Genomic DNA, 47,831 nt, shown 5'->3' on the forward strand with positions numbered 1-47,831 from the left:
AGTTTCGCTCATTGTCCAGGCCAAAAAAACGGGTATTGGGGAAAACCTGCGGATGCGGCAGGGCAGCATTTGTCGCTAAAATCACATTTTGCTTTCTCCCCAACAAAATCGGAAGGCCATCCCCATGACCCGTTACGTCATCCCCTTCAACGAACTGCGCATGTCCGACGTAGAGCAGGTAGGCGGCAAGAACGCCTCGCTCGGCGAAATGATCAGCCAGTTGCCCGCCAGCGTGCGCGTACCGGGTGGTTTTGCCACCACGGCCGACGCGTTCCGCGAGTTCCTTGCGCATCAGGGACTGGCCGAGCGGATCAAGGCGGCGCTCGACGCGCTGAACGTGGATGACGTGGATACGCTGGCGAAGACCGGTGCACAGATTCGCCAATGGGTCGTGGATACCCCCTTTCCGGCAAAGCTCGAAGAAGAGATTCACGCAGCTTACAACGCGCTGACCGCCGAAGGCGAGGGCAGCTTCGCCGTGCGTTCGTCCGCGACTGCGGAAGATCTGCCGGACGCGTCCTTCGCCGGCCAGCAGGAAACCTTCCTGAACATCCACGGCTACGAGAACATCCTGCACGCGATGAAGGAAGTGTTCGCGTCGCTGTACAACGACCGCGCCATCGCCTACCGCGTGCACAAGGGTTTTGCGCACGCCGACGTCGCGTTGTCGGCGGGCGTGCAGCGCATGGTGCGTTCAGACACCGGCGCGTCGGGCGTGATGTTCACGATCGACACCGAGTCGGGCTTCGACCAGGTGGTGTTCATCACCGCCTCGTATGGCCTCGGCGAGACCGTCGTGCAGGGCGCCGTGAACCCGGACGAGTTCTACGTCCACAAGCCCACGCTCGCGCTGGGCAAGCCGGCCGTCGTGCGCCGCAACCTCGGCTCGAAGCTGATCAAGATGGTCTTCGCCGACAAGAAGGAAGCCGGCAAGTCCGTCCGTACCGTCGATGTCGCCGAAGCCGAGCGCAACAAGTTCTCGCTGACCGACGAGGACGTGCTGGAGCTTGCCCGCTACGCCGTCGTGATCGAGAAGCACTACGGTCGCCCGATGGACATCGAGTGGGGCAAGGACGGCCAGGACGGCAAGCTGTACATCCTGCAGGCGCGTCCCGAGACGGTGAAGAGCCAGTCCACCGGCCACGTGATGGAAAAGTACCGCCTCAAGCAGTACGGCAAGGCGCTGGCCCACGGCCGCGCGATCGGCCAGAAGATCGGTGCCGGCACGGTGCGCATCGTCGGCGACGCGTCCGAGATGAACCGCGTGCAGGCGGGTGACATCCTCGTCACGGACATGACCGACCCGAACTGGGAGCCGGTGATGAAGCGCGCCAGCGCGATCGTCACGAACCGCGGCGGCCGTACCTGCCACGCCGCGATCATCGCGCGCGAGCTGGGCATTCCGGCGATCGTCGGCTGCGGCAACGCAACCGAAGTCCTCTCCGAAGGCGACTCGGTGACCGTCTCCTGCGCCGAAGGCGACACCGGCTACGTGTATCGCGGCAAGCTGGACTTCGAAGTCATCACGACTGACATGGGGAACCTGCCGGAGATCCCGCTCAAGGTCATGATGAACGTCGGCAACCCGGAGCTCGCGTTCGAATTCGCGCAGATTCCGAACGGCGGCGTGGGCCTTGCCCGCCTCGAGTTCGTGATCAACAACATGATCGGCATCCACCCGAAGGCGATCCTCGAACTCGGCCAGGTTCCCGCCAGCCTGCGCGACGAGATCCTGCGCCGGTCGCGCGGCTACGCGACGCCGAAGCAGTTCTTCATCGAGAAGCTGGTCGAGGGCGTCGCGACGATTGCCGCGGCCTTCTATCCGAAGCCCGTGATCGTCCGCATGTCCGACTTCAAGTCGAACGAGTACCGCAAGCTGCTCGGCGGCGAGATCTACGAGCCGGAAGAAGAGAATCCGATGCTCGGCTTCCGCGGTGCGTCGCGCTACATCGCGCACAGCTTCCGCGACTGCTTCGAACTCGAATGCGTCGCGATGAAGAAGGTCCGCAACGAGCTGGGCCTGACGAACGTGCAGATCATGATTCCGTTCGTGCGCAACGTCGAAGAGGCGAAGGGCGTCGTCGACCTGTTGGCCGAAAACGGCCTGAAGCGCGGCGTGAATGACCTCAAGCTGATCATGATGTGCGAGATCCCGTCCAACGCGCTGCTCGCCGACGCCTTCCTCGAGCACTTCGACGGCTTCTCGATCGGCTCGAACGACCTCACGCAGCTCACGCTCGGTCTGGACCGCGACTCGGGCCTCGTCGCCCACGCCTTCGACGAGCGCGATCCGGCCGTCAAGCAGCTGCTGTCGATGGCGATCAAGTCGGCGAACCGCCTCGGCCGCTACGTCGGCATCTGCGGCCAGGGGCCGTCGGACCACGCGGATTTCGCCGAATGGCTGATGGACGAAGGCATCCAGACGATCTCGCTGAACCCGGATACGGTCGTCGATACCTGGCTGAAGCTTGCGGCCCACGCGAAAAAGTAATCCGGTCAAGGTTGGGACAACGGAACGGCGGCTTCGGTCGCCGTTTTTTGTTAACGGCATCGGCTGACTGTTTCGGCTAGGCTAAGGGCCGTTTCCCTTTGCTGCCGTGAAATCCCTGTGACTTCTTTCGTCTTTCGGCGACCCTGGCGGGTCCTCTCCCTTTTCTGGATGTTCGTATCGCCCGTCGTCATGGCTGCTGATGCGCAGTGGCGCGGCGCCGCGTTCGAAGGCGATCGGGTCGCGCTCGAGAAGCTCGCGCAGGCGGGCGCGAAGGTCGTGCGCGTCTATCGCGAGAGCGACGCCTGGGTGCTCGACGACGCCCAGCGCCTCGGGATGCGTGTCGTGATGGGGCTATGGGTCGCGCATCCGCGACACGGATTCCGGCTCGACGACGCGAACGCGGTGCGGCAGCAGGAGCAGGCGATCCGGGCTTTCGTCCTTCGTTATCGGAATCACCCGGCGCTGCTCGCATGGGGCATCGGCAACGAGGTCGAGACGGGCGAAGCGGACCCCTTGCCCGTTTGGCGCGAGGTCGACCGTCTCGCCGGCATCGTGAAAGCGCTTGATCCGAAGCATGAAACCCTGATGGTCGTGCCCGATGGCGGGCCGGAGCACCTGAAGCGCCTCGCCGACTGCTGCCCGAACGTCGATCGTCTGGGGATCAATCTCTACGCCGGTGCGGCCTTCAACCTGCCGCAACGCGTGCGCAACGCGGGCATTCGAAAATCGGTTGTCGTGACCGAACTCGGGCCGCTGGGGCAGTGGCAGGCCGGCCGCAAACCCTGGGGCGCGCCGGTGGAACCCACCAGCAGCGAAAAGGCGGCGTTCTTTCGCGATGCTCTGGCCTATCTGCAGTCCGATCCTGCCATCGGCGGCGTCTTCCCCTTTCTGTGGGGGGCGAAGCAGGAGCAGACGGAAACCTGGCACGGCCTGCTGCTTGCCGACGGGAGTCTCACCGCGATGACGGATGCGTTGTCCGCGGCTTGGGGGCGGCCGGTGGAAGCCGCGGCGCCCGTAATCCGCGGAATCGGTATCGCGGCGGATGCGTTTGCGCCAGCGGCCGAAATCTCGGCGGGCGTGGATGCGCTGTCCTTCGACAATTCGCCGCTACGGACGGAATGGAAGGTGGTCGCCGAGGCCCGCGATCTGCGACTCGGGGGGGACAATGAAGCGGTACCGCCCCAGGTGCCGGTCCATGTGCTGCAGGCCGACGTCCGCGCGGTGCGTTTCGTCGCACCATCCGAGCCGGGCGCCTATCGGCTCTTCCTGACGATCCGTGATCGCTTGGGTAAGGCGGCGACGGCGAATCTGCCCTTTCTGGTGCGCTGATGCTAATGGAAAGTCCGCTGGCGCCACACCAGCAGCGCGACCGGCACCACGAGTAGCGCAAATCCGATGAACGCGTCGTTGCTCGCCGCGAACAGGGTCTGGCTTGCGAGGTGGGCCGTTTCACCGTTGCCGGCGTTGCCGAGGACTTGATGCAGCAACTCGGCGGCGCTGGGCGCATTCGCTGAAGGGGCCGTATCGCCGAGGCGTTCCGCGAAGCGCCATTGCAGGGTCGCTGCACTGGCCGCGACGGCCGACGACAACCCGAGCTGGCGCACGATGTTCTTGACCTGATAGGCATGAGAGAACGCCTTCTGGTCGACCTCGACAAACGTCCCGAACGCGACCGGACCGAAGAAGAAGGCGGACGACGCGGCGCCCAGGGCCGCAGGAAGGAGCAGTGCGGTCCAGCCTGCACTCATGTCCAGGAGTGCCAGCAGGCTCCATCCCAGGAAGCAGAACGCGAGCCCCGCGAGCATGTAGGGGCGCAGGCGCGGCCAGCGGCGGAACATGAACGCGTGGGCGACGGCGGCCGCGAGACCGGTCAGGAAGGCGACGGTCAGAACCCCCCCGGTCGTCAAGGTCGTCAGTCCGAGCGCCTGTTCGGCGAAGATCGGCAGCAGGAAGCCGCTGGCGCCGGCCATGAAATAGCCGACGAAGTAGAGCGCGATTCCAAGTGCGTAGCGCCAATGCAAGAGCGCCCGATAGTCGATCAGGGGGCGGTCGCGATGCCATTGCCGCCATGCGAACGCAGTCAGGATCAGACAGGCGGGCAATCCGAAGGCGATGCTGCGCAAGGGGTGATCGATCAGACCGAATTGCACTTCCTGCAGTGCGTACTGCAGGCCGAGCAGGGCACTCGCGAGGATCAGCACCCAACCCCAATGTTCGCGACTGCGCTCATGAGGCGGGGTGGTGCTGCGGTCGAGATGCGGGCCCGCGATCAGGGCAACGGCTCCACACAGCGGCACCACCGCCCAGAAGAGCGTACGCCATCCGAAGGTGTCGGTGAGGAGCGCTGAGGCCAGTGGGGCGAGGGCCGTGGCGCTCAGCAGCGACCCGATGAAGGCGAGGACGCCGTAGAAGCGTCGTTCCGGCGGAATACGATTTACCTCAAGTCGTCCGGCAGTGAAGAAGGTCGCGCCCGCCGCTCCCTGGAGGGCGCGCCCGATCGTGAATTGCCCGATCCCCGTCGCGGTTGCGCAAAGGACTGCGCCGATGGCGAAGAGCAGCAGGGAGGCGAGCGTGAAGTTGCGGTAGCCGTAGCGCTCGACCATCCACTGGTGCTTGTAGAGCATGAAGATCGCGCCGACCGCGTACACGGTGAAGGACAGTGCGAAAGCATCCGGCGACGCGCCCAACCCGCTCATGATCGGCCCCGCCGCAAAGGTCATCATGCCCGTCTCGAGAAATTCGATGCTCGTGACGGCGGCGATGGAGCGCAGCATTGCCGAGGTAGAGGTTGGGGCAGCGTCTGAAGGCATGACGGTATCTGCGAGAAGCGATACCAGAGTCTAGGAGCGCGGCCTACAATCGACAAAATCGATTGTTATGATGCTGTAAATCGACATGACTGATATCGACCACCGTCTGTTCCGTCACCTCGACCTGAACCTGCTCGTCGCGTTTGACGCAATCATCGAAGAGCACAGCGTGAGCCGCGCGGCCGAGCGGCTGTGCATCGGCCAGCCGGCGGCAAGCCATGCGCTGGCGCGGCTGCGCAAGCTCTTCGGCGACGAGTTGTTGTTCCGGCAGGGGACGTCGATGCAGCCGACGCGACGTGCGCTCGAACTTGCCGCGCTCATCCGGCCCTGGCTTTCTCAGGCGCAGGCGCTGGCACGCAGCGGACAGGAGTTCGACCCGGGCCGCGTGTCCGGGCGAATTCGCATCGTGCTCGGTGATCCGCTGGAGGCGCTGCTGCTGCCGGGACTGATGGCTCGCGTGCGCGAGCTCGCGCCCGGCCTGGAGGTGTCGGTGCAGCCGATCCCGGTGTCGGGGCAGATCGAGGCGCTCGACCGCGGCGAAATCAGTCTGGCGGTCGGGCATTTTGCCGGCGACCGGGAGATCCATCAGGCGACGCTCCTGAGCAGCGCCGGATTCGACTATCTGTACGCGCCGGCACTCGTGGACTTGCCGCCCCAGCCGACGCTCGCCGACATCCTCGTGCCGCCGCACATCCACACTTCTTATGCGGGCGAGCAGGAGGGACTCGTCGATCGCGCGCTCAAGCAGCAAGGCCTCTCGCGACGCGTCGTCGTGCGGGCTGCGACGCCGCTGTCGATTCCTTTCGTCGTCAAGCAGAGCCCTTTGGTGGCGATCGTGCCGAAACTCATCACGCGCCTTTTTGCCGCGCACTCGGACCTGCGGATCGCGACCGTTCCCCTGCCGGAGCTGGTGCTGCCGGTGATTGTCGTCCGCCATCGGCGCGACAGGTCGGATCCGCTGCTGGATTTCGTCGAAAGTCAGCTCGTGGCGGCCGCGGAGGCGCTCTTCGGCGAGCGTCCGCAGCCGATTTGAGCTCTCAAAGCGCCGCGGCGACCCGCGTGCCCTGGTCGATCGCGCGTTTCGCGTCGAGCTCCGCTGCGACGTCCGCCCCGCCGATGCGACGCACGTCAACACCAGCCTGTTGCAAGGGCGCTTCGAGTTCGCGCAGCGGTTCCTGACCAGCGCAGATGACGATGTTGTCTACGTCGAGGCAGCGCGCCTCGCCATTCACCGTGATGTGCAGGCCCGCGTCGTCGATGCGTTCGTAGCTCACCCCCGCCAGCATCTTCACGCCGCGGCGCGCGAGCAGCGTGCGCCGGATCCAGCCTGTCGTTTTCGCGAGCCCGTCGCCGACCTTCGTGTTCTTGCGCTGAAGAAGCCAGAGCTGGCGCGGCGGTTCTTCTTCCGATTGCTTGCATAGGCCGCCGGGCTGCGCGTAATTGGCATCGATGCCCCATTCGCGGCGGTAATGATCGATCGGATCATCGGCGAGATCGGCATGGGTCAGGAACTCGCTGACGTCGAAGCCGATGCCGCCCGCACCGATGACGGCGATCTTTTTGCCAACCGACTCACGGCCGGTCAGCACGTCGATGTAGCTTACGACCTTCGGGTGATCGATGCCGGGAATCTCCGGCCTACGCGGCGCGATACCGGTCGCGAGCAGCACGGTGTCGAAGCGCCCGTCGAGATCACGGGCCGCGACGCGTTGGTTCAGACGGATATCGACGCCGGCGTGCGCGAGGCGATGCCGGAAGTAGCGCAAGGTCTCGGCGAATTCTTCCTTGCCCGGAATGCGGCGGGCGAGGTTGAACTGGCCGCCGATCTCAGCTGCGCTGTCGAAGAGGGTCACGCTGTGGCCGCGTTCGGCGGCCGTTGCAGCCGCCGCCATGCCGGCCGGTCCTGCACCGACGACCGCAACGCGTCGCGACTTGTCGGCGCGGCGGATGACGAATTCCGTCTCGCGGCACGCGATCGGGTTCACGAGGCAGGTGCAGGGCTTGGCCTCGAAGATGTGGTCCAGGCAGGCCTGGTTGCAGGCGATGCAGGTATTGATCTCCTCAGCGCGATCCGCGGCGGCCTTGGCGACGAACTCCGGGTCGGCGAGGAAGGGGCGCGCCATCGAGACCATGTCGGCATCGCCGCGCGTCAGCACGCTTTCGGCGACTTCGGGCGTGTTGATGCGGTTCGACGTGATCAGCGGAATCTTCACCGCACCCTTCATGCGGCGCGTGACCCAGGTGAAAGCCGCGCGCGGAACCATCGTCGCGATCGTCGGGATGCGTGCCTCGTGCCAGCCAACGCCCGTATTGATCAGAGTCGCGCCCTCGCGTTCGACCGCCTGTGCGAGCGCCACGATCTCTTCCCAGGGCGCGCCGCCTTCCATCAGGTCGAGCATCGACAGACGATAGATGATGATGAAGTCGGGCCCGACACGCTCGCGCACGCGACGCACGATCTCCGTCGGAAAGCGGTGCCGGTTTTCCACGCTGCCGCCCCAACGGTCGATGCGGTGGTTGGTGTGCGGGACGGTGAATTCGTTGATCAGATAACCTTCCGAGCCCATCACCTCGACGCCGTCGTAACCCGCCGCGCGCGCGAGGGCCGCGCAGCGTGCGTAGTCCTCGATCGTGCGCTCGATGTCGTCCTCGCTCATCTCGCGCGGCGTCGCGGGCGAGATCGGCGCCTTCAATGCCGTCGGCGCGACTGCGCTGCGATGGTAGGCATAGCGGCCGGCATGCAGGATCTGCATGCAGATCCGTCCGCCTTCGGCGTGCACGGCCTCGGTAATGGGACGGTGGTGGCCGACTTCGTCATCGTTCGTCAGCGCCGCCGCCCCGGGGAAGATTACGCCGTCCGAGTTTGGGGCGATCCCGCCCGTGACGATCAATCCGACGCCGCCGCGCGCGCGCGCGGCGTAAAACGCAGCGAGCTTCTCGAATCCGTTGCTCGATTCCTCGAGCCCGGTGTGCATCGAGCCCATGAGCACGCGATTAGGCAGCGCGCAGAAGCCGAGGTCCAGCGGTTCGAGCAGGCGAGGGTAGGGGACGCGTGTTGCGCCGGGTTGTGTCATGGGTGGTGTCTCCGGATATCGTTATGTGCTGACGTACGGCAGCGTATTGTCCGTGTCGTGCAGATGATAGGAGTTTGTCGCGCGCAGGAACAGGGGGAGGCGCTGTGGGCGTGAGGCCTCCCGGCGAAAAAGCTGAAGACGGTGTCGCTGAGGAAGCGGTCGTCGCTCTTAAAGCCCTATCGCTATGTGAGCAAGGATAGACACACCCGCGGGTTCGGGCGGCTCTTCATGGGAGGACCGCCCGATTCCGGCGTCATTCGGGCAGCTTGCGGACGAGCGCGACGCCGCCCTTGCGGTACAGGATGTCCACGCCGCTGGCGGGCAGACGATCGACGCGCGTGAGCGCGACCTCGCCGGGTGCCGGCGCCTTGTCGAGTGTGACCGCCTGGCGATACACGCTGAAGCTCGGCGCATAGTAGCGCCACGCGAAGACCGGTTCGCCGAGCGTGTGGGCGATCAGACCGGCTTCGCGCACCGGGCCCTGGAGCACACCGCCCGCCCACGGCACGACGACGCCCGCGAGCACGACGATCTGGATCGCCGCGGCAGCGCCGAGCTTCATCCACGCCGCGGCTTGCCAGCGCATCGCGATGGTCAGCCACAGCAGCAGCCCGCCGATGGTCACGATGTAATACTCCGCCGTCACCGAGCCCATGGCCTCGGACAGCATCGCACGATAGTAGGCGTTGCCGGCATTGCTCGCCGACAGGGCCGCGAAGATCGTCGGCAGCAGCGGCAGCAGGCCCAGGAGCAGCAGCGGAGCGATCAGGTGCAGCCAGGTGCGTCGCAACTCGTTGCGATGGATCGCGATCAGCAGGAACAGCGGCGTGGAGCCATAGAGCACGTAATGCGGCAGCTTGGTGCCCGAGACCGAGAAGAAGGCGACGACGAAGACAGCCCAGATCCACAGGAAGCGGCGCACGCCGGTGTCGATGTCGCTTCGCACGTGGCGCAGGCTCGCGATCAGCGGGCCGGTCCAGGGCAGCAACAGCAGGGGCACTGCGATGACGTAGTAGAAGAGGCTGCCCGCGTGGCCTTCCAGCGTCCCGGTGAAGCGCTCGACGTTGTGCTTCATGATGAAGCCGTCGATGAAAAGCTTGCCGTGGATCGCCAGCGCCGTCGCATACCAGGGCACGACGATGATCGCGAAGATCGCGAGGCCCACGGGATCGAAGACGGCGCGCGCCCAGCGTTTGAATTCGCCGCGGCTCGCGCAGTAGAGGAAGCTCACCGCGCCCGGGATCAGCAGCGCGATCGGACCTTTCGTCAGCGCGCCCAGGCCGATCCAGACGAAGGCGCGCAGCAGCGGCGCGCGCCGGCCCGATTCGAGATTGCGCCAGGCATCGAAGAGCGCGAGTGCGAGCAGCAGATTCAGCAGCGCATCGGCCGTCGCCGCGCGGCCGATCGCGAAGGGGCCAATGGCGGTCGACACGATCGCCAATGCGGCCAGCGCCGTGTTGGCACCGAAGCGCTGACGGGCGAAGTACCAGGTCGCGTAGCTCCATGAGGCCGCCGCGAGCGCGGACGGGAAGCGGAAGCCCCATTCCGTCGGCCCGAAGATCAGGTAGCCGATGGCCTGCAGCCAGTAAATCAGGATGGGCTTGTCGAAACGATGCTCGCCGTTGAGGTAGGTCGACAGGAAGTCGCCGCGCTCGAACATCTCGCGCGTCGCCTCCGAGAAGGCGCCTTCATCGACATCGAAGAGCGGTGCGCCGCCCAGTCGAAGGAAGAACGCGATCAGGGGCAACAGGACGATGCACAGCGCCAGGAGCGGGCGCGGGCGCGCGGACTCGGGGGCTGCAGGCATCATTTGGCGTGGGTCCTATGCCAGCCGTCGGCCTCATCGAGCTCTGCGGTGGGACGTGCGAGATAGGCGCGCGACGTGCCTGATTCGTAATACACCCGCGCGAGCAGCTCGGCGAGCACGCCCGACGTCACCATCTGAATCCCCGCAATCACGAGGAAGAAGCCGGCGAACAGCAACGGACGCGTGCCGATCGTCTCGCCCAGGAAGAATTTGATGCCGAACAGGTAGGCGAGGATCAGCGTGCCCAGCGCGCCGAGGCCGATCCCGATGCCGCCGAAGAAGTGGCCGGGTCGGGTGCGGTAGCGCATGAAGAAGTAGACGAACACGAGGTCGAGCACGACGCGGAAGGTGCGCGAGATCCCGTACTTCGACTGGCCGAATACGCGTGCGTGATGGGTCACGACTTCCTGCGCGATGCGGCGCGGCGTCGTCACGGTCGCGAGCCACGCGGGGATGAAACGGTGCATTTCGCCGTACAGGCGCACGCTCTTGATCGCGCTGGCGCGGTAGACCTTGAGGCTGCAGCCGTAGTCCCTCAGATGCACGCCGGTCATCTTGGCGATCAGGCGGTTGGCGATGCGCGAGGGGATCTTGCGCAGCAGCAGCCCGTCCTGGCGGTCCTTGCGCCATCCGGCGACGAGGTCGAGGTCCTCGGTCAACAGGCGGTTGGCCATGCGCGGGATGTCGATCGGGTCGTTCTGCAGGTCGCCGTCCATCGTCACGATGACGCTGCCGCGTGCCGCGTCGAGGCCGGCCTGCATCGCCGCCGTCTGCTTGAAGTTGCGCATCAGTTCGACGATCCGCACATGGGGGCCGAATTTTTTCGCGCAGCGGGCGAGTTCGGCCGGCGTCGCGTCCGAACTGCCGTCATCGACCAGCACGACTTCCCAAGGCCAGGGATAAGGGTTGAGCGCGAGGTGGATCCGTTCAAGCAGCGGCTCGACGTTCTCGGCCTCGTTGTACATCGGCACGACGACCGACAGGGAATGCTCCGGCAAACCGTCGGGGATCTGCGGCTCGGCCGCGGGAAGGGGGGATTTATTCATATTGTTCATCGTTTTCTCGTAACAGGAGACTGATCGCCATCGGGGGCGGCCGACGCGCCGGACACGAGCCAGGCGACGCCGCCGGCGCCGACGGCGCAGGCGATCACGAAAAGGTGAAGTGCGAGGGCGGCGCGCAGGCCCTCGTCGAAGGAAATTCCATGCGGCAGGAGGGCCGCGGCGGCGCCGGCTTCATAAGTGCCGAAGCCCGCCACGCCCTGGACGGGCAGGATTGCCGCGAGTTCGGCGCCGAGCGCGCCGGCCGCTCCGACTGCGCCGGCTGCGGGCAGCAGTGTTGCAAGCAAAAAGGCCTGCGCGGCAAGCTTCACGGACCAGTTTGCGATCGTCCACACCCACCCCAGGCGGGCGTGGCGCGTCGATTCGGCGAAGGCGTCGCGTAGTTTCGCGAGTTTCGCATGGAGGCCGTGGCGATCTGCCCAGTCGTGGGGCGCGCGCGCCCAGCGCGGCAGGTACCAGGCGAAGCCGACAAGACCTGCGACGCCGATGACGCGTAGCGCGAGGGGCAATCCGGGCCAGATGAGGACGGCGAGGATCGCGACGATCAGCGCATCTTGAAGGCGGAACCAGAAGAGCGAAGCGACAGCCCGGCCGAGCGGCGTGCCGAAGGACTGGCGCAGCAGGACGGGGAAGGCCGCTTCGCCGCCGCGAAAAGGTACAACGTTGACCATCGCGTTGTGCATCAGCACGATTCGCAGGCAGGTGCCGAAGCCGCCACCGGCGTCCCTGCGAAATTCGTCATGTACGCGCGCCGCGCGAAGCAGATAGCTCGCAAGCAAGCCGCCCCCGGCAATTGCCAGCGTCGCGGGCGTCAGTGCCGCGAGGGCGCCGCCGACCGTGCGCCAGCGGGCGTCCGCGGCAAGCCAGGCGAGCAGCGCGAGGCTTGCGGCAATCGCGATCAGGCGTTTCAACGCGTCCCCCGTCGCTTCTTGCATGCCGACACTTCCGCCAACCGGGCTGCAAGCATCGCCGCGGTAAGGGAAGGGCATTCGCAGGAGGAATGCAGGTGTGGCGTGACAGGGGTCATCGGCAAGCGCTGGACAAAAGGGCGCAATTCTAACTGATCGCCCCTTGTTGAGGCGGATTGCCGAGTATGCGTGAAAACACCGGTCGGGAGTAATAGCGGGCCTCGGGTATAATTCTGCGCTTCCTCCGTCGAACTCCGTTCGCGACCATCACCCATCGCATCGACTCCCATGGCCGAAATCATCAAACTGCGCGGCGCCGCGGCGTATTCCTCTTCCCGTCTGGAGCGCCTGTCGCGCTCGGTGGCCGACGTGCTGCCCAAGCTCAAGGGGCTTGCCGCGGAGCACTGGTATTTCATCGAGATCACAGGAGCGCTCGATGTGGCGGAACTCGGCCGCCTGGTCGATCTGCTGGGCGCCACGCCTGAATCCCCGAAGATGCCGGAAGGGACGATGCTGATGGTGGTGCCGCGTCTCGGCACAATCTCGCCCTGGTCCTCGAAGGCAAGCGACATCGCGCGCCAATGCGGCTTCGACAAGGTCGTCCGGATCGAGCGCGGTGTCGCTTACTCCCTCGACGTGCGCGGCGGGCTCGATGACCGCCAGTACGCGGCCGTGCTGCCCGCGCTGCACGACCGTATGACCGAATCGGTGCTGCAGAGCGTCAATGCGGCGGAAGCGCTCTTCCACCACTACGAACCGCAGCCGCTCACCAGCGTCGACATCCTCGCCGGCGGACGCGATGCGCTCGTCGCAGCCAACACCGAGCTGGGCCTCGCATTGTCGGAAGACGAGATCGATTACCTCGTCGACAACTTCACGAAGATCGCCCGCAATCCGACGGACGTCGAACTGATGATGTTCGCGCAGGCGAATTCCGAGCACTGCCGTCACAAGATCTTCAACGCCGACTGGGTGATTGAAGGCCGCGAGATGGACAAGACGCTGTTCGGCATGATCCGCGAGACGCACAAGGCGCATCCGGAAGGCACCGTCGTCGCTTACTCGGACAACGCCTCGGTGATCGAGGGCGCGACGATCGATCGCTTCTACCCGGACACCGACGGTCAGTGGCGCTTCCATGAGGAAGAGACCCACATCCTCGCGAAGGTCGAGACGCACAACCACCCGACCGCGATTTCGCCCTTCCCCGGTGCGGCGACCGGTGCCGGCGGCGAGATCCGCGACGAAGGCGCGACCGGCCGCGGCTCGAAGCCGAAGGCGGGCCTCACCGGCTTCTCGGTGTCGAACCTCAACATCCCCGAATTCGTCCAGCCTTGGGAAAAGCCCTACGGCAAGCCCGAGCGCATCGCGTCCGCGCTGGACATCATGATCGAAGGCCCGATCGGCGGCGCCGCGTTCAACAACGAATTCGGCCGCCCGAACCTCGCCGGCTACTTCCGCAGCTTCGAGCAGGAAGTGCAGGGCGAAGTGCGCGGCTACCACAAGCCGATCATGATCGCCGGCGGCCTCGGCAGCATCCAGGGCCAGCAGTCGCACAAGATCCAGTTCGCCCCCGGCACGCTGCTGATCCAGCTCGGCGGCCCGGGCATGCTGATCGGCCTCGGCGGCGGCGCCGCATCCAGTATGGCGACCGGCACCAACGCCGCCGACCTCGACTTCGCATCGGTCCAGCGCGGCAACCCCGAAATCCAGCGTCGCTGCCAGGAAGTCATCGACCACTGCTGGCAGTTGGGCGACGCCAATCCGATCCTCGCGATCCACGACGTCGGCGCGGGCGGCCTGTCGAACGCGATGCCGGAGCTTGCCGATTCGGCGAGCCTGGGCGCGCACTTCGAGCTGCGTGAAGTGCACATCGAAGAGCCGGGCATGAGCCCGCGCGAAATCTGGAGCAACGAGTCGCAGGAGCGCTACGTCCTCGCGATCGCCCCGGAAAGCCTCGAGACCTTCCGTGCGTTGTGCGAACGCGAGCGCTGCCCCTTCGCCGTGGTCGGCACCGCGACAGCCGACGGCCACCTCACCGTCAGCGATCACCATTTCGACAACAAGCCGGTCGACATGGAAATGCAGGTGCTGCTCGGCAAGCCGCCGAAGATGACCCGTAACGTGTCGCGCCGCGCCGTGCATGTGCCGCCCTTCGACGTCACCGACGTCGACCTTAAGGAGGCCTGCCTGCGCGTGCTGCGTCTGCCGACCGTCGCGAGCAAGAACTTCCTGATCACCATCGGCGACCGCTCGGTCGGCGGCATGACCGCGCGCGACCAGATGGTCGGTCCGTGGCAGGTCCCGGTCGCCGACGTCGCCGTCACCTCGATGAGCTTCCACGGCTACCAGGGCGAAGCCTTCGCGATGGGCGAGCGCACTCCGGTCGCCTGCCTCGACGCGCCGGCCTCGGGCCGCATGGCGGTCGGCGAGTCGATCACCAACATCGCGGCCGCCGACATCGCCGATATCGGCAAGGTCAAGCTGTCCGCCAACTGGATGGCCGCTGCCGGCCACCGCGGCGAGGACGCCAAGCTGTTCGACACCGTCAGCGCCGTGTCGCAGTTCTGCCAGACCGCGGGCCTCTCGATCCCGGTCGGCAAGGACTCGCTGTCGATGAAGACTGCGTGGCAGGACGAAGGCGAAAATCGCCAGGTCGTCTCGCCGCTGTCGCTGGTCGTCACGTCCTTCGCGCCGGTCGAGGACATCCGCCGCACGCTGACGCCGCAGCTGCAGCTCATCGACGGCGTCGAGACCGAACTCGTGCTGATTGACCTCGGCAACGACCGCAACCGCCTCGGCGGCTCGGCGCTCGCCCAGGTCTTCGGCTCGGTCGGCGAACATGCGCCGGACGTCGATGCGAAGCAGCTCGCCGCCTTCTTCAAGCTGATCCAGCAGTTCCGTCAGGGCAAGCTGTTGCTCGCCTACCACGACCGCAGCGACGGCGGTCTCTTCGCGACGCTGTGCGAGATGGCCTTCGCATCGAAGTGCGGCCTATCGGTCGTGCTCGATACCGTCTGCTACGACCAGTACATGAACGACGTTGATGGCCTCGACAAGAAGCCCGACACGATCAAGGGTCGCCTCAACGATCGCCTCTTCGGTGGTCTGTTCTCCGAGGAACTCGGTGCAGTCATCCAGATCCGCCGCGACGACCGCGCGAAGATCACCACGCCGCTGCGCGACGCAGGGCTCACCTACCACTTCCTCGGCGAGCCGAACGAAAAGGACGAAATCCGCCTGTGGCGCAACGCCAAGCTCGTGTTCAACGCCCAGCGTGCCGAGCTGCAGCAGGCCTGGTCCGAGACGAGCTACCGCATCGCCCGCCTGCGCGACGACGCGGAATGCGCGCGCGAAGAATTCGAAGCACTGGCCGACAAGTCGAACCCCGGCCTGAGCGTCGTCACGACCTTCAACCCGGCTGAAGACGTTGTCGCTCCGATGATCGCGACCGGCGCCCGTCCGAAGATCGCGATCCTGCGCGAGCAGGGCGTGAACTCGCAGGCAGAGATGGCTGCCGCCTTCGAACGTGCGGGCTTCATGCCCTTCGACGTCCACATGTCCGACCTCCAGGCCGGCCGCTATCACCTTGCCGACTTCCATGGCCTCGCAGCCTGCGGCGGCTTCTCTTACGGCGACGTCCTGGGTGCGGGTCAGGGCTGGGCGAAGTCGATCCTCTTCAACCCGGCGCTGCGTGCCGAGTTCGAGGCCTTCTTCGGTCGCTCCGACACCTTCGCGCTGGGCGTGTGCAACGGCTGCCAGATGATGGCGAACCTCGCGTCCATCATCCCCGGCGCCGACCATTGGCCGACCTTCCACCGCAACCGCAGCGAGCAGTTCGAAGCGCGTTTCGTGATGGCCGAGGTGCTCGACACCCCGTCGATCCTCTTCGCAGGCATGGCTGGCAGCCGCATGCCGATCGTCGTCAGCCACGGCGAGGGCAGGGCAGTGTTTGCGAAGGATGCCGATCGTAGCAGCGCGATCACAGCGGTGCGTTACGTCGACAACCACGGCAAACCCGCGCAGACCTATCCGTTCAACCCGAACGGCTCGCCCGGCGGCCTCGCCGGCGTGACGACCGCTGACGGCCGCTTCACGATCATGATGCCGCACCCCGAGCGCACAGCCCGCACCGTGCAGATGAGCTGGCATCCCACGAACCTCGGCGAGGATTCGCCCTGGATGCGGATGTTCCGGAACGCACGCCACTGGCTCGGCTGAGCCCGCCGGATACGGCCGCCGAGCGTGACCTGCTTGGCGGCCGGGCGTTTTTCCCCTTGACTGCAGTCAAGGGAATCGCGGGTTAGTTCGTTACAATCGGCGCATTTTCCATCCGCGCCGACGAGTCTTTCGTTCCGCCCATGCACCTCAAACGCGTGCCCCGTGTCCTCACCGCCTGGATCGCCTTGTGCGTGATCCTGTTCGGTGTCGTCGCGCCGGCGCTGACGCATGCCTTGCCGTCGGGCGGCAAGGGCGCGCCGCGCACGATCGAGGTGTGCACGCGCGCCGGGATGAAGCACGTCGCGATCGACGACGCCGGTGACCAGCACCGCAAGCAGCTTCCGGGCAAGCAACATTCTCCGGCCGATCACGCCAAGCACTGCGCTTTCTGCGGAACCCACGGCAGTACCCCGGTGCTTCCGACGGCGCGGCTGTCGCCCGTGGCGCAACAGGCTTCCCCGGTCAGGGCGCCTATTCCTGCCTCGCGTGCACTTCGCCTGCACTTCGGCTGGGCACACTCGCAGCCGCGCGCTCCACCCGTCCTTTCCTGATTCCTCCCTCGTTGCGGCGTCCGCACCGACGCCGACGTTGCCGTTTTCCCGAAGCCACCGGTTTGCTTCGCCGTAGTCGCGCGTGTTTGCACGATCTACGCGGGTCGCCATTGGCCACCGACATTGGAATCATGGAGTGGAAATCATGAAGAACTTGAGTGCAGCCGCCTTGCTGTCGCTCGCTGTCGCGCTTCCCGCGCTGGCAGACGTGAAGATCGAAGAAGCCTGGGTGCGAGCCACGGTGCCGCAACAGAAGGTGACGGGCGCGTTCATGCGCATTACCGCCTCACAGGATTCGCGCCTCGTCGCGATTCAATCGCCCGTCTCCGACAAGGTCGAGATCCACGAGATGGTGCAGGAAGCGGACGTGATGAAGATGCGTGCCGTGGCGTCGCTCCCGCTGCCTGCCGGCAAAGCCCTCGAGCTGAAGCCGGGCGGCTATCACGCGATGCTCTTCGATCTGAAGCGCGCGCTGCCGGAAGGGGAATCGGTTCCACTGAAGCTGACGGTCGAAGGCAAGGACGGCCGCCGCGAAACGATCGAAATCAATGCGCCGGTGCGGCCCCTGCATGCTATGGGGGGCGGGCATGTCCACTGATGCGATGCGGACAGTCCTTGCGCTTTCCTGCGCCTGTGTCGCAGGCGGCAGCGTTGCCGCTGACGCTGACACCGTCCTCGGACAGGTGACGGTCACTGCGACACGCGAAGAAACGAAGCTCGTCGAAACGCCGGCATCCATCGGTGTCGTGAAGGCCGCCGAAATCGCCGCCGACAAGCCCTCCCATCCGGCGCAGATCCTGAGCCAGATCCCGGGTGCCGCGGCGGCCGTCACCAACGGCGAGGGGCACACGACCGCCATCCGTCAGCCCTTCTCGACCGCGCCCGTCTACCTCTTCCTCGAGGACGGCGTTCCGTCGCGCTCGACCGGCTTCTTCAACCACAACGCGTTGTACGAGATCAACGTCCCGCAAGCGGGCGGCATCGAGGTAAATCGCGGCCCATCGTCGGCACTCTATGGCTCGGACGCGATCGGCGGGGTTGTCAACGTGCTGACCCGCACGCCGCCGACGAAACCGGAAGCGAGCGCTTCGCTCGAAGCGGGCGATTTCGGCTGGCGCCGCGCCCTCCTGAGCGGCGGCAACGGCTACGAGAACGGCGGCTTCCGCGCGGACCTGAACCTGACGACGACCGACGGCTGGCGCGACAGCACCGGCTACGATCGCACCAGCGGCACGCTGCGCTGGGATCATTTCGTCGGCGACAGCGCAGTGCTGAAGACCGTGGTCGGCTTCTCGGAAATCGACCAGGACACCGGCGCCAACTCGCCGCTGGTGCGCTCGGACTACCGCGACGATCCGACGAAAAACTACCTGCCGATCGCGTTCCGCAAGGTGCATGCCTTCCGCCTGTCCACGAATTACGAGCAGGAAATCGGCAACTCGCTGGTCTCGGTCACGCCGTATTTCCGCGACGACAGCATGGACCTCCTCGCGAGCTACGCACTGCGCTTCGACCCCAGCCTCGCCGAGACGCGCAACCAGTCCTATGGCCTGATGGCGAAGTGGCGCCAGGATTTCGCCCCGCTGCGCGCACGCCTGATCGCCGGGGTCGATCTCGATTTCAGTCCCGGGGCCCGGCGCGAGAATCGCATCGATGCGACGACGCGCGGATCGGGAGCGAGCCAGGAATTCATCGACTACACGGTCGGCGCGCGCATCTACGACTACGACGTCGAGTATCGCGGCATCTCGCCCTACGTCCACGGCGAGATCTCGCCGACCGAGCGCCTGCGCCTGACTGCAGGCTTGCGCTATGACGACATGCGTTACGAGTTCAACAACCGCTTCAGTGCCGGCGCGGTCCAGGTGGGGAGCAGCTTCTACGGGCAGGCCGCCGACCAGAGCTTGAGCTTCCATCGCGCGACCCCCAAACTCGGCGCAACCTATGCGCTCGACGACAACACGCACCTCTTCGCGTCCTACAATCAGGGCTTCCGCGTGCCATCGGAGTCGCAACTGTTCCGCCCGTCCCGTACGACGAGCCGGGTAGCCGCCGTTGCGCTCGCGCAGTCGGCACTCCAGCTCGAGGCGATCAAGGCCGACCAGTTCGAACTCGGCCTGCGTGGCGTGGCGAGCGGCCTCTCGTACGACGTCGTGGCCTACCAGCTCACCAAGCGCGACGACATCGTCAGCCAGCGCGACCCGGTCACGACCCAGACGATCACGACCAACGCCGGCGAGACGCGGCACCGCGGCATCGAACTGGGCCTCGGCGCGCCGTTGAGGGACGACCTGCGCGTCGACGCGGCGGTCTCGTACGCGCGGCACGAATACGTCGACTGGAAGACTTCGCAGGGCGATTTCAGCGGCAAGGAGCAACTCAGCGCGCCGCGCCTGATCGCCAACACGCGGCTGACCTGGGCGCCAATGCGCGGCACGCGCGCTCAGCTGGAATGGGTCCGTATCGGCTCCTACTGGCTCGACGACACCAACACGGTCAAGTATGGTGGTCACGACTTGTTCAATCTGCGCGGCGATTACGCGCTAACCCGCAGTGTGTCGCTCTTCGGCAGCATCCAGAACCTCACCGATCGTCGTTACGCGGACAGCGCCCAACTCTCGACGGGTCGCACGCCGGTCTATTCGCCGGGGTTGCCGCGAACCTTGATCGCTGGAGTCGAAGCGAAATGGTGAGAATCATACGATTCGGGCGACACGCCGTCGCTCTGCTGGCCATCGCCTGGGCGGCCGGCGCTGGGGCGCAGATGCATATCCATGGCAAGTCCGGCGGGGAAGTGGCCAAGGCGGAGTTGGGAACCTCCGCCGCCTTCGCGTCCGACGGCACCTTGTATGCCGTCTCGAAGGATGGCCAGCATGTGCTCCTCCATCACAGCCGCGACGACGGCGCGAGCTGGGAGCCGCCGGTCGCCGTCAACGCAGTGCCGGAAGCGATTTCGGCCGACGGGGAGAATCGTCCGAAGCTCGCCTTCGCGCCCGACGGAGGTGTGCTGGTGTCCTGGACGCATCCGCTGACGAAGCCGTATACGGGCGAGATCCGTCTTGCCCGCGCGGATGACGGGAAGCACTTTGCGGCGCCGATCACCGTCCATAGCGACCGACAGGAAATCACGCATCGTTTTGAGACGCTCGCCGTCACCGGAAAGGGGCAGGTGCTCGTTGCGTGGATCGACAAGCGCGATTTGGAAACGGCCCAGGCGGCGAAGCGTGCCTATCGCGGCGGGGCAATCTATGCAGCGATCTCGGACGACGGCGGCCGGACGTTTCGGGCCGAATTCAAGCTGGCCGACCATTCCTGCGAGTGCTGCCGCATCGGCGTCGCGAACGATGTCGACGGTCGGCCGCTGGTGATGTGGCGCCATGTCTTCGAGCCCAACGAGCGGGACCACGCGCTGGTCAAGCTAGGGCCGGACGGTATGCCGGGCAAGGTGCAGCGCGCAACCTTCGACCATTGGCGGATCGACGCCTGCCCGCACCATGGACCGTCGCTTGCCGTGTCATTGACCGGTGTCCGCCACGCGGTGTGGTTCAATGAGAAGGGCGGCGAAGGTCGCGTATTCTACGGGCGGCTGGTGGACGGCCAAGTCGAAGGACAGCGACCGGTGGGCGGGGAGCGCGCTGCACATGCAGACATCGCCGCCAGCGGCGGGCGTGTCGCGATCGTATGGAAGGAGTTCGACGGACTGCGGACCAACCTGCGCGCGGAAGTGTCCGACGACGACGGTGTGAGTTTCCGTGCGGTGGCGCTGGCGAGCACGGAAGGCACGTCCGATCAGCCGCGGGTCATCCGCAGGGGCGACGATCTGTTCGCCTTTTGGCGCACCGACAAGGAAGGCATGAAGGGGTATTGGCTGAAATGAAACGACTGAGACTTCTACTGGCAACGCTGCTATGCGTCAGTGCCGCGGCGTCAGCCGCCGAGCATTTCGTCCCGCTCGACCGGACGACTGCAGCCCGCGTCGTCGATGCGGCCCATTACAGCAAGCCGACGATCGTCGCGCTGTGGTCGTCCGACTGCGTGCATTGCAAGAAGAACCTGAAGCTCTTCGCAGAGATGGCGAAAGCCAACCCACAGCTCAAGCTGATCACGGTTGCGACTGAACCGGTGCAAGAGGGCCTTGCTGCGCCGCTCGACCGGTTCGCAGTGCCGGGTGAGCGCTTCGCGTACGGTTCCGATATGCCCGAGGCGCTGGCGTTTGCGCTCGACGAGAAGTGGCGGGGCGAATTGCCCCGCACCCTCTTCTTTGACGGACGAGGCGGCAAGGTCGCACTCTCCGGCGTGATCCCCGAGGCGACCGTGCGCAGTTCGCTGGGGCTCGCGACACGCTGATCGCATCGCGAGCGGCCGGTTTACATCCCCTGGTAGATCGGCCCTTCACCGCCTTGCGGCACGACCCAATTGATGTTCTGGGTCGGGTCCTTGATGTCGCAGGTCTTGCAGTGCACGCAGTTCTGCGCGTTGATCTGCAGCCGCGGGCCGGTCTCCTCGCGCACGATCTCGTAGACGCCGGCCGGGCAGTAGCGCTGCTCAGGGGCGTCGTACTTCGCGAGATTGATTGCGATCGGCACGGACGGATTCTTCAGCTGCAGGTGGCAGGGCTGGTCTTCCTCGTGGTTGGTGTTCGACAGGAACACCGACGACAGGCGGTCGAAGGTCAGTACGCCATCGGGCTTCGGGTAATCGATCTTCGGGCACTCGGAGGCGAGCTTGAGCTGGTCGTGATCGGACGAGTTGTGCAGCGTCCACGGCGCCTTGCCGCCGAAGAGCTTCTGGTCGATGCCGAAGAGGAAGGAACCCATCCACAGGCCCTTCTTCATGTAGGGCTTGAAGTTGCGCGCCTTGTAGAGCTCGTCGAAGAGCCAGCTCGAACGGAAGGCTTCCGGGAAGGCCTTGAGTTCGTCGCGGCTGTGCTCGGCGGCCAAGGCGTCGAAGGCGGCTTCCGCAGCAAGCATGCCGCTCTTGATCGCGGCGTGACTGCCCTTGATGCGCGCGGCATTGAGGAAGCCCGCGTCGTCACCGATCAAAGCGCCACCCGGGAAGATGAGCTTCGGCTGGCTCTGCAGGCCACCCGCGGCGATCGCGCGCGCGCCATACGCGAGCCGCTTGCCGCCTTCGAGGAACTTGCGGATCTCGGGGTGCGTCTTGTAGCGCTGGAACTCCTCGAAGGGCGACAGGTGCGGATTCGTGTAGTTGAGACCCACGACGTAGCCGATCGACACGAGGTTGTCCTCGAGATGATAGACGAAGCCGCCGCCGTAGGTGTCCGAGGGCAGCGGCCAGCCGGCGGTGTGCACGACGAGGCCCTTTTCGTGGCGCTCAGCCGGCACTTCCCACAATTCCTTCAAGCCAATGCCGTAGGTTTGCGGGTCGACGCCGTCCCTCAGGTTGAACTTCGCTTCGAGCTGCTTGCCCAGATGCCCGCGGCAGCCTTCGGCGAAGAGCGTGTACTTCGCGTGCAGCTCCATTCCCGGCTGATAAGCGGGGCCGTGTTCGCCTTCGCGCGTCACACCCATGTCGCCGGTCGCGACACCTTTCACTGCACCATTTTCGTCATACAGGATCTCGGCGCCGGCAAAGCCCGGATAGACCTCGACGCCCAAGGCTTCGGCCTGTTCGCCGAGCCACTTGGCGACGTTACCCAGGCGCACGATGTAGTTGCCGTGGTTCTGGAAACAGTCCGGCAGCAGGTTGTTCGGTACCTTGCGGCCGCCCGTCTCGTTGAGGAAAATCACGCGGTCTTCGGTGACTTCGGTATTGAGCGGCGCACCCAACTCCTTCCAGTCGGGGAAGAGCTCGGTGATCGCGCGCGGGTCCATCACCGCGCCGGAGAGGATGTGCGCCCCGATTTCGGCGGCCTTCTCGATCAGGCACACGGACAGCTCCGTGCCCTTCTCGTTGGCCAGCTGCTTCAACCGGATCGCCGCCGCCAGCCCCGCAGGGCCGCCGCCGACGATCAGGACATCGAACTCCATCGATTCGCGTTCCATCCTATTCTCCGTTCATGTGCGAAGGTAGGTCTGTCCGGGAGGACATCGTCTCCTGCGCATCGCCTTGATTTGTCTTATGGGGTGAGTGTTCGTCGGTGTGGCTGAACATACGGATCCGTATGTTACATTACCCTCGCCAAGGAACCAATATGGGGCGACATTATGGAAGAAGATCGCAAGTTGTTGCTGACGACGAAGATCCCGGTGCGCTGGGGAGACATGGATTTCTACGGACACGTGAACAACACGGTCTATTTCCGCTTCTTCGAGCAGGCGCGGGTAGAGTGGATCGAGGCGATGCGGTTTCCGGTCGATCCCAATGCGGGCAAGGGACCCGTCATCATCAATGCGAGCTGCACCTTCCTGATTCCCGTCAATTATCCTGCGACCGTCATCGTCAAGCTTTACGCCGGCGAACCCGGCCGTAGCAGCGTGATGACCTGGTATGAGCTCTTTGTTGAAGACGACGACCGCCTCTACGCCGACGGGACAGCGAAAGTGGTCTGGATGGACATGGAGACCGGGAAATCCGTGCCATTGCCCGACGCGCTCAGAGAGGCGCTATAGGGTCGTCCAGCGTTTCCCATGCCCGTGGCTGCGGATGCCAGGTGTCGAGGTAGGCTGCGGCCTTGTCGCCTTTGTGCGCCACCAGGCAGGAGCTGGGAACGCCGAAGCTGTTCGCGACGATCCAGCCATGCAGGCTGGTGCCGACATAGCGATATGCGCCAGCGAGCAGGGCGCAGATGTCGAAGACGCGGGTCGACTTGAACACTGCAACGGGGACGTCGGCCGCCTGTGACCGAAGGTGCTGTGCCAGCCGCACCAGCGTTTCGAGATCATCGTGCCACGGCGCGGTTCCGGCGCAAAACAAGACGACGGAGCAATCCTCCCTCTGCGCGACGGACGCTACGCGGCTCGCGATGCGCGCAAGCGTGGCGTCGTCGCCCCATTGGGAGGCGGTCTGTACTGCGATCCAGCGCAGGAACGGGCGGCCTGACGCTGCCAGTTTTTCGAGCTGAATGCGTTCCGGGAGCTGCGGGCCGAAGAGCCGTGCCGACTCGCTCGCAGGATCTCGGGCGAGCCGCGCGCGGACGCCGTGGCGCGACAAAGCTGCCTGCGTGACGACGTCCCTGACCGTGACACGGTCCGCGGCTGCCAGTGCCCGAACGGCTTCTCGACGGGCTGCCGGGGAGAGCGCCTCGAACCGGACGCCGCCTACCGCACGAAACTCCACTGTCCAGCCCGTGGGTAAGTCGTCCTTGTTGAGGACGTAGGGCAGGGGGTGCGGGTCTTGAAGCGTACGGCGTGCCCAGTCGTTTCTTGCGGTCTCGTTCCGGTCATGAAGGCGGATCGCCTGAGCCGCGTCGGCAGGCGTCTGGAGCATCACCGCAGCCTCCCACGCCGTCGTCGTCAGGATTTCGCCGCCGACGATCACGAGCTCGGCCGGCTCAGCACCATGTCGCGCGATCGCTTCCGAAATCGGAATGACGTGGTGGCCGCCGTTGGCACGCAGGTCGCGTGCCGCGAGGCCCGCGAAGACGGGCTCGCGCGCCTCGCCGGCTGCAGCACAATGCGCGAGCAGCAGGTCGCCGAAGTTATGTCGGTCGAAGGCGCCGAACAGGATCAGGCGGGGAGCTTCGGGGCGCGCGCTCTTCATTGGAATCAGACCTTTGGCCCCCGTAGTCCTGCCGCCGAGGCGGGGTACACCCGAGCATCACGGTAGTGCATCGCTTCCGGATGGGGGGTAGTTTCGGTTATCATCGCGCTTTCCCGCAGCAGCTTTCCCATGACCAAATACGTCTTCGTTACCGGCGGTGTCGTGTCCTCTTTGGGCAAAGGCATCGCAGCGGCCTCTCTCGGGGCCATTCTCGAATCCCGCGGCATCAAGGTTACTCACCTCAAGCTGGATCCGTACATCAACGTTGATCCGGGTACGATGAGCCCGTTCCAGCACGGTGAAGTCTTCGTGACCGAAGACGGTGCTGAAACCGACCTCGACCTTGGCCACTATGAGCGCTTCACCAGTGCGCGCATGGGCAAGCGCAACAACTTCACCACCGGCCAGATCTACGAGGCGGTGATCAAGAAGGAACGCCGCGGCGAGTACCTCGGCAAGACCGTGCAGGTCATCCCGCACATCACCGACGAGATCAAGCGCTACGTCAAGCGTGGCGCCGAAGGTGCCGATGTCGCGATCATCGAGGTCGGCGGCACGGTCGGCGACATCGAGTCGCTGCCCTTCCTCGAAGCGATCCGCCAGATGGGCATCGAAGAGGGCCGCAGCGGCACCTGTTTCATCCACCTGACGCTGTTGCCTTACATCCCCACCGCGGGCGAGCTCAAGACCAAGCCGACCCAGCACTCCGTCAAGGAACTGCGCGAGATCGGCATCCAGCCCGACATCCTGCTGTGCCGCGCCGACCGCAACATTCCGGCCGACGAGCGGCGCAAGATCGCGCTGTTCTGCAACGTGATGCCTGAAGCGGTCATCGAGTGTCTCGACGCGTCGTCGATCTACAAGATCCCCGGCCAGCTGCACGACCAGATGCTCGACGAGATCGTCTGCCACAAGCTGGGCATCCTTGCCCGCGCGGCCGATCTGTCGGTCTGGGAAAAGCTCGTCCATTCGCTCGAAAACCCGAAGCACGCCGTCGACGTCGCCTTCGTAGGCAAGTATGTCGATCTGACCGAATCCTACAAGTCGCTGATCGAAGCGCTGTCGCACGCTGCGATGCACACGGAGTGCAAGGTCAACATCCATTACCTCGACTCCGAGGACATCGAGCGCGACGGTTGCAAGGCGCTCGAGAAGATGGACGCGATCCTCGTTCCGGGCGGTTTCGGCAAGCGCGGCACCGAGGGCAAGATCGCTGCGATCCGCTACGCCCGTGAAAACAAGGTCCCCTACCTCGGCATCTGCCTCGGTATGCAGCTCGCCGTGGTCGAGTTCGCGCGTGACGTCGCCGGGATGAACGGCGCACACTCGACCGAATTCGAGCGTGAATCCGGCTATCCCGTGATCGGCCTGATCACCGAATGGCAGGACCGCAGCGGCAAGGTCGAAAAGCGTAGCGAGGACTCCGATCTCGGCGGCACGATGCGTCTCGGGGCGCAGGTCTGCCACCTCGTCGAAGGTTCGCTGGCCCGCGACATCTACGGCGCGCCGCAGATCGTCGAGCGCCATCGCCATCGCTACGAAGTGAACAACACGCTGCTCGCGCAACTCGAAGAGAAGGGGCTGCGCGTCTCCGGACGTGCCCCCGGCACCGACCTGTGCGAAATGATCGAACTGCCCGCCGACGTGCACCCCTGGTTCGTCGGCTGCCAGTTCCACCCCGAATTCACGTCCAACCCGCGCAAGGGCCATCCGCTTTTCACCGCCTACGTGAAGGCGGCGCTGGCGCGCAAGGGCGTTTGAGCGGGGCCGTGAGGAATATACGATGAAACTCTGCGGATTTGACGTCGGCCTCGACAAGCCGTTTTTCCTGATCGCCGGTCCCTGCGTCATCGAGTCGCGCGAGATGGCCTTCGAAACCGCCGGCGCGCTGAAGGACATCTGCGCCGAGCTCGGCATTCCCTTCATCTACAAGTCGTCCTACGACAAGGCCAATCGCAGCTCGGGCAAGTCGTATCGCGGCACCGGTATGGAGAAGGGCCTCGATATCCTCGCCGACGTGCGCAAGCAACTCGGCGTGCCGGTGCTGACCGACGTGCACTCGATCGAGGAAATCCCCGCGGTCGCCGCCGTCGTCGATGTGCTGCAGACCCCGGCCTTCCTGTGCCGCCAGACCGACTTCATCCACGCAGTCGCGGCCAGCGGCAAGCCGGTGAACATCAAGAAGGGCCAGTTCCTCGCACCCGGCGACATGAAGAACGTCGTCGACAAGGCGCGCGAAGCGAACGGTGGCGCCGACACCATCATGGTGTGCGAGCGCGGCGCGTCCTTCGGGTACAACAACCTCGTGTCCGACATGCGTAGCCTCGCGATCATGCGCGAGACCGGCTGCCCGGTCGTGTTCGACGCGACGCACTCGGTGCAACTGCCGGGCGGGCAGGGCACCGCATCCGGCGGCCAGCGGGAGTTCGTGCCCGTGCTGGCGCGTGCCGCCGTGGCGGTGGGTGTTTCGGGGCTCTTCATGGAGACCCATCCCGACCCCGCGAAGGCGCTGTCGGACGGACCCAACGCTTGGCCGCTGCCCAAGATGAAGGCCCTGCTCGCAACCCTGAAGGACATCGATCAGCTGGTGAAGCGCGATGGCCTGCTGGAACTGACCGCCTGATTTACCTTATTTTCGACCCCCTGTACAAGGACAGAAGAACCCATGAGTGCAATCGTTGATGTCATTGCCCGTGAAATCCTGGACTCGCGCGGTAATCCGACCGTCGAAGCCGATGTTCTGCTCGAATCCGGTGTGATGGGCCGCGCGGCGGTGCCGTCGGGCGCCTCCACCGGCTCGCGCGAAGCGATCGAACTGCGCGACGGCGACGCCGCGCGTTACCTGGGCAAGGGCGTCCTGCGCGCCGTCGAGAACGTCAACACGGAGATCTCCGAGTCGATCATCGGCCTCGACGCCGAAGAGCAGTCCTTCATCGACCGCACCCTGATCGAACTCGACGGTACCGAGAACAAGTCGCGCCTCGGCGCCAATGCGATGCTCGCCGTATCGATGGCCGTTGCGAAGGCTGCCGCGGAAGAAGCTGGCCTGCCGCTGTACCGCTACTTCGGCGGTTCGGGCCCGATGGCGATGCCGGTGCCGATGATGAACGTCATCAACGGCGGCGCACACGCCAACAACAGCCTGGACATCCAGGAATGCATGATCATGCCGGTCGGCGTGACCAGCTTCCGCGAAGCCCTGCGTTGCGGCGCCGAGATCTTCCACCACCTGAAGAAGCTCACCGACAAGAAGGGCTACCCGACGACGGTTGGTGATGAAGGCGGTTTTGCGCCGAACGTGTCGGGCACCGACGAGGCCTTGAATCTCATCCTCGAGGCCGTCTCGAACGCCGGTTACGAGCCGGGCCGCGACGTGCTGCTCGCGCTCGACTGCGCCGCATCGGAGTTTTACAAGGACGGCAAGTACGTGCTCGCCGGTGAAGGACTGACGCTGACCTCGGAAGGCTTCGCCGACTACCTCGCGACGCTCGCCGACCGTTTCCCGATCGTGTCGATCGAGGACGGCATGGCCGAGGGCGACTGGGCCGGCTGGAAGCTGCTGACCGACAAGCTCGGCAGGAAGATCCAGATCGTCGGCGACGACCTCTTCGTGACCAACACCAAGATCCTCGAGCAGGGCATCGACCAGGGTGTCGCCAACTCGATCCTGATCAAGATCAACCAGATCGGCACGTTGTCGGAAACCTTCGCCGCAGTCGAAATGGCCAAGCGCGCCGGCTACACCGCCGTGATCTCGCATCGTTCGGGTGAAACCGAAGATTCGACGATCGCCGACATCGCCGTCGGTCTCAATGCGATGCAGATCAAGACCGGCTCGCTGTCGCGTTCGGACCGTATCTCGAAATACAACCAGCTGCTGCGCATCGAGGAAGATCTGGGCGATACCGCCAGCTATCCGGGCCGCCGCGCGTTCTACAACCTGCGCGTGCGCTAAGCAAGTACCATTGCCGCGGCTCGGATGACGGGTCGCGGAAGCAGTAAAACGATAAGGCCGGCGGACTCCCGCCGGCCTTGTTTTGATTGAAACGGATTCCTTTCAGGTATGCGCTGGTCCCTTCTCATCCTCGCGCTGATCGTGGCAGCCCTGCAATACCCGCTATGGGTGGGAAAAGGGGGCTGGCTGCGCGTCTGGGACGTGGACCGTCAGGTTCAGGCCCAGCGGGAAAGCAACCGGCAGCTCGAGCAGCGGAATGCCGGCCTGGAGGCCGAGGTGCGGGACCTGAAGTCCGGCAACGAGGCGATTGAGGAACGTGCGCGGTTCGAACTCGGGCTGATCAAGCCCAACGAGATCTTCGTCCACACCCCGCAAAAGCGCTGACGCGCTTCGCGGAGCGCTTGGCCGACGTCAGAGCAGTTCGGTAATCGATTGCCGCTGCGCGATCTCGGCCTCGAATTCGACCATTTCGGGCCCGAGCGCGTCGCGAGCGGAGATCATGCCGACCGGCACACCGTTGTCGACGACGGGAACGTGGCGGAAGCCGCCGTCGTACATCATGTGCAGCGCGTAGCAAAGGGGCTTGTCGGTACTTGCTGTCGTCGGATCGCTGGTCATGACTTGGGCAAGCGTAGTCTTGTCGGGGTCGACGCCATTCGCCAGCACCTTCACCAAAGCGTCGCGCTCCGTAAAGATACCCGTCAGCTTTCCTTCTGTCCCGGTGATCATGATCGCGCCCACCTTCGCAGCCGCCATGCGACGAGTCGCTTCTCGAACCGACAAGTCCGCGGTCGCGGTCAGGATGGCCTGATCTTTGACGATGTCTCGAATCCTTCGATTCATCTCGGTTTCTCCTCCATAGGGTGTTGTCCAAGGTCACTCACAGCGGTGGCCTTCCGCGAGGATACGCGAACTATCCTTTCAAAATAGTGCGCTATTCACGCCCGCGCTAGCCCGTTGTCAGCAGGGTCCGCGCGCCGTCGACCCGGGGTGCGAAATACGGGCTGTCCATGCGTTCGACGCGCACGCGACCACGGCTAGACGGCGCGTGCACGAATTTTCCCTCCCCGAGGTAGATGCCCATGTGGGAGTGGCGCCGGTTCATGGTGTTGAAGAAGATCAAGTCACCCGGCTGCAGTGAGGAAACAGGGATGGGGCGCGTAATTTCGGCAATTTTCGACGCGTTGTGGGGCAAGCGTCGGCCGCTGACCTGTTCGACGACGTAGCTGACCATGCCGCTGCAATCGAGGCCGGCCTCCGGATTGCGGCCGCCGAAGGCGTAGCCGGTATCGAGCAGGCCCAGCGCGACCATGACCATCTCCCGCGGGTGCAGGGGGTTATCGAGCGCGAAGTAGTCGATGCGGGGTTCTTCGGGGAGAGAGGGAGCAGGTGTTGGAGCAGGACTTCCGACGACCGGGGCTGTCGTCGGAACGCTGCTGCACGCGGCGAGCAGCAGGGTCAGGATCAACAGCAGGCCTGGGCGACCTGCTCGACATGCGGCTGCCATCATTGGCGCCTCAGGTTCCCCTCGGGGGGCACGTCACAGCGATCGGCTGTGCGGGCTGCAGTCGCCACTGGCGGGTAGCCCCGGACGTTCGAGGCTCGCTTGCTGACCGTGGGCCCAGAAGACGGTCTGCCCGTCCGAATACTTTTCACCGTCGACAGCGGTCTGATGCGAGAGCGCAAAGATGCCCGCGCCGGTGCGCAGGCGGACGTGATCGCCGAGGTATTCGACGCTGAACTGCTCGCCGTTCTTGCAGGCGTAGTTGATAACGCGTGTGGCGTCGCGGGTGTAGGCTGTGCCGGCGAGCATGCCGGCGGAGGCGATCAGGCCGCACAGGGCGGCAAAGCGGGCGTTCAGGTGCATCTAGGGGTTCCTATGGGCATCGGAAGGAGGCAGTGGCTCATTCCGGCAGTTCGATCGTGCCACTGACGGTGACGGTGACGTCGCTTTCGCCGGCCTCTGCCGGCACCGCAGCGGCTTCCATCGAGACAGCGTTCGCGCGCATTACCGGATAGGGGGGGCGCGGCGCGTTGCCGTACGCGACGGACAGGTGGCGGATACGGTAAGTCTTGCCGAGGGCGCCCGCGATCGACTGGGCGCGTCCCTGGAAGGCGCGGAGGGCGTCGGCGGCTGCGAGGTCCGCGGCGGTTTTTCGCGTTTCGGGGGAGGGTTGCATCACGAGGCTGGACAGCGCCAGCGAGCCCTGGAGTTTGCCGAGCAGCTCCGTGAGGGCTGGGAGGTCGCGGCTTTCGAGCTGCAATTCCGAGCGCATGCGCCAGCCGTCGATCCTGCGGGCTTCCTTGCTGTAGATCGGGGAGGTGGTCGTGGCGGCGGTACGGGTGCGCACCGTCGGATAGGCGCGCGCCTGTTCGAGCGCTGCGGCGATGACTGAGTTGACCTGGCGCGAGAGAGCGGCCGGAGTCTTGTCGTCGGCCTGCAAATACATCGTCGCCGTCGCCTGGTCGTTGGGCGCGGAGCGGCTGGCATCGGCGGAGAGTTCGATCGTCGGCAGACGTTCGCCGGGAGCGTCGGGCGCCGCGGCGAAGGCAAGCACCGGGAGCTGTAGGGACAGCGACAGAATGAATAACAGTCGCCGAAGCAGAGTGTTGTTCATTGGCAGGGCCCCTAAGGAAAAACCATTAAAGGCGCGCAGTTTACCCCCGGTATGCCCCATAGCAATAGGGGTCGTGTAATGCGTTGTAAATGTGCTGCATTTCTTGTCTGCAGCGCGTCCACGTAGCGAGTGCCCGAAGATCGTATGCCTGGCGATTGACCGCAGGGGCTGTGTTGGGCAGAGTGATCGGTTTTTCTCACGGTGACGGCATGCTAAGTGGGGAGCGGCTGAGCGGGGCGTTGTACGTGGCGATTTCCGCCAGCGCCTTTGGTGCGATGGCGATATTCGCGCGCTTTGCGCGGGATAGCGGTGCGGACGTCGTGACCGTGCTATTCCTGCGTTTCGCGATCGCCGCGGCGCTCCTGGCGCTGGTTATGGTGGTGACGCGGCGCCCCTGGCCGTCCCGCCGCAATCTGATGATTCTCGCCGGGATGGGCGGCATCGCCTATGTCGGCCAGTCGTTCACCTTCTTTTCGGCCTTGAATTACGCCTCGGCGGGCCTTGTCGCGCTCTTGCTCTATCTCTATCCCTTTCTCGTGATGCTGCTCGGCGCGCTGTTCCTACGACGGCCGCTGACGCTTGGACGCGTGATGGCGGCGCTGGTCGCGCTCGGCGGCACAGCGCTGACGATTAGCGGTGGTGTGACCGGGGAGCCTCTGGGGGTCGTACTCGGCGTCGGCGCGGCGCTGATCTACTCGGTCTATATCCTGGTCGGCAGCCGCGTGATGAGCGAGGAGTCGCCGCTCGCGTCGGCAGCCGTCGTGATGATCGCCGCGGCTGTGGTGTTCGGCGGGTTGACCGCTGGGGGCACCCCGTCATGGCCGCAAAACGCCGGAGGTTGGCTCGCCGTCGTGATGATCGCGGTCGTGTCCACGGTCGTCGCGATGGTGGCGTTCTTTGCCGGTATGCAAAGGTTGGGAGCCGCGGACGCCGCCACGCTGTCGACGCTGGAGCCGGTCGTGACCTTTGCGCTGGCGGCCGTCTTTCTCGGCGAGCCTGTCCTGCCGAATCAGTTGGCAGGCGGCGTGCTGATCCTCGGCGCGGTGATCTGGCTCACGCGAGCCGGGGCGCCCCGGAAGACGGCCGCGGCTGCAGGCTGAGTCCTGCCGGAGCTCAGCGCTTGTGGTGTGAGGGGAGCGGGCTGAGGTGGCGAAGTTCGGCAGCGTACATGCGCGAATTCTGCACGTAGTTGGCAGCGTTCTTGCGCAGGCCGGCGATGTCCTCGTCCGTCAGCTCCCGGATGATGCGCCCCGGAGAGCCGACCACCAGCGACCGGTCCGGAATGACTTTGCCTTCCGGAATTAGAGCGTTGGCGCCGATGATGCAGTCCTTGCCGATCACGGCATGATTCAGCACGACGGCGTTGATGCCGATCAGCGAGCCGTCGCCGACGGTGCAGCCGTGGAGCATGACCATGTGGCCGACGGTGACGTTGCTGCCGATCGTGAGGGGCACGCCGTCGTCGTTATGGAGGACCGAGCCGTCCTGGATGTTGGTATTGTCGCCGATCGTGATCGGGTCATTGTCGCCGCGGATCACGACGTTGTACCAGACGCTGACGTTGTCGCCGGCCTGGATGTCGCCGATCACGGTGGCGTTGTCGGCGACCCAGCACCCTTCACCGAAACGTGGGGTGCGATCGCCCAAGGCGTAAATGGGCATGCTGTTCTCTCTCTCTTCTCTCTCGTTCTTGACCGGCGGCGCGAGCCGACGGGGCCGCAATCATAGCAGGCAGTGGTAGCATTCCGCGCCTGGGGGCAATAGCCCCGTCATCCATTTTGCCTCATTCATGCTCAGCTATCGCCACGCGTTTCATGCCGGCAACCACGCCGATGTCCTCAAGCACTTCGTCCTGATCGAGTTGCTTCGCTATTTCAATCGCAAGGACAAGCCGTGGTGGTATATCGACACCCACGCGGGCGCGGGCTGCTACGCGCTCGACAGCGACCAGGCGACGAAGAATGCCGAGTTCGATGCGGGAATCATGCGCCTGTGGGAACGGAGCGATCTGCCGGACGCGCTGAAGCCCTATATTGAGGCCGTCGGTCAGTTCAATCCTCATGGCCGGCTGACCTTCTATCCGGGGTCGCCGGCGCTGGCAATGACGCAGCTGCGCGAACAGGACCGCATGCGCCTGTTCGAACTTCATCCAGCCGATGCCGAGACCCTGGAACAGACTTTTGCACGGGACACCGAGCGGGTCGCGATCCGCAGGGCCGACGGCTTTGCGGGTCTGCGGAGCCTCCTGCCGCCCCCCACGCGCCGCGCCGTGGTGCTGATCGATCCGCCCTACGAGGTCAAGGACGACTACCGACGGGTCACGGAGGTCGTGGCGGATGCGATGAGGCGTTTTCCCGGCGGAACGTACGCCGTGTGGTATCCGATGCTCGCGCGGCCGGAGGCGCGGCGCCTGCCGGAGCGACTCGCGGATCTGGGTGCGGAAAGCTGGCTCGATGTGCGGCTTGCAGTGTGCAAGCCGGGACGGGACGGCTTCGGCATGTTCGGCAGCGGACTGTATATCGTCAATCCGCCCTGGGTGTTGCCCGAAATCCTCGAGAAGACGATGCCCTGGCTCGTGAAGGCGCTGGCGCTGGACGACGAAGCGGGCTTTGACCTGGAGCACCATATCGAATGAGCGATCTGTCTTCCGATTCCCTTGTCGAATTGCGCGACGCGCTGCGGGCTTTCGCCGCGGAGCGCGCGTGGGGACGCTTCCACACGCCAAAGAATCTCGCGATGGCGCTTGCCGGCGAAGCGGGCGAGGTGATCGAGCATTTCCAGTGGCTGACGGCCGAAGAATCGGCCGCCTTGCCTGCGGCACGGCACGAGGAGGTTTCGCTGGAACTGGCGGACGTGCTGCTCTATCTCGTGCGGCTTGCGGACGTGCTGGATGTCGATCTGGCCGACGCTGCAAGGCGCAAGATCGTCATCAATGCCGAGCGCTACCCGGTCGAAAAGGCCGCCGGGCGCGCGGACAAGTACGACCGGCTGTAGGCGGCGCGGGAATCAGTCGATGTCCTTCTGGGAACTTCTTTCGGTGATGGCTCTGGTGCTCGTCGGCTGGTACTGGCTCGACAGCATCCGCACGCGCGAGATCGGCGTGCAGGCGGCGAAGGCGGCCTGCCAACGCGAAGGGGTGCAGTTGCTCGACGACACCGTCGCGACGCGCTCCTTGCGGATTGCGCGCGACGACAACGGGCGGGCCTGCCTCCAGCGCGTCTATGAGTTCGAGTATTCCAATTCCGGCAACGATCGACAGGCGGGTTCGGTGATGCTGCGCGGCCGGGAGGTCGTGATGCTGGACATCGGGCCGCGCGCGAGCAACGTCGTGTCGCTGCACTGAGACAGTCGAGCCCCTGCGGGCACCGGGGGCGTCAGCGGACGCTGCGGCTGTCGACGGCGTGCAGGAATTCGCTGCGCAGGTGGGGGCGGGTGTCGAATTCGCCGACGAAGGCCTGGGTGACGACGCGCTCGTCGCCGCGCCTGTCCTCGCCGAGCAGCAGGCAAAGCTGCTCCGCTTCGACGATGCAGGCCGCACCGCGCGCGTGGCCGTGACGCACGAGCGCGTCGGCGATGTCGCGCGTCATCCATTCCTGGTAGGTGAAGCGATGCCCGATCGCGTCGACAAGGCGTGCGATGCGGCCGAAGCCGTGCAAGCGACCGCCAGGCAGGTAGGCAACGTGCGCGACGCCGCGGAAGGGGACGAGGTGGTGCGGGCAGACGCCGTGGACGGCGATGCCGCGAATGACGACCATGTCGTTGCGGTCGTCCTCGAAGCCGTCGCCCAGTGCCTCGGCCGGGTCCATGTCGTAGCCGCCCAGCAGGCGTCGCTGCCACAGTTCGCGCACGCGCAGCGCGGTGCGTCCCATGTGCGGGCTGTCCGGCGAGACACCGCAGGCGGCGAGGAGGTCGTTGACGGCGCGTTCGAAGGCGACGGGGTCGAATTCCCCGGTGCGCGCAATGCCTAGCCCTGTACGCAGCGCGTGCGGCGGGTGGTGGTCGTGAAATTCGCTCATGGCGCATTCCCCTTTGCAGGGTCGGTTGTGACGGTGATCAGGCGATGAATACCGGATCGGAGAATACCAGCGTCCCGTCCTTGCGCATCATGAGGTTGTTGGCGTTGAGGATGTCCGGAAGGACTTCGTAGGCTTCGACGAAGTCGGACAGGGCCTTGATCGCGTCGAGCAGGCTGACATCGATGCTGGGCGGGTGCTGGGTGAGATGGTACAGCGCGATGCGGCCCATGTCGGGGCCGAGTTGTATCCATTGCTGGCAGGCTGACCAGTAGAAATCGATCAGTAGCGCGGCGAGCGTTGCCGCGGGGCCGTCTTCCCCGAGCGGATAGAGGCGTTCGACTTCGAGTAGGTAGAAGGGGTAGCCGGAAACGGCGCGGCCGATCACGCCATGGTTGGCGAAGACGCGCGGAAAATGCGGGCCTTGAGGGCGATCGTCGGCGGTGTAGAGGAAGAGGTCGGCGGGCGAGCTGATCACCTTGTAAACCCGCTCGGGGTCGGGGTGATCGAGCACGATGCTGTACTCGCCGCGACCGATCTCGGTCCTGCCTACGAGCAGGGGATGGGGCGGAACCGGGTCCGGTAGGCGGACCGATTCGCGTCCCAGTTTGGCGCGGGCAGCGGCCAGATCGATCACGATCGGGGCGTTCCCGAGGCTCAGGCCATGATGTTGTAGCCGGCGTCCACGAAGTGCACGCCGCCGGACACGAGACGGCCCGCGTCGGATACGAGGAAGGCGGTTAGCGCGCCGATGTCTTCCGGGGTGACGAGGGCGTGCATCGGGGAGCGCTCGACGGCGGTCGCCATCAGGGCGTCGAAGCCGGCGATGCCGGAGGCGGCGCGGGTCATCAGCGGGCCGGGCGAGACGGCGTTGACGCGGATGTTCTTGCCGCCGAGTTCGAAGGCCATGTAGCGCGTCGCTGCTTCCAGCGCGGCCTTGCACAGGCCCATTACGCCGTAATTGGGGATGACCTTCTCGCTGCCGAGGTAGGTCATCGTGACGAGCGCGCCGCCGCCGGCCTTTTCCATCAGCGGCTCGACCATCTTGGCGAGGCGAACGAAAGAGTGCGTGGAGACGTCCATTGCAAGGGCGAAACCGTCGGCCGAGGTGTCGACGACGCGGCCGTGCAGGTCGTCGCGCTTGGCGAAGGCCATGCTGTGGACGGCGAAGTCGAGCTTGCCGTGGTTCTTTTCGATCTGCGCGTAGACGTCGGCGAGCGTCTCGGGACGGGTGACGTCGAGCAGGTAGGCGTCCTTGATGCCGAGGCGGTTGATGACGGGCTCGATGAAGGCGCGGGTCTTGTCGTTCTGATAGGTGACGACGAGGGTGGCGCCGGCTTCGGCACAGGCTTCGGCGACACCGGTGGAAATCGACTTTTCGTTGGCGATGCCGGTGATCAGGCCGACTTTGCCTTCGAGATTAACGAGGGGCTTCATTGCTGCTCCGTGAGCGGTTTGTGGTCCGGGAGGCCGTGTCCAACCGTCGCTCTCCCGGGGATGGGGGAAGGAGGCGGAGCGCTGGCACGGCGAGTGCTTGCAGTAATTTGCGCAATGCAGCATTCTAGCATCACGGGCGGTGAAGCGCCTTTACTGCCGACGAGCGAGCGATGACACGTACGACCTACATTTTCATGGATTTCGATGGCGTCACCCACCCGTGGGGCGAGGTCGAGGATTTCCGCTGTCTGCCGCTGATCGAGGCGGTCGTGAGGGAATACGAGGAAGCGCGCATCGTGATCGCGTCGGACTGGCGGATGCTGTTCTCGCTGTCCAAGCTCGTCAGCCGTTTCGCCGAAGATGTTCGCCCTCGCGTGGCCGGCGTGACGCCGCACGTCATACCCAAGCACGGCGCGGAGCTGCATGGTTTGCGCGAGCGTGAGGCGATGCTGTGGCTCGGCCAGCACGTGCCGGACGTCGGCGAGGCTGCCTGGTGCGCACTGGACGATGCCCCCGGCAACTGGATGTCGCGGTCGCGCCTCGTGCTCACCGACTTCAAGCATGGGTTCACCGAAGAAGATGCCGGCGCGCTGCGCCGCCTGCTTGACAGCTTCCGGTCGGGCAGCCCGGTTCCAGCGACCTCGCGCGAGCCGTCCTTCCTGCGGCGCGCCTGAATCGCGCTCAAGCCGTAGCCCGGGTCGCGCTCAGATCGACCAGAGCGGCGGCTCGTCCATCAGCGCGATCTGTTCGCGCATTTCCAGGATGCGGTCCTGCCAGTAACGCTGGGTGTTGAACCACGGAAACGCGGCCGGGAAGGCCGGGTCCTGCCAGCGGCGGGCGATCCAGCCGGCGTAATGGATCAGGCGCAGCGTGCGCAGGGCTTCGACGAGGTGCAGTTCGCGCGGCGCGAATTCGTGGAAGTCTTCGTAACCGGCGAGGACGTCGCCCAGCTGCCGGCTCATCTCTTCGCGCGCGCCCGACAGCAGCATCCACAGATCCTGCACTGCCGGTCCCATCCGACTGTCGTCGAAGTCGACGAATTGCGGGCCTGGCATCGGCCCCGATTCGCTCCACAGGACGTTGCCGCCATGGCAGTCGCCGTGCAGGCGTAGCGTCGTGTAGGAGCCGGCACGGTCGAAACAGCGGCGCACGCCGTCCAGCGCCTGATCGATCGTGCTTTGCCAGGCCGGGAGCAGATCGTCGGGGATGAAGTGGTTGGCGAGCAGCCAGTCGCGCGGTTCTTCGCCGAAGCTGGCGATATCGAGCGCCGGGCGGTGCCGGTAGGCCTCCAGGGCGCCGACGGCGTGGATGCGTCCGATGAAACGGCCCATCCATTCGAGCGTCGCCGGATCGGAGAGCTCGGGGGCGCGTCCGCCGACGCGCGGAAAGAGTGCGAAACGCAGGGCCTGGTGATGCAGCAGCGTGTGCCCGCCGACCGAGATCGGCGGCACCACCGGGATTTCACGGGCGGCGAGTTCGGTGACGAAGGCGTGTTCCTCGGCGATCGCTTCGTCGCTCCAGCGCGCAGGGCGATAGAACTTCACGACCAGCATCGGCCCTTCGTCCATGCCGACCTGATAGACGCGGTTCTCGTAGCTGTTGAGCGCCAGCATGCGGCCGTCCGGGGCCAGGCCGCAGGACTCGAGCGCGTCGAGGATGAGGTCGGGTGTAAGCGTTTCGAAGGGCAGATCGGACATCGGAGTGGCCGGGAAGGACAGAGCGCTGCATTGTCGCAGGAATTGGATACGACTGACGGATTTGCCCGCGGGGCACGTGGAGGGGAGAATAGATCCCTTTTTCCCGCGGAAGCCGAGCATGACCGACGACGCACGTACACCGCCCTCGAATTCCATTCCCGTCGATACGCTGGCCCCCGTGGTCGGCGTGGACGGCCAGAAGCTCGCTGCGCGCATGGCGCAGGATGCGTTTGCGCAGGTATTCCGCCTGACATTCTCCGACGACGAAGGCGAGCGCGTTCGCGGGCTCGAGTCGCTGCGGGAGGCATTGGGGAAATGGAGCGATGCGGCGGGCGAAGAGGATGGCCGCGCCTTGCGCCTCGCGATGGTCATTGCGGGGCTCGACCAGTGGGGGCTGGCCTATAGTCAGGCTTTCGATCTGGTAGCGATTCCGGCGCTCTCCGAACTGATCGGATCACTGCGCACCGGGCTCGATGCATCCCGCGAGGCGCGCTTCCTGCAGCAATTCGCGGCGATGGATGCGGCCGAAGGCAATGCGATCGATTTCAAGATCGACCTGCGGCGCGGCATCCACCTCGCACTGTGGCACGCGATGATCGCGAGCGAAGAGCGCGAGCAGGCAACCAGGATCCTGACGCGGCTCGGGGGCATGATGTTCGCGTTGATCCAGATGATGCCCGAGCTCGGGTGGCGCCTGGTGGCCGATGCCCTCGCGAACATCCAGATCCAGTGCCTGGCCGAAGGGCTTGCGGCCGACGGGCTGGCACGCGAGATGAACGAAGCGCTTTTCACTGCGCTCGCTACGGAGCTGCCCGCCGATTGCCGCGACCGGGTGATGGCGCACTCGACGCAGGCGGTGCTGGCATGGCAGCGGGCGCGCCGGCCTGCGTCGGGGCAGATTCACTAAGGATATTTCATGGCATTGAAGGCGACCATCTACAAGGCGGACCTCTCGGTCGCCGATATGGACCGGGGGTATTACGGCGACCACAACCTGACGATTGCGCGTCACCCGTCCGAAACGGACGAGCGGATGATGGTGCGCCTGCTCGCGTTCGGACTTTATGCCGATCCGGCGCTGAGCTTCGCCAAAGGGCTGTGCGTGGACGACGAACCCGACCTATGGCAGAAGGATCTGACGGGGGCGATCGAGCGCTGGATCGACGTCGGCCAACCCGACGAGAAATGGATCCGCAAGGCCTGCGGGCGAGCCGATGAGGTCGTCGTGATCAGTTTCGGACGGGCGTCCGACGTCTGGTGGAACGGCGTAAAGGACAAGGTTGCGCGGCTCGGGAACCTGACCGTGTGGAACCTCGACAGCGACATCGCGCCCGCGCTGGCCGCGCTGACGAAGCGGACGATGCGGTTGCAATGCACGGTGCAGGACGGGCAGGTGTGGATGACCGACGGGACCGAAACGGTGGTCGTCGAGCCGAAGCGGCTGATGGGACCGCAGGTGGGCTGAGGACGTCATGGCGAGGACGTCATGCTGCCAAGCGTGACGATATTCCGCATCGCTGCATCCTTGCGTTGACCTTTTTCTCGCGGGCGCTTTAGAGTTGCTGCATGTCGGGTTCCGACTGCGATGGTGGAGATAGCCATGAGGCGTGAGCTGGCGGCGTGTATCCTCATTGGATGGGCCGGAGGGGTCGGGGCTGCCGATGCGGCAGCTACGCAGATGCCTGCGGAGTCCGACGACCGTGACAGCGTGCTCGTAGGCGGACGGCAAGCCCTGCGCAGCCTCACTGAGCGGGTCGCGACCGAGGTCGATAGCTGGTTCGGCGACAAGCCCTTCCGCGAAGGGGGGCGGGTGTCTGGTAGCATCGGCTTCAAGGCCTTGTTCCGCCAGGGCGATTCGCCCGACACCAGCCTTCGCTTCCAGGCCCAGGTCAATCTTCCGAACCTGAACGACAAGGGTTACCTGTTCTTCGGGCGGGACAACGAACGCGAACTGGTGACCGACCAGCCGGACACGTTTTCGCGCCGGGAACTGCTCCTCAACGAGCGGCCGCGTAGCGAGCAGACGGCTTTCGGGGGCATCGGCTACCGGCTGCTCGACCTGTTCGACCTGCGTGCGGGCGTGCGCAAGGCCTACAAGCCGTACACGCAGGCGCGCTATCGCAAGGTGTTCGGGCTCACGGAACACGACGCGCTGGACTTCCGCGAGACGCTTTTCTGGAACACGGATGACGGTGTGGGGGCGACGACCGCCCTCAATTACACCCACGCCTATACACCGACGCTTGCGCTGCGCTGGCAGAATGCCGGTACGATATCGCAGGATTCCGATGGCACGGAGTGGTTCTCGAGTCTTGGCCTGTTCAAGAACCTGTCGGAGATGCGGACGGTATCGTTCGAAGGCCTCGTCAGAGGGGAGACGGCCGGCCCGAACGATATCAAGGAGTATGGCGTGCGCTTGACCTGGGAGCAGCCCGTTTTCCGCGACTGGACCTTCCTCCAGGTTAGCCTGGGGCACTTCTGGCCGCGGGGCGAGGCGGACTCCGGCCGCAGTCGCCAGTGGTCCATGGGACTCGGCGTCGAACTGCGGTTCTGACTTTCCGCCACCGACTCCCGCCGAGGCCCTGCAGCGCTTCGGCATATTTGCCGCGGCATCGCTATTTGTCTTGTCTGCCCGCCGGAGCGGCGGCAGTGGGAGCCGTTGCGTGAGTTTCAAGGATCAATTGCTGATCATCGCGTTGCTGATCGCACTGAGTGCCTTCTTTTCGATCGCGGAGATTTCGCTGGCGGCGGCGCGCAAGATCAAGCTGCGCATGATGGCGCAGGACGGTAATACGGCGGCGGGGCGGGTGCTGAGTCTGCAGGAGAACCCGGGGCATTTCTTCACCGTCGTGCAGGTCGGGCTGAATGCGATCGCGATTCTCGCCGGCATCGTCGGGGAGTCGACCTTTTCGCCGGCCTTGTCGCAGGCGATCGGGGTCGTCTATGAGGGGGAGATGCTGGAAACGCTCAGCTTCGTGCTGTCGTTCGTGGTGGTGACCTCGCTGTTCGTGTTGTTCGCGGACCTGATTCCCAAGCGGCTCGGAATGATCGCGCCGGAGCGGATCGCGGTCGCGGTGGTCAAGCCGATCCAGTTCTGCCTGATTGCCTTCGCGCCGGTCGTGTGGGTGTTCGACGGGATCGCGAGCTGGCTGTTCCGGCTGTTCAAGTTGCCGGACCGCAGGCCGGAGGACATCACCTCCGACGAGATCGTCGCGATGGCAGACGCCGGGGCGCAGACCGGGTCGCTGCTCAAGCAGGAGCGGCAGCTGATCGCCAACGTGTTCGAACTGGACGTGCGCACCGTCGCGTCGGCGATGACCTCGCGCGAGAGCATCGTCTATTTCACGCTCGACGAGCCCGAGGAAAGCATCCGCGCGAAGCTCGCCGACCAGCCGCACGGTCGGTTTCCAGTGTGCGACGGTCCGATCGATTCGGTGGTCGGATACGTCGATCTGAAGGATATCTTCGCGCGCATCCTGTCGGGCCGGAAGCTCGAGCTCGGCTCCGACCCGGTCGTGCGCAACGTGCTGGTGGTTCCCGAGACCTTGACGCTGTTCGAGGTGCTCGAGCGCTTCCGCACCGCGGGCGAGGATTTCGCGCTGATCGTCAATGAATACGCGCTGATCGTCGGCATGCTGACCTTGCAGGACGTGATGAGCACGATGATGGGCGAGCTCGCAGGCAGTCCGGAGGAACTCATCGTCCGGCGCGACGAGGATTCCTGGCTGATAGACGGCGTCACACCGGTGGCGGACGTGATCAATGCGCTCGGACTCGATGATCTGCCCGACAGCGAGAACTACGAGACGATCGCCGGATTCATGATGTACACGCTGCGCAAGGTCCCCAAACGGACCGATAACGTCGTGCTGGGTGAGTTCAAGTTCGAGGTGGTGGACATCGACCACTACCGCATCGACCAGCTCCTCGTGACACGCACGAAGCCGGGTAGTGACGGGGCGGGCGGCGCACCCGCGTCGAAGGCCTGACGGTACGGTCAGGCTTCGTCGAGTCCGAAGCGGATCCCTTGGGCGAGCGGCAGTTCGCCCGAATAGTTGATCGTGCAGGTCGCCCGCCGCATGTAGGCTTTCCAGGCGTCCGAGCCGGATTCGCGGCCGCCCCCGGTGTCCTTTTCCCCACCGAAGGCGCCGCCGATTTCGGCGCCGGACGGACCGATGTTCACGTTCGCGATGCCGCAGTCGCTGCCGGTCGCGGACAGGAAGCGTTCGGCTTCCATCAAGTCGCGCGTGAAGATCGACGACGCCAGCCCTTGCGGGACGTCGTTGTGCAGCGCGATCGCCTCGTCGAGCTCCCGGTAGCGCAGCACGTAGAGGATCGGTGCGAAGGTCTCGCGCGTGACGACGGTCGTTTGCAAGGGCATTTCGACCAGCGCCGGGCGACGGTAGCAACCGGCGCCGCATTCGGGGATCGCCACCGGTTGACCGCCGTGCACCCGGCCGCCGTCGCCGCGGGCTTCGGCGAGTGCCGCGTCCATCGCCGCTCCGGCGGCTGCGTCGATCAGCGGGCCGACGAGCGTTCCGTCCGTGAGCGGGTTGCCGACCGGCACGCGCTGCCACGCGGCGCTGAGGCGTTCGACGAGCGAATCGGCGACCGTCTCATGCACGATGAGCCGTCGCAGCGTCGTGCAGCGTTGACCCGCCGTGCCCACGGCGGCGAAGAGGATCGCGCGTTCGGCGAGCGACAGGTCCGCGCTCGAGCAGACGATGGCGCCGTTGTTGCCGCCGAGTTCGAGGATCGAGCGCCCGAGGCGGGCCGCGACGCGCGGAGCGAGTGCCTTGCCCATCGCGCAGGAGCCGGTCGCCGAAAGGATGGCGATGCGCGGATCGTCGGCGAGCAGGGCGGCGAGTTCGTGGCCGCCGATCAGGACCTCCAGCAGACCGGCGGGGATGTCCTCCAGTTCGCGGCACGCGGTATCGAAGAGGGCTGCGCAGGCGAGCGCGGTGAGCGGCGTGCGGTCCGAGGGTTTCCAGACGACGCTGTCGCCGCACACCCAGGCGAGCGCCGCGTTCCAGGCCCAGACCGCGACCGGGAAGTTGAAGGCCGATACGACGCCGAGGACGCCGGCCGGATGCCATTGCTCCATCATGCGGTGCCCGGGGCGCTCGCTCGCAATCGTCAGACCATGCAGCTGCCGCGACAGGCCGCAGGCGAAGTCGCAGATGTCGATCATCTCCTGGACTTCGCCGAGGCCTTCCTCGCGGATCTTGCCGGTCTCGATCGTCACGAGTTCGCCGAGCGCGGTCTTGTGCGTGCGGAGGAGATTGCCGAAGCGGCGGACGAGTTCGCCGCGGCGCGGGGCTGGGACGGTGCGCCAGGCGGCGAAGGCGTCGCGGGCACGGCCGAGCGCCGCGTCGGCGACGTCCGGCGTGTCGGGGGCGATGTGGGCGAGCGTCGAGCCGTCTATGGGGCTGCGCACCGGCAGCGTTCCGGCGTCGAGCTGTTGTGGCGCGACGCCGAGCAGGTGCAGCAGCGATACCGTTGCGGATGCGAGGGCCATGGCGGGCTCCCTCCGGGGCGGTCGATGCCCGGTGGACCCGCTGACGGCGCGGATGTTCCTACGCCGTCGTGGCAGTGGAGCAATCACCGCCCCGCCACCCTATGCATCCGTTCGCCCTGAGCCAGTCAAAGGATGGTGGCGGGGCTTCGATGGGCTCAGCCCGAGTGCTGCGGCTTGCCGGGTATCCGCTAGCTAGTATGCGAAGCGCGGGGCGAGCTCTTCGAGGTTGAGTTCGCTCAGGATCTGCTGGAGCCGCTCGCGCGCGTTGCCGCGGCGTTGGCCGGTTGCGCGGGCGACGATCAGCTCGTTCTTCATTGAGTGTTCCCAGCCGACGAGCTCGGTCACCGTGAGCTGGTAGCCGTGCGCTTCGAGCAGCAGGCAGCGCAGGACGTTGGTGAGCTGACTGCCGAATTCGCGGGTGTGGATCGGGTGGCGCCAGATCTCTGACAGCGGCGTCCGCGCGAAGGATTCGCTCTTGTGCTTGCGCAGCACGGAAGCGACTTCGGCTTGGCAGCAGGGCACGAGCACGATGAAGCGGGCGTGCTTTTCGAGGGCGAAGCGGATGGCGTCGTCGGTTGCGGTATTACAGGCGTGCAACGCAGTGACGATGTCGATGCGCTCGGGCAGCTCCGACGAGGTGATCGACTCCTCGACGGTGAGGTTGAGGAAGGACATGCGGCCGAAGCCGAGGCGGTCGGCAAGTTCGCGCGACTTCGCCACCAGCTCGTCGCGCGTCTCGATGCCGTAGACACGGCCTTGCTCGCGCCCCTTGAGGAAGAGGTCGTAGAGGATGAAGCCGAGGTAGGACTTGCCCGCGCCGTGGTCGGCGAGGGTCAGGTCGCCGCGCTCGGCGAGCACCTCGTCCATCAGAGGCTCGATGAAGTTGTAGAGGTGATAGACCTGCTTGAGCTTGCGGCGGCTGTCCTGGTTGAGCTTGTCGTCCCGCGTGAGGATGTGCAGTTCCTTCAGCAGCTCGACGGACTGGCCCGGGCGCAGTTCGGCGAGCAGGGGATCGGGCGCGGGCGTCTTCACTGGTTTGGGTGTCGGCGCGCCCTTGGGGGCTTTCTGGGGCTTGGCGGACATGGACTTACTTGTCGTCGTCGTTGCCGGGGATGCCGAGCGCTTTCCAGCCGTCCTTGCCGAGCTTCTGCATCGTCTCGATGTTGCGCTCGTAGATCGTCTCGGCGTTGGGGAAGGCCGCAACGGCACGTTCGACGCTTTCTTCGCGCAGCAGGTGCAGCGTCGGGAAGGGCGAGCGGTTGGTGAAGTTCTCGATGTCGTCGGGCTCGCTGTCTTCGAACTGGAAGCGCGGGTGGAAGCTCGCGACCTGCAGCACGCCTTCGAGCTCGTGCTCGACGACGGCCTCTTCGGCGATTGCGGCGATCTCATCGAAGTCGAGGAAGTCCTGGAAGAGCGTCGGGTGGACGAGGAGCGTCGTATCCACTTCGGCCGGATCGGCTTCGGCGAGGAATTCGAGCTCGCGGTCGAGGTCCTCGAGGAAGGCGTCGGTGTGCTTCGCGTCGCTGACGACGATGCGGACCTGGTTATTCACATAGACGGATTTTGCGAACGGGCACAGGTTGAGCCCGATGACGGCCTTTTCCAGCCATTGCCGCGTGGCGGCGATCACTTCGTCACGATTCATGGGTATTCCTTGAAAGGCCGCCATTTTGCCCCAATCGGGACGCGATCGAGGCGATAATGCGCGCCTTGTCTACAGATTCAGTTTCCGATGCCCATCCAGTGGTTTCCCGGTCACATGACCTCGGCGCGCAAGAAAGCGGCCGAGAGCATGGCTTTGACCGATGTCGTGATCGAAGTGCTCGACGCCCGCGTGCCCGAGGCGAGCAGCAATCCGATGATCCGCGAGCTGCGTCTCTTCCGTCAGCGGCCCTGCCTGAAGATCCTCAACAAGACCGATCTCGCCGATCCGGTCGCGACACGCGCGTGGCTCGACTACTTCAATAGCCAGCCGGGCGTGAAGGCGGTCGCGTTGTCGTGCAAGAAGCCGGGCGACGTCGCGCGCGTGCCTGCGCTGTGCCAGGGGCTCGCACCGCACCGCAACGACGCGACCAAGCTGCTGCGGATGATGATCATGGGCATCCCCAACGTCGGCAAGTCGACGCTGATGAACGCGCTTCTGAACCGGCGCGTGGCCAAGGTCGGCGACGAGCCGGCGGTGACCAAGAACCAGCAGCGCATCGACCTCAGCGACAAGGCGAGCATCACCGACACGCCGGGTATGATGTGGCCGAAGATCAAGCACGATTCGGACGGCTTCATGCTCGCCGCCAGCCATGCGATCGGCCGCAACGCGGTGATCGATGAAGAGGTGGCCACTTTTCTTGCGAACCTGTTGCTGGCGCGCTATCCCGCGCTGCTCGTTGCCCGCTACAAATTCGACCTGGCCGGCCTGGACGGCGTGGACGTCATCGAAGCCATCGCCAAGCGGCGCGGCTATCGGCTGAAAGGTGGCGACCTCGATCTGGAAAAAGCGGCGATCACACTGCTGACGGATTATCGTTGCGGGACGCTCGGCCGCATCAGCCTGGAAACGCCGGAAACGCGCCGCGCGATGCTGGCGAACGCGTCTCCGGCAGCGGAGGCTCCGGCAGATGAAGAGACCGCGTCCGACCTCTAGCCCTTGTCCATGCGGCGGCTCGACCTACGCCGCCTGCTGCGCGCCTTACCACTCCGGGACGCCCGCGCCGGATGCCGAAGCCTTGATGCGCTCGAGGTACAGCGCATATGCCCTCAAACTGGAACCCTACCTGCTTGCTACCTGGCATCGCGACACCCGGCCCGATGTGCTCGATCTGTCGCAGGATGCCGCGCAATGGTTGGGGCTGGAAGTGAAACGGCATGCAATGAGCTCGCCCGAGAGCGCCATCGTGGAGTTCATCGCACGCTACAAGCTCAATGGCCGCGCCCATCGCCTGCATGAAATCAGCCGTTTCGTGCGGGAGAACGGGCAGTGGCTGTATATCGATGGCAATTTTCCGGAGTAGCGCCTTGGATTATCGACAACTAGGAACCAGCCAGCTCAACGTCTCGGCGATCTGCCTCGGCACCATGACTTTCGGGCAGCAGAACACCGAAACCGAAGCGCACGATCAATTGGATTGCGCGTTCCAGCGCGGCATCAACTTCATCGATACCGCCGAGATGTACCCCGTGCCGCCGCGCGCCGAGACAGTCACCCGTACCGAAACCATCGTCGGCAACTGGCTACGGAAACAGCCGCGCGACCAGGTCATCCTCGGCACCAAAGTCGCCGGCCCGCGCCGTAACATGGAGTGGATACGCGGCGGCCCCCAAGCGCTCGACCGCGCCAACATCCGCGAAGCCGTCGAAGGCTCGCTGAAACGCCTGCGAACCGATTACATCGACCTCTACCAGCTGCACTGGCCCGAGCGCAACGTGCCGATGTTCGGCCAATACCAGTTCGACCCGTCACACGAGAAAGAGTGGGTGTCGATTCACGATCAACTGGAAACGCTGGCGGAACTGGTGCGGGAAGGCAAAATACGCTTTATCGGCGTCTCCAACGAACAACCCTGGGGCGTGATGGAGTTTTTGCGGATGTCGAAGGAATACGACCTGCCGCGCATCACCTCCATCCAGAACTGTTACAACCTGATCAACCGCGGCTTCGAGTTCGGGCTGGCGGAAATCGCCTATCGCGAGCAGGTCGGTCTGCTCGCCTACTCGCCGCTCGCCTTCGGCCATCTTTCCGGAAAATACCAGGCCGACCCGCAAGCCGCAGGACGCGTGACGCTGTTCAAGGGTTTCGCCCAGCGCTATGAAAAGCCCAGCGTGCAGCCCGCAGTGGCCGCCTACGCCGGGCTCGCGCGCAGGCACGGCATGACGCCGGCGCAGATGGCGCTGTCGTTCGTGTATCGGCGGTGGTTTGTCGCGAGCACCATCGTCGGTGCAACGTCGATGGCGCAACTCGAGGAAAACCTCGCGGCCTGGGACAAGCCATTGCCTGCGGAGGTGATGCAAGAA

At 65.3% G+C, this 47,831-nt stretch carries 45 protein-coding genes; 26 read left to right on the forward strand and 19 right to left on the reverse strand.

All coding sequences use genetic code 11. The features are described 5' to 3' along the window. The first annotated feature begins 124 nt into the window (after nucleotides 1-124). Both ppsA and VJ673_RS01115 read left to right on the forward strand, forming a co-directional pair. A complete protein-coding gene (gene ppsA / locus VJ673_RS01110; protein ID WP_324124163.1) occupies nucleotides 125-2,491 on the forward strand; it encodes a phosphoenolpyruvate synthase in 2,367 nt (788 codons plus the stop codon). Nucleotides 2,492-2,680: 189 nt separating this feature from the next. After that, nucleotides 2,681-3,820: a glycoside hydrolase family 2 TIM barrel-domain containing protein gene (locus tag VJ673_RS01115; RefSeq protein WP_324124164.1), complete on the forward strand. Its 1,140-nt coding sequence runs from the start codon at nucleotides 2,681-2,683 to the stop codon at nucleotides 3,818-3,820. 2 nt (nucleotides 3,821-3,822) lie between these two features. On the opposite strand, the gene VJ673_RS01120 is transcribed toward VJ673_RS01115, so the two are convergent. Then, entirely contained in the window at nucleotides 3,823-5,301 is a 1,479-nt protein-coding gene (locus VJ673_RS01120; RefSeq protein ID WP_324124165.1) for an MFS transporter, read from the reverse strand. Nucleotides 5,302-5,386: 85 nt separating this feature from the next. Between VJ673_RS01120 and VJ673_RS01125 the strand changes: the two genes are divergently transcribed. Next, the gene (locus VJ673_RS01125; RefSeq protein WP_324124166.1) at nucleotides 5,387-6,334 is read left to right on the forward strand and encodes a LysR family transcriptional regulator; all 948 of its coding nucleotides are present in this window, start codon (nucleotides 5,387-5,389) and stop codon (nucleotides 6,332-6,334) included. A 4-nt stretch (nucleotides 6,335-6,338) separates the two neighbouring features. On the opposite strand, the gene VJ673_RS01130 is transcribed toward VJ673_RS01125, so the two are convergent. The 4 genes from VJ673_RS01130 to VJ673_RS01145 all read right to left on the reverse strand — a co-directional run bounded on the left by VJ673_RS01130 (nucleotide 6,339) and on the right by VJ673_RS01145 (nucleotide 12,178). Further along, nucleotides 6,339-8,375, reverse strand: coding sequence for an NADPH-dependent 2,4-dienoyl-CoA reductase (locus VJ673_RS01130; protein ID WP_324124167.1), 2,037 nt, complete (start codon nucleotides 8,373-8,375; stop codon nucleotides 6,339-6,341). A gap of 253 nt (nucleotides 8,376-8,628) precedes the next feature. Then, a complete protein-coding gene (locus tag VJ673_RS01135; RefSeq protein WP_324124168.1) occupies nucleotides 8,629-10,185 on the reverse strand; it encodes an ArnT family glycosyltransferase in 1,557 nt (518 codons plus the stop codon). Further along, entirely contained in the window at nucleotides 10,182-11,237 is a 1,056-nt protein-coding gene (locus VJ673_RS01140) for a glycosyltransferase family 2 protein (protein ID WP_324124169.1), read from the reverse strand. Before VJ673_RS01140 ends, VJ673_RS01135 begins: the two co-directional genes overlap by 4 nt. Next, nucleotides 11,234-12,178, reverse strand: coding sequence for a lysylphosphatidylglycerol synthase domain-containing protein (locus tag VJ673_RS01145; RefSeq protein WP_324124170.1), 945 nt, complete (start codon nucleotides 12,176-12,178; stop codon nucleotides 11,234-11,236). Before VJ673_RS01145 ends, VJ673_RS01140 begins: the two co-directional genes overlap by 4 nt. Before the next feature lie 261 nt (nucleotides 12,179-12,439). Between VJ673_RS01145 and purL the strand changes: the two genes are divergently transcribed. The 6 genes from purL to VJ673_RS01175 all read left to right on the forward strand — a co-directional run bounded on the left by purL (nucleotide 12,440) and on the right by VJ673_RS01175 (nucleotide 21,270). Next, on the forward strand, nucleotides 12,440-16,372 hold the full coding sequence (gene purL, locus VJ673_RS01150; RefSeq protein WP_324124171.1) for a phosphoribosylformylglycinamidine synthase: 3,933 nt from the start codon (nucleotides 12,440-12,442) through the stop codon (nucleotides 16,370-16,372). A 140-nt stretch (nucleotides 16,373-16,512) separates the two neighbouring features. Continuing rightward, nucleotides 16,513-16,923, forward strand: coding sequence for a DUF2946 domain-containing protein (locus VJ673_RS01155; protein WP_324124172.1), 411 nt, complete (start codon nucleotides 16,513-16,515; stop codon nucleotides 16,921-16,923). A gap of 145 nt (nucleotides 16,924-17,068) precedes the next feature. Next, nucleotides 17,069-17,521 carry a copper chaperone PCu(A)C gene (locus tag VJ673_RS01160; protein WP_324124173.1) on the forward strand — a complete coding sequence of 151 codons (453 nt, stop codon included), beginning with the start codon at nucleotides 17,069-17,071 and terminating at the stop codon, nucleotides 17,519-17,521. Then, nucleotides 17,511-19,616 carry a TonB-dependent receptor gene (locus VJ673_RS01165; protein WP_324124174.1) on the forward strand — a complete coding sequence of 702 codons (2,106 nt, stop codon included), beginning with the start codon at nucleotides 17,511-17,513 and terminating at the stop codon, nucleotides 19,614-19,616. The genes VJ673_RS01160 and VJ673_RS01165 overlap by 11 nt, the downstream gene beginning before the upstream one ends. Then, entirely contained in the window at nucleotides 19,610-20,800 is a 1,191-nt protein-coding gene (locus tag VJ673_RS01170) for a sialidase family protein (RefSeq protein WP_324124175.1), read from the forward strand. The genes VJ673_RS01165 and VJ673_RS01170 overlap by 7 nt, the downstream gene beginning before the upstream one ends. Then, nucleotides 20,797-21,270 carry a TlpA family protein disulfide reductase gene (locus tag VJ673_RS01175; RefSeq protein WP_324124176.1) on the forward strand — a complete coding sequence of 158 codons (474 nt, stop codon included), beginning with the start codon at nucleotides 20,797-20,799 and terminating at the stop codon, nucleotides 21,268-21,270. The genes VJ673_RS01170 and VJ673_RS01175 overlap by 4 nt, the downstream gene beginning before the upstream one ends. Before the next feature lie 20 nt (nucleotides 21,271-21,290). Here the strand turns inward: VJ673_RS01175 and VJ673_RS01180 are convergent, their stop codons facing one another. Then, nucleotides 21,291-22,928: an electron transfer flavoprotein-ubiquinone oxidoreductase gene (locus VJ673_RS01180; RefSeq protein ID WP_324124177.1), complete on the reverse strand. Its 1,638-nt coding sequence runs from the start codon at nucleotides 22,926-22,928 to the stop codon at nucleotides 21,291-21,293. Nucleotides 22,929-23,090: 162 nt separating this feature from the next. Here VJ673_RS01180 and VJ673_RS01185 point away from each other — a divergent pair, with 162 nt between their 5' ends. Next, a complete protein-coding gene (locus tag VJ673_RS01185; RefSeq protein ID WP_324124178.1) occupies nucleotides 23,091-23,495 on the forward strand; it encodes an acyl-CoA thioesterase in 405 nt (134 codons plus the stop codon). On the opposite strand, the gene VJ673_RS01190 is transcribed toward VJ673_RS01185, so the two are convergent. Beyond that, the gene (locus VJ673_RS01190; protein ID WP_324124179.1) at nucleotides 23,479-24,585 is read right to left on the reverse strand and encodes a polysaccharide pyruvyl transferase family protein; all 1,107 of its coding nucleotides are present in this window, start codon (nucleotides 24,583-24,585) and stop codon (nucleotides 23,479-23,481) included. The genes VJ673_RS01185 and VJ673_RS01190 overlap by 17 nt on opposite strands. A gap of 129 nt (nucleotides 24,586-24,714) precedes the next feature. On the opposite strand from VJ673_RS01190, the gene pyrG reads away from it, so the two are divergent. The 4 genes from pyrG (at nucleotide 24,715) to ftsB (ending at nucleotide 28,924) form a co-directional block, all read left to right on the forward strand. Further along, entirely contained in the window at nucleotides 24,715-26,346 is a 1,632-nt protein-coding gene (pyrG, locus tag VJ673_RS01195; RefSeq protein ID WP_324124180.1) for a CTP synthase, read from the forward strand. Between the two features lie 22 nt (nucleotides 26,347-26,368). Next, nucleotides 26,369-27,208 (forward strand): 3-deoxy-8-phosphooctulonate synthase, encoded by an 840-nt coding sequence (kdsA, locus tag VJ673_RS01200; protein ID WP_324124181.1) that lies wholly within the window; start codon nucleotides 26,369-26,371, stop codon nucleotides 27,206-27,208. A gap of 42 nt (nucleotides 27,209-27,250) precedes the next feature. After that, nucleotides 27,251-28,540, forward strand: a complete 1,290-nt coding sequence (eno, locus tag VJ673_RS01205; protein WP_324124182.1) for a phosphopyruvate hydratase — start codon at nucleotides 27,251-27,253, stop codon at nucleotides 28,538-28,540. 108 nt (nucleotides 28,541-28,648) lie between these two features. Then, nucleotides 28,649-28,924, forward strand: a complete 276-nt coding sequence (gene ftsB / locus VJ673_RS01210) for a cell division protein FtsB (RefSeq protein ID WP_324124183.1) — start codon at nucleotides 28,649-28,651, stop codon at nucleotides 28,922-28,924. A 27-nt stretch (nucleotides 28,925-28,951) separates the two neighbouring features. On the opposite strand, the gene VJ673_RS01215 is transcribed toward ftsB, so the two are convergent. The 4 genes from VJ673_RS01215 to VJ673_RS01230 all read right to left on the reverse strand — a co-directional run bounded on the left by VJ673_RS01215 (nucleotide 28,952) and on the right by VJ673_RS01230 (nucleotide 31,158). Beyond that, nucleotides 28,952-29,383, reverse strand: coding sequence for a CBS domain-containing protein (locus tag VJ673_RS01215; protein WP_324124184.1), 432 nt, complete (start codon nucleotides 29,381-29,383; stop codon nucleotides 28,952-28,954). 106 nt (nucleotides 29,384-29,489) lie between these two features. Continuing rightward, nucleotides 29,490-30,050 (reverse strand): C40 family peptidase, encoded by a 561-nt coding sequence (locus VJ673_RS01220; protein WP_324124185.1) that lies wholly within the window; start codon nucleotides 30,048-30,050, stop codon nucleotides 29,490-29,492. 30 nt (nucleotides 30,051-30,080) lie between these two features. Beyond that, the gene (locus VJ673_RS01225) at nucleotides 30,081-30,407 is read right to left on the reverse strand and encodes an MliC family protein (protein ID WP_324124186.1); all 327 of its coding nucleotides are present in this window, start codon (nucleotides 30,405-30,407) and stop codon (nucleotides 30,081-30,083) included. Nucleotides 30,408-30,444: 37 nt separating this feature from the next. Next, on the reverse strand, nucleotides 30,445-31,158 hold the full coding sequence (locus VJ673_RS01230; protein ID WP_324124187.1) for an SIMPL domain-containing protein: 714 nt from the start codon (nucleotides 31,156-31,158) through the stop codon (nucleotides 30,445-30,447). A gap of 209 nt (nucleotides 31,159-31,367) precedes the next feature. Between VJ673_RS01230 and VJ673_RS01235 the strand changes: the two genes are divergently transcribed. Further along, nucleotides 31,368-32,258, forward strand: coding sequence for a DMT family transporter (locus VJ673_RS01235; protein ID WP_324124188.1), 891 nt, complete (start codon nucleotides 31,368-31,370; stop codon nucleotides 32,256-32,258). 13 nt (nucleotides 32,259-32,271) lie between these two features. Here the strand turns inward: VJ673_RS01235 and VJ673_RS01240 are convergent, their stop codons facing one another. After that, on the reverse strand, nucleotides 32,272-32,820 hold the full coding sequence (locus VJ673_RS01240; protein WP_324124189.1) for a gamma carbonic anhydrase family protein: 549 nt from the start codon (nucleotides 32,818-32,820) through the stop codon (nucleotides 32,272-32,274). Nucleotides 32,821-32,947: 127 nt separating this feature from the next. Between VJ673_RS01240 and VJ673_RS01245 the strand changes: the two genes are divergently transcribed. The 3 genes from VJ673_RS01245 to VJ673_RS01255 are packed head-to-tail and all read left to right on the forward strand — an operon-like array spanning nucleotide 32,948 to nucleotide 34,501. Beyond that, a complete protein-coding gene (locus VJ673_RS01245; protein WP_324124190.1) occupies nucleotides 32,948-33,793 on the forward strand; it encodes a 23S rRNA (adenine(2030)-N(6))-methyltransferase RlmJ in 846 nt (281 codons plus the stop codon). After that, a complete protein-coding gene (locus tag VJ673_RS01250; protein ID WP_324124191.1) occupies nucleotides 33,790-34,152 on the forward strand; it encodes a nucleotide pyrophosphohydrolase in 363 nt (120 codons plus the stop codon). The genes VJ673_RS01245 and VJ673_RS01250 overlap by 4 nt, the downstream gene beginning before the upstream one ends. 19 nt (nucleotides 34,153-34,171) lie before the next feature. After that, nucleotides 34,172-34,501 carry a DUF3301 domain-containing protein gene (locus tag VJ673_RS01255; protein ID WP_324124192.1) on the forward strand — a complete coding sequence of 110 codons (330 nt, stop codon included), beginning with the start codon at nucleotides 34,172-34,174 and terminating at the stop codon, nucleotides 34,499-34,501. A 31-nt stretch (nucleotides 34,502-34,532) separates the two neighbouring features. Here VJ673_RS01255 and folE read toward each other — a convergent pair whose 3' ends face one another. Genes folE through fabI form a run of 3 tightly spaced genes read right to left on the reverse strand, consistent with a single transcriptional unit; the run spans nucleotide 34,533 to nucleotide 36,608 of the window. Beyond that, a complete protein-coding gene (gene folE, locus VJ673_RS01260; RefSeq protein ID WP_324124193.1) occupies nucleotides 34,533-35,174 on the reverse strand; it encodes a GTP cyclohydrolase I FolE in 642 nt (213 codons plus the stop codon). A 37-nt stretch (nucleotides 35,175-35,211) separates the two neighbouring features. Next, nucleotides 35,212-35,808 (reverse strand): hypothetical protein, encoded by a 597-nt coding sequence (locus VJ673_RS01265; RefSeq protein ID WP_324124194.1) that lies wholly within the window; start codon nucleotides 35,806-35,808, stop codon nucleotides 35,212-35,214. 20 nt (nucleotides 35,809-35,828) lie between these two features. Further along, nucleotides 35,829-36,608 (reverse strand): enoyl-ACP reductase FabI, encoded by a 780-nt coding sequence (gene fabI, locus VJ673_RS01270; protein ID WP_324124195.1) that lies wholly within the window; start codon nucleotides 36,606-36,608, stop codon nucleotides 35,829-35,831. Between the two features lie 170 nt (nucleotides 36,609-36,778). Between fabI and VJ673_RS01275 the strand changes: the two genes are divergently transcribed. Beyond that, nucleotides 36,779-37,282: an HAD domain-containing protein gene (locus VJ673_RS01275; RefSeq protein WP_324124196.1), complete on the forward strand. Its 504-nt coding sequence runs from the start codon at nucleotides 36,779-36,781 to the stop codon at nucleotides 37,280-37,282. 30 nt (nucleotides 37,283-37,312) lie between these two features. Here VJ673_RS01275 and VJ673_RS01280 read toward each other — a convergent pair whose 3' ends face one another. Continuing rightward, entirely contained in the window at nucleotides 37,313-38,305 is a 993-nt protein-coding gene (locus VJ673_RS01280) for a serine/threonine protein kinase (RefSeq protein ID WP_324124197.1), read from the reverse strand. A 118-nt stretch (nucleotides 38,306-38,423) separates the two neighbouring features. Between VJ673_RS01280 and VJ673_RS01285 the strand changes: the two genes are divergently transcribed. From VJ673_RS01285 to paeA, 4 genes are all read left to right on the forward strand, one after another. Further along, nucleotides 38,424-39,212 carry a hypothetical protein gene (locus tag VJ673_RS01285; RefSeq protein WP_324124198.1) on the forward strand — a complete coding sequence of 263 codons (789 nt, stop codon included), beginning with the start codon at nucleotides 38,424-38,426 and terminating at the stop codon, nucleotides 39,210-39,212. Nucleotides 39,213-39,221: 9 nt separating this feature from the next. Further along, nucleotides 39,222-39,770 carry a YaeQ family protein gene (locus tag VJ673_RS01290; protein ID WP_324124199.1) on the forward strand — a complete coding sequence of 183 codons (549 nt, stop codon included), beginning with the start codon at nucleotides 39,222-39,224 and terminating at the stop codon, nucleotides 39,768-39,770. A gap of 135 nt (nucleotides 39,771-39,905) precedes the next feature. After that, nucleotides 39,906-40,859 carry a hypothetical protein gene (locus VJ673_RS01295; protein WP_324124200.1) on the forward strand — a complete coding sequence of 318 codons (954 nt, stop codon included), beginning with the start codon at nucleotides 39,906-39,908 and terminating at the stop codon, nucleotides 40,857-40,859. 109 nt (nucleotides 40,860-40,968) lie between these two features. After that, the gene (gene paeA / locus VJ673_RS01300) at nucleotides 40,969-42,294 is read left to right on the forward strand and encodes a polyamine export protein PaeA (RefSeq protein WP_324124201.1); all 1,326 of its coding nucleotides are present in this window, start codon (nucleotides 40,969-40,971) and stop codon (nucleotides 42,292-42,294) included. Between the two features lie 8 nt (nucleotides 42,295-42,302). On the opposite strand, the gene amaB is transcribed toward paeA, so the two are convergent. From amaB to VJ673_RS01315, 3 genes are all read right to left on the reverse strand, one after another. Continuing rightward, nucleotides 42,303-43,823, reverse strand: coding sequence for an L-piperidine-6-carboxylate dehydrogenase (amaB, locus tag VJ673_RS01305; RefSeq protein ID WP_324124202.1), 1,521 nt, complete (start codon nucleotides 43,821-43,823; stop codon nucleotides 42,303-42,305). Nucleotides 43,824-44,015: 192 nt separating this feature from the next. Further along, a complete protein-coding gene (locus VJ673_RS01310; protein WP_324124203.1) occupies nucleotides 44,016-44,906 on the reverse strand; it encodes a class I SAM-dependent methyltransferase in 891 nt (296 codons plus the stop codon). A gap of 4 nt (nucleotides 44,907-44,910) precedes the next feature. Beyond that, nucleotides 44,911-45,468, reverse strand: a complete 558-nt coding sequence (locus VJ673_RS01315) for a DUF1415 domain-containing protein (RefSeq protein ID WP_324124204.1) — start codon at nucleotides 45,466-45,468, stop codon at nucleotides 44,911-44,913. A gap of 87 nt (nucleotides 45,469-45,555) precedes the next feature. Here VJ673_RS01315 and ylqF point away from each other — a divergent pair, with 87 nt between their 5' ends. The 3 genes from ylqF to VJ673_RS01330 form a co-directional block, all read left to right on the forward strand. Then, a complete protein-coding gene (gene ylqF, locus VJ673_RS01320; RefSeq protein ID WP_324124205.1) occupies nucleotides 45,556-46,464 on the forward strand; it encodes a ribosome biogenesis GTPase YlqF in 909 nt (302 codons plus the stop codon). Next, a complete protein-coding gene (locus tag VJ673_RS01325; protein WP_324124206.1) occupies nucleotides 46,439-46,831 on the forward strand; it encodes a YchJ family protein in 393 nt (130 codons plus the stop codon). Before ylqF ends, VJ673_RS01325 begins: the two co-directional genes overlap by 26 nt. Then, nucleotides 46,812-47,831: aldo/keto reductase (locus VJ673_RS01330; RefSeq protein ID WP_324124207.1), on the forward strand; the 1,020-nt coding region annotated here is incomplete at its 3' end. The genes VJ673_RS01325 and VJ673_RS01330, both read left to right, overlap by 20 nt.

This window comes from Aromatoleum sp., assembly GCF_035254505.1.
Classification (GTDB): Bacteria; Pseudomonadota; Gammaproteobacteria; order Burkholderiales; family Rhodocyclaceae; genus Aromatoleum.

Coding starts and splice junctions, on each gene's coding strand:
- ppsA (WP_324124163.1), top strand. CDS start 125: ATGACCCGTTACGTCATCCCCTTCAACGAACTGCGCATGTCCGACGTA.
- VJ673_RS01115 (WP_324124164.1), top strand. CDS start 2,681: ATGGCTGCTGATGCGCAGTGGCGCGGCGCCGCGTTCGAAGGCGATCGG.
- VJ673_RS01120 (WP_324124165.1), bottom strand. CDS start 5,301: ATGCCTTCAGACGCTGCCCCAACCTCTACCTCGGCAATGCTGCGCTCC.
- VJ673_RS01125 (WP_324124166.1), top strand. CDS start 5,387: ATGACTGATATCGACCACCGTCTGTTCCGTCACCTCGACCTGAACCTG.
- VJ673_RS01130 (WP_324124167.1), bottom strand. CDS start 8,375: ATGACACAACCCGGCGCAACACGCGTCCCCTACCCTCGCCTGCTCGAA.
- VJ673_RS01135 (WP_324124168.1), bottom strand. CDS start 10,185: ATGATGCCTGCAGCCCCCGAGTCCGCGCGCCCGCGCCCGCTCCTGGCG.
- VJ673_RS01140 (WP_324124169.1), bottom strand. CDS start 11,237: ATGAACAATATGAATAAATCCCCCCTTCCCGCGGCCGAGCCGCAGATC.
- VJ673_RS01145 (WP_324124170.1), bottom strand. CDS start 12,178: ATGCAAGAAGCGACGGGGGACGCGTTGAAACGCCTGATCGCGATTGCC.
- purL (WP_324124171.1), top strand. CDS start 12,440: ATGGCCGAAATCATCAAACTGCGCGGCGCCGCGGCGTATTCCTCTTCC.
- VJ673_RS01155 (WP_324124172.1), top strand. CDS start 16,513: ATGCACCTCAAACGCGTGCCCCGTGTCCTCACCGCCTGGATCGCCTTG.
- VJ673_RS01160 (WP_324124173.1), top strand. CDS start 17,069: ATGAAGAACTTGAGTGCAGCCGCCTTGCTGTCGCTCGCTGTCGCGCTT.
- VJ673_RS01165 (WP_324124174.1), top strand. CDS start 17,511: ATGTCCACTGATGCGATGCGGACAGTCCTTGCGCTTTCCTGCGCCTGT.
- VJ673_RS01170 (WP_324124175.1), top strand. CDS start 19,610: ATGGTGAGAATCATACGATTCGGGCGACACGCCGTCGCTCTGCTGGCC.
- VJ673_RS01175 (WP_324124176.1), top strand. CDS start 20,797: ATGAAACGACTGAGACTTCTACTGGCAACGCTGCTATGCGTCAGTGCC.
- VJ673_RS01180 (WP_324124177.1), bottom strand. CDS start 22,928: ATGGAACGCGAATCGATGGAGTTCGATGTCCTGATCGTCGGCGGCGGC.
- VJ673_RS01185 (WP_324124178.1), top strand. CDS start 23,091: ATGGAAGAAGATCGCAAGTTGTTGCTGACGACGAAGATCCCGGTGCGC.
- VJ673_RS01190 (WP_324124179.1), bottom strand. CDS start 24,585: ATGAAGAGCGCGCGCCCCGAAGCTCCCCGCCTGATCCTGTTCGGCGCC.
- pyrG (WP_324124180.1), top strand. CDS start 24,715: ATGACCAAATACGTCTTCGTTACCGGCGGTGTCGTGTCCTCTTTGGGC.
- kdsA (WP_324124181.1), top strand. CDS start 26,369: ATGAAACTCTGCGGATTTGACGTCGGCCTCGACAAGCCGTTTTTCCTG.
- eno (WP_324124182.1), top strand. CDS start 27,251: ATGAGTGCAATCGTTGATGTCATTGCCCGTGAAATCCTGGACTCGCGC.
- ftsB (WP_324124183.1), top strand. CDS start 28,649: ATGCGCTGGTCCCTTCTCATCCTCGCGCTGATCGTGGCAGCCCTGCAA.
- VJ673_RS01215 (WP_324124184.1), bottom strand. CDS start 29,383: ATGAATCGAAGGATTCGAGACATCGTCAAAGATCAGGCCATCCTGACC.
- VJ673_RS01220 (WP_324124185.1), bottom strand. CDS start 30,050: ATGATGGCAGCCGCATGTCGAGCAGGTCGCCCAGGCCTGCTGTTGATC.
- VJ673_RS01225 (WP_324124186.1), bottom strand. CDS start 30,407: ATGCACCTGAACGCCCGCTTTGCCGCCCTGTGCGGCCTGATCGCCTCC.
- VJ673_RS01230 (WP_324124187.1), bottom strand. CDS start 31,158: ATGAACAACACTCTGCTTCGGCGACTGTTATTCATTCTGTCGCTGTCC.
- VJ673_RS01235 (WP_324124188.1), top strand. CDS start 31,368: ATGCTAAGTGGGGAGCGGCTGAGCGGGGCGTTGTACGTGGCGATTTCC.
- VJ673_RS01240 (WP_324124189.1), bottom strand. CDS start 32,820: ATGCCCATTTACGCCTTGGGCGATCGCACCCCACGTTTCGGTGAAGGG.
- VJ673_RS01245 (WP_324124190.1), top strand. CDS start 32,948: ATGCTCAGCTATCGCCACGCGTTTCATGCCGGCAACCACGCCGATGTC.
- VJ673_RS01250 (WP_324124191.1), top strand. CDS start 33,790: ATGAGCGATCTGTCTTCCGATTCCCTTGTCGAATTGCGCGACGCGCTG.
- VJ673_RS01255 (WP_324124192.1), top strand. CDS start 34,172: ATGTCCTTCTGGGAACTTCTTTCGGTGATGGCTCTGGTGCTCGTCGGC.
- folE (WP_324124193.1), bottom strand. CDS start 35,174: ATGAGCGAATTTCACGACCACCACCCGCCGCACGCGCTGCGTACAGGG.
- fabI (WP_324124195.1), bottom strand. CDS start 36,608: ATGAAGCCCCTCGTTAATCTCGAAGGCAAAGTCGGCCTGATCACCGGC.
- VJ673_RS01275 (WP_324124196.1), top strand. CDS start 36,779: ATGACACGTACGACCTACATTTTCATGGATTTCGATGGCGTCACCCAC.
- VJ673_RS01280 (WP_324124197.1), bottom strand. CDS start 38,305: ATGTCCGATCTGCCCTTCGAAACGCTTACACCCGACCTCATCCTCGAC.
- VJ673_RS01285 (WP_324124198.1), top strand. CDS start 38,424: ATGACCGACGACGCACGTACACCGCCCTCGAATTCCATTCCCGTCGAT.
- VJ673_RS01290 (WP_324124199.1), top strand. CDS start 39,222: ATGGCATTGAAGGCGACCATCTACAAGGCGGACCTCTCGGTCGCCGAT.
- VJ673_RS01295 (WP_324124200.1), top strand. CDS start 39,906: ATGAGGCGTGAGCTGGCGGCGTGTATCCTCATTGGATGGGCCGGAGGG.
- amaB (WP_324124202.1), bottom strand. CDS start 43,823: ATGGCCCTCGCATCCGCAACGGTATCGCTGCTGCACCTGCTCGGCGTC.
- VJ673_RS01310 (WP_324124203.1), bottom strand. CDS start 44,906: ATGTCCGCCAAGCCCCAGAAAGCCCCCAAGGGCGCGCCGACACCCAAA.
- VJ673_RS01315 (WP_324124204.1), bottom strand. CDS start 45,468: ATGAATCGTGACGAAGTGATCGCCGCCACGCGGCAATGGCTGGAAAAG.
- ylqF (WP_324124205.1), top strand. CDS start 45,556: ATGCCCATCCAGTGGTTTCCCGGTCACATGACCTCGGCGCGCAAGAAA.
- VJ673_RS01325 (WP_324124206.1), top strand. CDS start 46,439: ATGAAGAGACCGCGTCCGACCTCTAGCCCTTGTCCATGCGGCGGCTCG.